At 41.7% G+C, this 57,671-nt stretch carries 50 protein-coding genes (2 of these 50 cut by a window edge); 10 read left to right on the top strand and 40 right to left on the bottom strand.

Translation table 11 applies throughout. The annotated features are described in order from the left end of the window. The 5 genes in view from ACHSBP_RS08255 to mraZ are tightly spaced (at most 13 nt apart) and all read right to left on the bottom strand, a layout consistent with a single transcriptional unit that may run on beyond the window. A protein-coding gene (locus ACHSBP_RS08255) for a UDP-N-acetylmuramoyl-L-alanyl-D-glutamate--2,6-diaminopimelate ligase (protein ID WP_395388513.1) crosses the window boundary here: on the bottom strand, positions 1–39 show its start. It extends 1,422 nt beyond the left edge of the window; the window shows 39 of its 1,461 coding nt (coding positions 1–39); it begins with the start codon at positions 37–39; its stop codon lies beyond the left edge, outside the window. Beyond that, positions 26–1,873, bottom strand: coding sequence for a peptidoglycan glycosyltransferase FtsI (locus ACHSBP_RS08250; RefSeq protein ID WP_010561174.1), 1,848 nt, complete (start codon positions 1,871–1,873; stop codon positions 26–28). Before ACHSBP_RS08250 ends, ACHSBP_RS08255 begins: the two co-directional genes overlap by 14 nt. Further along, positions 1,870–2,196, bottom strand: a complete 327-nt coding sequence (gene ftsL / locus ACHSBP_RS08245) for a cell division protein FtsL (RefSeq protein WP_040641515.1) — start codon at positions 2,194–2,196, stop codon at positions 1,870–1,872. Before ftsL ends, ACHSBP_RS08250 begins: the two co-directional genes overlap by 4 nt. After that, the gene (rsmH, locus tag ACHSBP_RS08240; protein ID WP_010561176.1) at positions 2,196–3,131 is read right to left on the bottom strand and encodes a 16S rRNA (cytosine(1402)-N(4))-methyltransferase RsmH; all 936 of its coding nucleotides are present in this window, start codon (positions 3,129–3,131) and stop codon (positions 2,196–2,198) included. The genes ftsL and rsmH overlap by 1 nt, the downstream gene beginning before the upstream one ends. Before the next feature lie 13 nt (positions 3,132–3,144). After that, positions 3,145–3,603, bottom strand: coding sequence for a division/cell wall cluster transcriptional repressor MraZ (mraZ, locus tag ACHSBP_RS08235; RefSeq protein WP_010561177.1), 459 nt, complete (start codon positions 3,601–3,603; stop codon positions 3,145–3,147). A gap of 390 nt (positions 3,604–3,993) precedes the next feature. On the opposite strand from mraZ, the gene ACHSBP_RS08230 reads away from it, so the two are divergent. Continuing rightward, on the top strand, positions 3,994–5,607 hold the full coding sequence (locus ACHSBP_RS08230; RefSeq protein ID WP_010561178.1) for a S41 family peptidase: 1,614 nt from the start codon (positions 3,994–3,996) through the stop codon (positions 5,605–5,607). An 89-nt stretch (positions 5,608–5,696) separates the two neighbouring features. Here the strand turns inward: ACHSBP_RS08230 and ACHSBP_RS08225 are convergent, their stop codons facing one another. Continuing rightward, on the bottom strand, positions 5,697–6,584 hold the full coding sequence (locus ACHSBP_RS08225; protein ID WP_010561179.1) for a DMT family transporter: 888 nt from the start codon (positions 6,582–6,584) through the stop codon (positions 5,697–5,699). Between the two features lie 94 nt (positions 6,585–6,678). Between ACHSBP_RS08225 and ACHSBP_RS08220 the strand changes: the two genes are divergently transcribed. Continuing rightward, the gene (locus tag ACHSBP_RS08220; protein WP_010561180.1) at positions 6,679–7,419 is read left to right on the top strand and encodes a ferredoxin--NADP reductase; all 741 of its coding nucleotides are present in this window, start codon (positions 6,679–6,681) and stop codon (positions 7,417–7,419) included. Positions 7,420–7,439: 20 nt separating this feature from the next. Here the strand turns inward: ACHSBP_RS08220 and pmbA are convergent, their stop codons facing one another. Continuing rightward, positions 7,440–8,789, bottom strand: a complete 1,350-nt coding sequence (pmbA, locus tag ACHSBP_RS08215) for a metalloprotease PmbA (protein ID WP_010561181.1) — start codon at positions 8,787–8,789, stop codon at positions 7,440–7,442. A gap of 175 nt (positions 8,790–8,964) precedes the next feature. Between pmbA and yjgA the strand changes: the two genes are divergently transcribed. Both yjgA and ACHSBP_RS08205 read left to right on the top strand, forming a co-directional pair. Continuing rightward, positions 8,965–9,495 (top strand): ribosome biogenesis factor YjgA, encoded by a 531-nt coding sequence (yjgA, locus tag ACHSBP_RS08210; RefSeq protein WP_010561182.1) that lies wholly within the window; start codon positions 8,965–8,967, stop codon positions 9,493–9,495. A gap of 30 nt (positions 9,496–9,525) precedes the next feature. After that, a complete protein-coding gene (locus ACHSBP_RS08205; protein ID WP_395388512.1) occupies positions 9,526–12,066 on the top strand; it encodes an Ig-like domain-containing protein in 2,541 nt (846 codons plus the stop codon). Between the two features lie 60 nt (positions 12,067–12,126). Here the strand turns inward: ACHSBP_RS08205 and tldD are convergent, their stop codons facing one another. The 26 genes from tldD to ACHSBP_RS08075 form a co-directional block, all read right to left on the bottom strand. Continuing rightward, a complete protein-coding gene (tldD, locus tag ACHSBP_RS08200; protein ID WP_010561184.1) occupies positions 12,127–13,578 on the bottom strand; it encodes a metalloprotease TldD in 1,452 nt (483 codons plus the stop codon). Further along, positions 13,568–14,392 (bottom strand): carbon-nitrogen hydrolase family protein, encoded by an 825-nt coding sequence (locus ACHSBP_RS08195; RefSeq protein ID WP_010561185.1) that lies wholly within the window; start codon positions 14,390–14,392, stop codon positions 13,568–13,570. Before ACHSBP_RS08195 ends, tldD begins: the two co-directional genes overlap by 11 nt. Then, on the bottom strand, positions 14,389–18,315 hold the full coding sequence (locus ACHSBP_RS08190; protein WP_010561186.1) for a YhdP family protein: 3,927 nt from the start codon (positions 18,313–18,315) through the stop codon (positions 14,389–14,391). The genes ACHSBP_RS08195 and ACHSBP_RS08190 overlap by 4 nt, the downstream gene beginning before the upstream one ends. Then, positions 18,315–19,787, bottom strand: coding sequence for a ribonuclease G (gene rng, locus ACHSBP_RS08185; RefSeq protein ID WP_010561187.1), 1,473 nt, complete (start codon positions 19,785–19,787; stop codon positions 18,315–18,317). Before rng ends, ACHSBP_RS08190 begins: the two co-directional genes overlap by 1 nt. Then, positions 19,784–20,359, bottom strand: a complete 576-nt coding sequence (locus ACHSBP_RS08180) for a Maf family protein (RefSeq protein WP_395388528.1) — start codon at positions 20,357–20,359, stop codon at positions 19,784–19,786. Before ACHSBP_RS08180 ends, rng begins: the two co-directional genes overlap by 4 nt. Then, complete coding sequence (mreD, locus tag ACHSBP_RS08175) at positions 20,359–20,835, bottom strand: rod shape-determining protein MreD (RefSeq protein ID WP_010561189.1); 477 nt, start codon at positions 20,833–20,835, stop codon at positions 20,359–20,361. Before mreD ends, ACHSBP_RS08180 begins: the two co-directional genes overlap by 1 nt. Continuing rightward, positions 20,828–21,661: a rod shape-determining protein MreC gene (gene mreC, locus ACHSBP_RS08170; protein ID WP_010561190.1), complete on the bottom strand. Its 834-nt coding sequence runs from the start codon at positions 21,659–21,661 to the stop codon at positions 20,828–20,830. Before mreC ends, mreD begins: the two co-directional genes overlap by 8 nt. 40 nt (positions 21,662–21,701) lie before the next feature. After that, the gene (locus ACHSBP_RS08165; protein ID WP_010561191.1) at positions 21,702–22,745 is read right to left on the bottom strand and encodes a rod shape-determining protein; all 1,044 of its coding nucleotides are present in this window, start codon (positions 22,743–22,745) and stop codon (positions 21,702–21,704) included. Between the two features lie 85 nt (positions 22,746–22,830). Continuing rightward, positions 22,831–24,822: a formylglycine-generating enzyme family protein gene (locus ACHSBP_RS08160; RefSeq protein ID WP_010561192.1), complete on the bottom strand. Its 1,992-nt coding sequence runs from the start codon at positions 24,820–24,822 to the stop codon at positions 22,831–22,833. A gap of 155 nt (positions 24,823–24,977) precedes the next feature. Beyond that, positions 24,978–29,024, bottom strand: a complete 4,047-nt coding sequence (locus ACHSBP_RS08155; RefSeq protein WP_395388508.1) for a DUF6701 domain-containing protein — start codon at positions 29,022–29,024, stop codon at positions 24,978–24,980. Beyond that, positions 28,999–29,436, bottom strand: coding sequence for a hypothetical protein (locus tag ACHSBP_RS08150; protein ID WP_010561194.1), 438 nt, complete (start codon positions 29,434–29,436; stop codon positions 28,999–29,001). The genes ACHSBP_RS08155 and ACHSBP_RS08150 overlap by 26 nt, the downstream gene beginning before the upstream one ends. Positions 29,437–29,444: 8 nt before the next feature. Beyond that, the gene (locus tag ACHSBP_RS08145) at positions 29,445–30,269 is read right to left on the bottom strand and encodes a prepilin-type N-terminal cleavage/methylation domain-containing protein (RefSeq protein WP_010561195.1); all 825 of its coding nucleotides are present in this window, start codon (positions 30,267–30,269) and stop codon (positions 29,445–29,447) included. Then, complete coding sequence (locus ACHSBP_RS08140) at positions 30,269–30,811, bottom strand: prepilin-type N-terminal cleavage/methylation domain-containing protein (RefSeq protein WP_010561196.1); 543 nt, start codon at positions 30,809–30,811, stop codon at positions 30,269–30,271. Before ACHSBP_RS08140 ends, ACHSBP_RS08145 begins: the two co-directional genes overlap by 1 nt. Next, entirely contained in the window at positions 30,798–31,265 is a 468-nt protein-coding gene (locus ACHSBP_RS08135; protein WP_010561197.1) for a type II secretion system protein, read from the bottom strand. The genes ACHSBP_RS08140 and ACHSBP_RS08135 overlap by 14 nt, the downstream gene beginning before the upstream one ends. Positions 31,266–31,274: 9 nt before the next feature. Next, positions 31,275–31,808, bottom strand: coding sequence for a prepilin-type N-terminal cleavage/methylation domain-containing protein (locus ACHSBP_RS08130; RefSeq protein WP_021032999.1), 534 nt, complete (start codon positions 31,806–31,808; stop codon positions 31,275–31,277). A 25-nt stretch (positions 31,809–31,833) separates the two neighbouring features. After that, positions 31,834–32,448, bottom strand: coding sequence for a Tfp pilus assembly protein FimT/FimU (locus tag ACHSBP_RS08125; RefSeq protein WP_010561199.1), 615 nt, complete (start codon positions 32,446–32,448; stop codon positions 31,834–31,836). A 46-nt stretch (positions 32,449–32,494) separates the two neighbouring features. Beyond that, on the bottom strand, positions 32,495–32,971 hold the full coding sequence (locus ACHSBP_RS08120) for a hypothetical protein (protein ID WP_148665216.1): 477 nt from the start codon (positions 32,969–32,971) through the stop codon (positions 32,495–32,497). Positions 32,972–32,973: 2 nt separating this feature from the next. Next, the gene (locus ACHSBP_RS08115; RefSeq protein ID WP_010561201.1) at positions 32,974–34,200 is read right to left on the bottom strand and encodes a type II secretion system F family protein; all 1,227 of its coding nucleotides are present in this window, start codon (positions 34,198–34,200) and stop codon (positions 32,974–32,976) included. A gap of 4 nt (positions 34,201–34,204) precedes the next feature. Next, positions 34,205–35,914 (bottom strand): GspE/PulE family protein, encoded by a 1,710-nt coding sequence (locus tag ACHSBP_RS08110; RefSeq protein WP_010561202.1) that lies wholly within the window; start codon positions 35,912–35,914, stop codon positions 34,205–34,207. Further along, complete coding sequence (locus ACHSBP_RS08105; RefSeq protein WP_010561203.1) at positions 35,904–37,070, bottom strand: tetratricopeptide repeat protein; 1,167 nt, start codon at positions 37,068–37,070, stop codon at positions 35,904–35,906. Before ACHSBP_RS08105 ends, ACHSBP_RS08110 begins: the two co-directional genes overlap by 11 nt. Continuing rightward, complete coding sequence (locus tag ACHSBP_RS08100) at positions 37,067–37,969, bottom strand: ExeA family protein (RefSeq protein ID WP_395388505.1); 903 nt, start codon at positions 37,967–37,969, stop codon at positions 37,067–37,069. The genes ACHSBP_RS08105 and ACHSBP_RS08100 overlap by 4 nt, the downstream gene beginning before the upstream one ends. Continuing rightward, positions 37,969–39,642, bottom strand: coding sequence for a pilus (MSHA type) biogenesis protein MshL (gene mshL, locus ACHSBP_RS08095; protein WP_010561205.1), 1,674 nt, complete (start codon positions 39,640–39,642; stop codon positions 37,969–37,971). Before mshL ends, ACHSBP_RS08100 begins: the two co-directional genes overlap by 1 nt. After that, positions 39,626–39,958: an MSHA biogenesis protein MshK gene (locus tag ACHSBP_RS08090; protein ID WP_010561206.1), complete on the bottom strand. Its 333-nt coding sequence runs from the start codon at positions 39,956–39,958 to the stop codon at positions 39,626–39,628. The genes mshL and ACHSBP_RS08090 overlap by 17 nt, the downstream gene beginning before the upstream one ends. After that, positions 39,936–40,628 (bottom strand): type II secretion system protein M, encoded by a 693-nt coding sequence (locus tag ACHSBP_RS08085; RefSeq protein WP_010561207.1) that lies wholly within the window; start codon positions 40,626–40,628, stop codon positions 39,936–39,938. Before ACHSBP_RS08085 ends, ACHSBP_RS08090 begins: the two co-directional genes overlap by 23 nt. Beyond that, positions 40,628–41,224, bottom strand: coding sequence for a PilN domain-containing protein (locus tag ACHSBP_RS08080; protein ID WP_010561208.1), 597 nt, complete (start codon positions 41,222–41,224; stop codon positions 40,628–40,630). Before ACHSBP_RS08080 ends, ACHSBP_RS08085 begins: the two co-directional genes overlap by 1 nt. Continuing rightward, positions 41,208–42,149 carry a hypothetical protein gene (locus tag ACHSBP_RS08075; RefSeq protein WP_010561209.1) on the bottom strand — a complete coding sequence of 314 codons (942 nt, stop codon included), beginning with the start codon at positions 42,147–42,149 and terminating at the stop codon, positions 41,208–41,210. Before ACHSBP_RS08075 ends, ACHSBP_RS08080 begins: the two co-directional genes overlap by 17 nt. Positions 42,150–42,237: 88 nt before the next feature. Here ACHSBP_RS08075 and ACHSBP_RS08070 point away from each other — a divergent pair, with 88 nt between their 5' ends. Continuing rightward, complete coding sequence (locus ACHSBP_RS08070; RefSeq protein WP_010561210.1) at positions 42,238–43,143, top strand: 1-aminocyclopropane-1-carboxylate deaminase/D-cysteine desulfhydrase; 906 nt, start codon at positions 42,238–42,240, stop codon at positions 43,141–43,143. Here the strand turns inward: ACHSBP_RS08070 and ACHSBP_RS08065 are convergent. Next, the gene (locus ACHSBP_RS08065) at positions 43,135–44,454 is read right to left on the bottom strand and encodes an EAL domain-containing protein (protein ID WP_395388503.1); all 1,320 of its coding nucleotides are present in this window, start codon (positions 44,452–44,454) and stop codon (positions 43,135–43,137) included. The genes ACHSBP_RS08070 and ACHSBP_RS08065 overlap by 9 nt on opposite strands. A 75-nt stretch (positions 44,455–44,529) precedes the next feature. After that, complete coding sequence (locus ACHSBP_RS08060) at positions 44,530–45,339, bottom strand: ion transporter (protein WP_395388502.1); 810 nt, start codon at positions 45,337–45,339, stop codon at positions 44,530–44,532. A gap of 206 nt (positions 45,340–45,545) precedes the next feature. Here ACHSBP_RS08060 and sbcD point away from each other — a divergent pair, with 206 nt between their 5' ends. The 4 genes from sbcD (at position 45,546) to ACHSBP_RS08040 (ending at position 52,315) form a co-directional block, all read left to right on the top strand. After that, positions 45,546–46,757 (top strand): exonuclease subunit SbcD, encoded by a 1,212-nt coding sequence (gene sbcD / locus ACHSBP_RS08055; protein WP_010561213.1) that lies wholly within the window; start codon positions 45,546–45,548, stop codon positions 46,755–46,757. Beyond that, positions 46,754–50,425, top strand: a complete 3,672-nt coding sequence (locus ACHSBP_RS08050) for an AAA family ATPase (RefSeq protein ID WP_395388501.1) — start codon at positions 46,754–46,756, stop codon at positions 50,423–50,425. Before sbcD ends, ACHSBP_RS08050 begins: the two co-directional genes overlap by 4 nt. Positions 50,426–50,436: 11 nt before the next feature. Next, positions 50,437–50,892, top strand: a complete 456-nt coding sequence (locus ACHSBP_RS08045) for an RNA-binding S4 domain-containing protein (protein ID WP_395388500.1) — start codon at positions 50,437–50,439, stop codon at positions 50,890–50,892. Between the two features lie 529 nt (positions 50,893–51,421). Next, a complete protein-coding gene (locus ACHSBP_RS08040; protein ID WP_395388499.1) occupies positions 51,422–52,315 on the top strand; it encodes a hypothetical protein in 894 nt (297 codons plus the stop codon). 494 nt (positions 52,316–52,809) lie between these two features. Here the strand turns inward: ACHSBP_RS08040 and ACHSBP_RS08035 are convergent, their stop codons facing one another. The 5 genes from ACHSBP_RS08035 to ACHSBP_RS08015 all read right to left on the bottom strand — a co-directional run bounded on the left by ACHSBP_RS08035 (position 52,810) and on the right by ACHSBP_RS08015 (position 57,216). Next, on the bottom strand, positions 52,810–53,601 hold the full coding sequence (locus ACHSBP_RS08035) for a CLCA_X family protein (protein WP_395388497.1): 792 nt from the start codon (positions 53,599–53,601) through the stop codon (positions 52,810–52,812). Between the two features lie 113 nt (positions 53,602–53,714). Further along, positions 53,715–54,950 carry a cysteine desulfurase-like protein gene (locus ACHSBP_RS08030; RefSeq protein ID WP_395388495.1) on the bottom strand — a complete coding sequence of 412 codons (1,236 nt, stop codon included), beginning with the start codon at positions 54,948–54,950 and terminating at the stop codon, positions 53,715–53,717. 9 nt (positions 54,951–54,959) lie between these two features. Then, positions 54,960–55,592 carry a 2OG-Fe dioxygenase family protein gene (locus tag ACHSBP_RS08025; protein ID WP_010561220.1) on the bottom strand — a complete coding sequence of 211 codons (633 nt, stop codon included), beginning with the start codon at positions 55,590–55,592 and terminating at the stop codon, positions 54,960–54,962. 150 nt (positions 55,593–55,742) lie between these two features. Then, positions 55,743–56,114: a hypothetical protein gene (locus tag ACHSBP_RS08020; protein WP_010561221.1), complete on the bottom strand. Its 372-nt coding sequence runs from the start codon at positions 56,112–56,114 to the stop codon at positions 55,743–55,745. Continuing rightward, on the bottom strand, positions 56,101–57,216 hold the full coding sequence (locus ACHSBP_RS08015) for a CNNM domain-containing protein (RefSeq protein WP_051320889.1): 1,116 nt from the start codon (positions 57,214–57,216) through the stop codon (positions 56,101–56,103). Before ACHSBP_RS08015 ends, ACHSBP_RS08020 begins: the two co-directional genes overlap by 14 nt. A 258-nt stretch (positions 57,217–57,474) precedes the next feature. Between ACHSBP_RS08015 and ACHSBP_RS08010 the strand changes: the two genes are divergently transcribed. Then, a protein-coding gene (locus ACHSBP_RS08010; RefSeq protein WP_395388493.1) for an alpha/beta hydrolase family protein crosses the window boundary here: on the top strand, positions 57,475–57,671 show its 5' portion. 2,269 nt of this gene lie beyond the right edge of the window; 197 of the gene's 2,466 nt are visible here — the first part of the coding sequence; the start codon lies at positions 57,475–57,477; its stop codon lies off the right edge, out of view.

Below are 57,671 nucleotides of genomic sequence, written 5' to 3'. Positions count from 1 at the left end.
TTCACCTATTGCGAGCAATGCGCGATCAATAGGTAACATAGTCCCGCCGTTGATTTAGTTGCGCGACAGCTTCAAGATCTGGTGCAACATTTAAGATTCGCAGCGATCCCGACATAATTTCAGAAAACGCAGGGCCGGCAACATCACCACCATAATAAACGTCACCGCCCGGTTCATTGATCATAACAACAACCGCTAAACGCGGATCAGATACTGGCGCAATACCTGCGAAGTAACCGACATATTCATCACCATAGCCGCCAAATGCAGCTTTTTTTGATGTACCCGTTTTAGCTCCAACGCGATAGCCATCCAGTTTTACACGTCTTGCTGTACCGCCGCGTTCAAAAACGCTTTCCATCATTTCTAGTACAGCAAAAGCATTACGCTCTTCAAACACACGATCACCGTGTACTTTGCCTTCTTGTTTTAAAATCGTCAGAGGACGGTTAATGCCACCAGATCCGATAGCCGCATAAGCACGTGCCATTTGCGCAGTACTTACTGAAATTCGGTAGCCATAGGCTAATGTTGCCACCTCAAAATCAGACCAGCGACCATGCGGTGTAAATAAGCCATCACTTTCACCAACCATACCTGTGCCAGTTTCTTCACCAAACCCTAAACGTTGGAAGAAACCGATAAAGTCTTGCTTAGGCATGGTTTGCGCTATTTTTGATACACCCACATTTGACGATTTTTGTAAAATTGTGCGCAGATCCATTGGGCCATTGTTCTTGCCGTCAGTAACAATACTACCGCCAACACGCATCCACCCTTTGGTTTTTATCACAGTATCAAAATCGATGGTGCCATATTCCAGTCCAGCTAAAACCGAAATAGGCTTTAACGTTGAGCCAGGCTCAAATAAGTCGGTAATTGCGCGGTTACGGCGTTTATGTGGCGCCGCATCTTTTAAATTATTTGGATTGAACGACGGGCTATTCACCATAGCCAAAACTTCACCAGTCGTTACATCAACAACCATAGCGCTACCCGATGTTGCTTTATAACTCAGCACCGCTGATTTTAAAGAACGGTAAGCCAGTGATTGAATGCGCTGATCAATGCTCAGTTGGATATTTTCAGGTTCAATACGCGCACGTTCATCAAGAATTTCAATTTCTCGACCTTGTGCGTCTTTGCGAATGGTACGTTTACCCGCTTCACCAGTTAACGCTTCATTATAAAGTTTTTCAATGCCTTCGATGCCTTCACCATCGATGTTAGTAAAGCCAAGTACGTGCGCAGTGACTTCACCCGCTGGGTAGAAGCGTTTTGATTCGTCGAGTAGGTAAATTCCAGGCAGTTTTAATTCTGAAATATAACGTGCTACCGGTGGAGTCACCTGACGTTTTAAATACACAAAGCGACGAGTATTGTCGCTTGTTAGTTTTCCATCAATTAACGGCTTTTGCAGGCGTAATACTTCAGCGAGATCCTGCCAACGCGAATCGCTGTTATAGATTTCAATTTTTTCTTTTGCGACGCGTGCGGGATCACTATCTAATGCTTTGACCGCTTGTTTAATATCAAGCTGATTTTCTCTCGCATGCTTGCGTGCAAGACTATAAACCTTGGCTGTTAAGGCCTTATCAAGTTGTTTTGGGTCACCATAAACACTTACTACCGGTACGCTAATCGCCAGTTCGTTACCATGGCGATCTAAAATTAAACCACGCTGTACATTAACCTTTTCTACGCGTACCGTACGTTTATCATTTTCAGACACAGCAAAATCAGGTTCGATAACCTGAATGTAAGCGGCGCGTGCAACCAGAGTTGCAAATACGGCAAAAATCGTGGCACATACCAATAAGTATCGCCAGCGAATTAAGCTGCCTTGTTTTGGTTTAGTACTATGTCGTTTCATGGTAATACCACCAGCTTTTCATCCTTGCGTTCTGGTCGTTTCATATCAAGTTTTTTCTTGGCGATATCTTCAACTCGGGCATGCTGTGCGTAGAATTCACTTTCTACAACCAAATAGCCCCACGCCAAATCTAATTCATCTTTTTGTTGTAATAACGTGTCTTGTTTGATCACTTCCGCACGCGACGCATCGGTAACCATCACTACGGCAAATGCCGAAGCAAAAATAGAAAAAAGCAGCCCCAATGTGACTTTCTCCCTAAAAAGTCCCTTAGTGATCTCGATAAACAGGTTTGGCTGACGTGTATTATTTTTACTAGCCACTACAACCTCTTAGCGATCCTAAGTACGGAGCTGCGCGCACGGCTATTGCGAGCTATTTCTTGCTCGCTCGGTTTAATAGCCTTACCTATCGCTTTTAACGTTAGGTTTTGTTTTAACTGTTCATCAGTAAGCGGAAGGCCTCGCGGTACTGCTTCGCCTTTGCTTTGCTTTTTAATAAATTGCTTAACAATGCGATCTTCGAGTGAATGGAACGAAATTACCGCTAAACGGCCATCTTGCTTAAGTACATCAAGCGAGCCTTGTAAAGCTGTGGTGATTTCTTCAAGCTCGCTGTTGATATAAATTCGAATTGCCTGAAACGTACGTGTTGCTGGATGTTTGTGCTTATCTTTTACTGGTACTGCTTCATCAACTAACTTTGCAAGTTGCTTAGTCGTTGTGATTGGATGCTCATCGCGCGTTTCAATAATTTTGGTCGCAATACGGCGGCCAAATTTTTCTTCACCATATTTCTTAATAACAAAAGTGATGTCTTCTAGTTCCGCTTCTGCCAACCACTGCGCTGCGCTGCGGCCAGAACTCGGGTCCATACGCATATCCAGTGGACCATCATGCATAAAGCTAAAACCACGGTCTGCTTCATCAAGCTGCGGACTTGAAACACCAATATCTAGCAAAATACCATCAACCTGATTTAACAAGTTGAGGTTTTCAGCTACCTGGCGGATATTTGAAAAGCGATCATGCACAATCTGAAAGCGCGCATCATCGGCAAACTTTTTCGCCGCTTCAATTGCCGTTGGGTCGCGATCTATCGCAACGAGTCGCCCTTGGCCACCTAGGCGTTTTAGAATTTCGCCCGAATGACCGCCTCGACCAAAGGTACCATCGATGTAAATACCGTTTGGCTTAATATCTAAAGCCTCGATCGTTTCGTCGAGTAACACGGAAATATGCTGTTGGCTTTGAGACATAGGGCGCCTATTATTAAAAATTGAAATCTTGTAGTCGTTCGCTAACGGTCAGATCTTTTTGCTGTTCTTGGGCGATATCTTGTTGTAGTTTTTCATTCCAAGTATCTTCATCCCAAAGCTCAAACTTATTGAGTTGACCAACTAACATTAATTTTTTATTGAGCCCTGCATGTGCTCGGAGTGGAGATGACAATAAAATTCTGCCGTTTTTATCAAGCTGACATTCCATCGCACTACCAAGTAAAATACGTTTAACGCGGCGTTCCGCTTCAACCATATTCGATAACTGACTCAGTTTTTGCTCAACTTCTTGCCATTCACTTAGCGGATACAACAAAAGACAGGGATCTTTTAAGTCAATCGTGCACACTAACTGGCCTTCGCAATCTGCCTGCAATAAAGCACGAAACTTGGTTGGTATTGCCAAGCGTCCTTTGTCGTCGAGGTTAATTGCATGTGCGCCACGAAACATGTAAGCGTTCCCATTTTGTTATTAGTGCCGATCCACTGAGATCCATTTTTTACCACTTTTCTCCACAACGTTAGAGTCTAGGGCTTGACACAGGTATTTGTCAAGAATTGTAACAATAATATTTTTCTCGCTAGCCCTTTATTGATAAGGGCTAGAGCAAAGTTAATGAATTTAGTGGAAAAATGTGGAGAGAGATCTTAGATCAAGCCTTTACTAGCCTAGCATTAAAACTTTTTGCACAAAAAGCGATCGAATATTTATGGTTTAAGAAAATAAAGCATACGCATAACAGATAGTGCTTTTACAAACTTTAACTGTAAAAAGTTGTTGTTATTTTGACCCTCTGATATTTTGTTACGATAAATTGCGATCTTATTTAAGGAAATATTTATGAAGTTCAGTAAATTGCAAAAAGGAATTACCTTAGCGTTATCAATGTCGATGTTAGTAGCCTGTAATAGTGATTCAAGCTCAGACGTAGACCCAGATAATGGTATTGGTGGCGGCGATAATTCATGGGTTGCCGGTGAATTTAAAGCAAAAGAGATATTTGCAAATAAATGTGCCGTTGTTCGTACGGGGTCTGATCCTTATACCAATGAAGTATATAAAGATCGTGCTGGTACACTCACAGATGAAAAAATGTGGTTACGTTCTTGGAATCATGAATCATACCTCTGGTTCGATGAAGTTGAAGATGTCGATCCTGCCAATTACAGTACACCACAGGCTTATTTCGACGTACTTAAAACCTTTGCCAAAACCAGCTCAGGGGCAGATAAAGATAATTTCCACTTCGCACAAGATACCGCTGAGTACCGTAAGCGCACGCAAGGTAGTGCATCTTCAGGATATGGCATTCGCTGGCAAGCGCGTAACCTCGATGCAGAAGGTCGTTTCACGCTTCCACGCACATTATATGTGGCAACTATTGAACCAGGTTCACCTGCAGATACAGCAGGCTTTATACGTGGCGATCAAATCATCAAAGTGGATGGTGCTGATTTCTTAAATGGCAATGATGTTGACACACTTAATGCCGGTTTGTTTCCGACAAATAATGGTCAAAGTCATGACATCACGGTAAAAGATGTATTTGGCGCAGAAAGGACCATTACAGTGACATCTGGTAGTTATGATCTTTCGCCAGTTAAAGCGACCAATACCTTTGTCCATGCAGGTAAAACGGTTGGCTATATTCAATTCGATACATTTAATATCAGCGACGCGCAAGATGATCTAATCAACAAGTTCACCCAATTTAGGAACCAAAATGTTAGCGAGTTGGTAGTTGATTTAAGATACAACGGCGGTGGTTTGCTCGCGCTTTCTTCACAGCTTGCTTATATGATTGCCGGTGATGTGAATACGCAAAACCGAGATTATTATACGCTTAAGTACAATGGCAAATGGTCTAATGATGAAACTATCGGCTTCTATGATAAAAAAATTGATTGGCAAAACGGTAATTTAACTAATATCGATTTACCAACCGTAGGCCTAAATAAGGTATACGTGTTATCGAGTGATTCAACTTGTTCAGCAAGTGAAGCACTAATTAACGGCTTAAAAGGTATTGATTTAGATGTTGTATTAATTGGTGGCCAAACATGTGGTAAGCCTTATGGCTTTGTTCCAACCGATAATTGCAGTACAACCTATTTCACAATTCAGTTTAGCGGTGTAAATGATAAAGGTTTTGGTGAGTACTCTGATGGACTAATTCCTAAGCAAAATCCTAACTTCCAAAACGAAGTGCGCGGCTGTACGGTAAGTGATGACTTAACTCGTCCACTCGGTGATATTTCAGAAGGCATGCTATCAGCTGCGCTTTACCACATCGAACGAGGCAGCTGCCCACCAATTGCTGCAAGCTATGCACCAAAGACATCAACAACGGCTAAACAAGTTGTTGGGGAGCCTCTTAAAATGCCACAAGATCGTACGCAACAAATGATTGAAAATAATGCGATCTTTACGCCTCTTGAGACTACAAATAAATAAACGGCGGTTTATTTATTAACGCTAGAAAAAGGTGGCCTTGCCACCTTTTTTATTTATATATCTTCTTCACAGCATTTTTTTCATACTAATTACCGGAAAATAAAAAACAACGAAATCCCGCCAACCGCAAGCACAGTGCCAAACAGCGTTTTTCCAGAAGGGATTTGCCCTTTTAAAATTGAAAACAATAAAATAAATAAAGGTGATGTGGCAATTAACGTTTGCGCTACAGCCGGATTCGCATATTTAAGTGCAATTTGCTGCAACCAAAGCGTTAAAAAGGTCCCCACCACAATGGCAAGTAATAGTAATACAAACTCACGCTGTGCCATTTTTGAAAAACCAGTAACTAGCTGGGCTAACTGTTGTCGTTTAATCAGTACAAGGGTTAAAAGCAGCACGCCCACACCCGCAAGTAGTCTAAGTACTGCTCCTAGTAACGGCTCAATATCGCCAGCAACAAGGGCATAATGAGAAATCACCACGCCCGAGGCTTGGCAAACACTGGCTAATAAACCAAACCCTATGCCAGCTGCATTCACTTTTTGGGTATGGGTTTCAGGCTGCATTACCACTAAGGCTACCGCAAAGGTCGTTACCAACACTCCTAACCAACTCTGCCAAGTTAATAAGCTTCCAAGTATAAATACCGCTAAAATACCGGAAAGTGGCGGAGCGATTGATTCAAGCAAGAGAGTTTTATTTACGCCTATGCGCTTTAATGACGCAAAATAAGCACTATCACCAATAGCAATACCTATCACACCTGAAAATAACAAAATCCCTATATGCTCAGGCGATAAAGAAAATTCCACATTTGGCAGTAAAGGCAGCGTAAGCAACATTAATGATGCAGCAATAACACCTTTAACCAAATTAAGCTGCAAGGCACTAAAGTGATGACTAAAGCGACCATACAGCAGGCTTGCTAAAGCCCAAAAAAAAGCCGCAGCTAACGCTGCCACTTCACCTAACATACTATTTCCTCAATAAAATTCTTTCCACTAGATTGAAATTCTCAGCGCAGCTGCCACAGTTAAAGTAGCCCCAAATAAATGTTGAGAGCAAATTATGGCAAATTGGATTGATGGACAAGTTACTCATATCAAGTGGTGGAACGACAAGCTATTTAGTTTAACCGTGTCTGCGTCATTACCAAGTTATAAAGCAGGGCAATTTACTAAACTTGCAATGACAATTGAAGATAAAAAAGTCGCCCGTGCATATTCTTTCGTCAATACACCGCCAAACAATAACCTTCACGAGTTTTTACTGGTTACTGTGGAAGACGGATTACTTTCACCGCCGCTTTCGGATTTAAAAAAAGGGGATACATTGCAAATTGCTGAGCAAGCCTCTGGCTTTTTTACGTTAGATGAGGTGCCAGAATCTGACACATTATGGCTATTAGCGACAGGCACGGCGATTGGGCCTTTTTTATCTATGCTAGGTGATGGTGCGATTTGGCAAAAGTATAAACATGTTGTGCTTGTTCACGGGGTACGTAATCACACAGACTTAGTTTATCAGCAGCAAATTTGCGACCTGTGTAGCAATCATCCACTGACGTTTGTGCCCGTTATCAGTCAAGAGGAGTGGCCCGATGGGCTGCAAGGTCGCATTACTAATGCGATAACCTCAGGTGAGTTGTTTAGCCATGTTGAAGTAACGCCAACGCCACAAAACAGTCAATTTATGCTTTGTGGAAATCCAGAAATGGTCAAAGAAACAACGCAATTACTATTAGATTTAGGCTTTACGCGAAATCGCCGCGCAAAGCCTGGAAATATTACCGTGGAGCAATATTGGTAAGGTGTCGTAATTAAGGCCGACTACTCACCGGCAATAGACATACTCTCAATCAAAATTGAGCCAGTTTGAATGCTGCCGCGCACATCAACATCACCGCCAATTGCCGCCACTTTTAAGAACATGTCTTTCAGGTTTCCGGCAATGGTAACTTCACTTACTGGGTATTGAATTTCACCATTTTCTACCCAAAAGCCAGCTGCACCGCGTGAATAATCACCGGTAACAATATTAACACCTTGACCCATAACTTCAGTTACTAACAAACCTGTGCCCATTTCATTAAGCACATTTTTTAAATCTTGATGTGAAGCTTCTACTAACCAGTTGTGAATACCACCAGCATGACCTGTTGCCTGCATACCAAGTTTGCGTGATGCATAACTTGCTAATAAGTAAGTTTGTAACTCACCACCTTTAATGATTTCACGATCTATGGTTTTAACCCCTTCACTGTCTACAGCAGAAGATGCTAAGCCACCTAATATATGCGGACGCTCTTGAATATTCACTTTATCGCTAAACACTTGGCTACCTAAGCTATCAAGCAAGAAACTCGATTTGCGATAAAGTGCACCACCACCAATGGCTGAAACTAAATGACCAAATAGCGAGCTGGCGATATCAGCGCGAAACACAACCGGATACTTACCCGTTGGAATACGACGACAATTTAAACGTGCGATTGTTTCTTCTGCCGCTTCAATACCAACACTTTCAGCGCTACTTAACCCTTCTTGTTTACGTGCGATGGTATACGCTGAATCGCGTTGCATCATGCCATTTTCTTCGCCAATCACCATACAGCTAATGCTATGACGACTGCGCGGAAATCCCACTAATTGACCATAGCTATTGCCATATACACGCAGACCATTGTGGCTAGAAAAACTAGCGCCATCTGAATTACTAATACGACTATCAAACTGCATTGCCGCCGCTTCAGCTTGTTTACACAAGTCAATTCCTTGCTCAGCGGTTACTTGCCAAGGGTGATACAAATCAAGATCTTGCGGAGCAAAATCAAGCAACTCTTTATCAGCGATGCCATTACATGGATCTTCTGATGTGTATTTAGCAATCTCAACTGCTTTCGATACAACCGTTTTTAGCGCCTCAGGGCTTAAATCTGCGGTTGACGCTGAGCCTTTTTTATTTCCTACATAAACACTAATACCAAGGGCACCGTCTTGGTTATATTCAATCGTTTCAAGCTCGCCTAAACGGGTTGAAACAGATAAACCTGAAGTACTCGACATTGCCGCTTCAGCAGAGCTTGCGCCTAACTGTTTTGCGTAATCGAGCGCTTCGCTCACCGCTTGCTTAACTTCATTAAGGCGCTGAAAAATTGGATCGTTAGAGTCTGCTTGCATAGGAAAATGAGTTTAAATTTAAATATTTTTTTAAGCATATCAAAAATACCGTCATAAGGCAGAGCATCGAAACAGATTTTTCACGTATAATATAAAGAAATTACGCAATTAGACTTGGGTAGATTCACTCAAAACAGACTAACAATGCGTGACATTACTAATTTGTGGAGAAACCATGGCCAAAAAGAACAAAGTTGATTTCGATACGCCAGAGGAAGAAATTATTTACGTATCACGTGCAGAACTTAAACGTGATGCCAAAGAGTTACATGGACTTGGTGCCGATATTGCTGGACTAAGCAAAAAGCAACGTAAAACAATTCCATTAAATGATGAATTGATTGAAGCGATGGAGCTTGCAGATCGCCTTAAAGAGAAAACAGAAGCTTACCGCAGACATTTAAACTACATTGCAAAATGTTTACGCTTAGCGGCAAATATTGAAGAGATCACTAAAGCGGTAGATATTCTGAAAAACAAGCATGCGCAAGGCAATGTGTTGTTTCATAAACTTGAACATATTCGCGATGAGTTAATTGAAGTTGGCGACAATAAGATCAATGAGTTAGTATCAGAATATCCCGAACTTGATAGACAGCGATTACGTCAATTAACACGCCAAGCAAAAAAAGAAAAAGAAGCAAATAAGCCAGCTAAAGCTTATCGCGAAATTTTTCAGTGTTTAAAACAAGTAATCACGCACTAATAAAACAAACAGCAACGGTTAAGGATAAGCATGAGAACAATAAGGCAACTTGGTATTTTACTCACTGCATCTGCGCTTGCAGCGTGTAATGGCTCATCGGGTAAAAACGATGAAGTGACACCGCCAGACCCAAATGCGCCAACGCTATTGACACTTTCGGTACTTGATGAAAACTGCCAAGCGCTTACCACACCTTCTCTCGTTGCTGGGTCAACATTTTGTGTACAGGCTTTTCTAAGTAAAAATAGCGAAGCCGTAAGCAATACCAGTGTTAGTTTTGAAACAGCGCTAGGCACATTGTCGCCAAGTAGCAAATTAACCAATATTGATGGCATTGCACAAGTATTACTCAGCAGTACCCCTTCTGATATTGGCGCAGCTGACATCACAGCAACATCGCAAGATGCGAGCGCTAGCACAAGCTTTGAGTTTTTACGTGACACTAGTCAAACAACGCTACTGCCTGTTGTAACACTCACCAGCTTAGTTGGCGATTTAGCGGTAAACAATGCTAAGCAAGGCGAAGTTATTACGCTTAAAGCCAATTTGCTCGACAACCTCAACAACCCAATTAGCCAAGTACCGATTAGTTTTACTGCTGAGATTGGTGAACTTAATGCCGCATCTTGGTTAACCGACGCAAATGGTAATGCCAGTGTACAGCTAACGCTCGCTTCCGACAGTCCTATCGGCGCAGCCACAGCCGTAGCAACGTACCAAATTGATGAAAGTAATAGCGTAAGTTCGCAAATAAACTATCAAGTATTAAGTGCCGATGATATTGATACACCAGTTGTACAAGCGGGTTACTTTGACAGCAATGGTAATTTTGTTGCTAACCAATTGAAACTAAGCGTTGCGCGCCAAAGCGATGGCTCGGTAGATTTAGCGGCAGGCGGTACTCTCGGCCTATCACTAGTATTAGTAGACGAAAACCAGCAAGTAATCACTACGCCAACTGCTGTTAATTTTAGCTCCAGCTGTGTAATTAATGGCACAGCTAGCATTGACCAGCAAGTTCTCACAATAAACGGGGAAGCTAATTCAACGTACAAAGATATTAACTGCGCTGGGGCAAACGGCAATGAAGATCAAATAATCGCAAGCGTTACCGTAAACGGCGAAAACATTATTTTAACGCAAGATGTAAACCTCTCTGGCGAAGCACTCGGTGCCATTGAGTTTGTATCAGCAGATCCGACGTCAATCGTGATTAAAGGTACTGGCGGCGTAGGCAAACAAGAAATTTCAACCATCACTTTCCGCGTGAAAGGCAAACAGGGAAATTTACTGGCTCAACAGCTAGTTAATTTTAGTGCAAGTACCGATGTTGGTGGTCTAGAAATATCTCCCACCTCCGCAATTACTAACTCACAAGGTGAAGTGAGTACCAAAGTAATCTCGGGTACTGTGCCAACACCGGTTCGCGTTACCGCAAGTGCCACAACGACTAACGATGCAGGCGAAAGCGTCGAGATTATCAGTCAATCTGATTTGCTCTCAGTTAATACCGGTCTGGCTGATCAAAACAGTATTTCTTTATCCGCAGAAATTCTTAACCCTGAAAGTCACAATACAAATGGCGTAACCAGTGAGATTACCGCATGGCTAGCAGACAGTTTTAATAACCCCGTGCCCGATGGCACTACAGTGAACTTTACCACTGAAGGCGGTCAAATAGAGCCAAGCTGTCAAACTACCAATGGTTCATGTTCAGTCACTTGGCAAAGTAGCAACCCTCGCGTGTTTAACCACAGATCTACCATTCTGGCTACCGCCATTGGCCATGAAACCTTTTTCGATACCAATGGTAATAATCTATTTGATAATCAAGATGGCAGCGCTGTAGAAAACGAAAAAGTATCAAGCGGGTTTGGTCGTGCAGAATATTTACCATCAGGTTTTATCGATATGTCGGAAGCATGGCGCGATGACAACGAAAACGACCAATACGACCAAGGCGAAACTTTTATCGACTTTGATAACAATAAAACATTTGCCAGCGCTGATGGTATGTTTAACGGCCCACAGTGTTCGGGCAATTTATGCTCAACAAAAAGCTTAATTAATGTGCGTAAGTCATTGGTGCTGATTATGGCAAGTGGCAAAAGCTATTGGTCATTGTATGAAACAGTGGAAACCACACCGGGTGAATTTAGCGAAACTATAGTCGCGAGTAACCGTGATAACGTAAGTATATTTAGAACACCCATTGCACGCGGTGCTAGCCAATCTTATTCGCTAAGCTTTGCTGACACTGCATTACAAACCTTACCCCAAGGTAGTACTGTAAGTGTAAATACCGATGTCGGCGAGCTAGTTGGTCAAACAAGTTTTACGGTAGGTAATACCAATGGAACACCGAATCCAATCAGTCAAACTGACTTAAATACTAATATTACTATCTCAAGTGCAAAGAGTAAGAATGTATTTGGCGGCGATACGATAGGTTTTACGCTAAAAAATACGCTCGCTGAAGGTGATGATGCAACTACCGCGAACTTAACGATTGAAATAACAAGCTCCGGTGGCGTAGTCACATCACAGTTTATTACTGTCGACTTACAATAAAGCTCATAAAAAACGCTGCAATTGCAGCGTTTTTTTGTATTCTAAAATCAGTGCAACAATTTAAGCAGCTGTACCACCAACTGTAAGTTCATCAATTTTAAGACTTGGCTGACCGACGCCAACTGGCACACTTTGACCATCTTTGCCGCACACGCCAACGCCATTATCAAGTGATAAGTCATTACCTACCATTGAAATTTTGTGCATTACGTCTGGGCCGTTACCAATTAGGGTAGCCCCTTTGATTGGTTGCGTTACTTTGCCATCTTTAATTAAATACGCTTCTGATGCCGAGAACACAAACTTGCCTGATGTAATATCAACTTGGCCACCTGCAAAGTTCGTCGCGAAAATACCGTTTTCAACACTTTCAATGATTTCTTGTTGTGTACTTTCACCCGCTAGCATGTACGTATTCGTCATACGCGGCATAGGTAAATGGGCATATGATTCACGGCGACCGTTACCTGTAGGCGCTACGCCCATTAAACGCGCATTAAGCTTGTCTTGCATGTACCCTTTCAGCACACCGTTTTCAATAAGCACGTTGTAACCCGCAGCAACACCTTCATCGTCAACGTTTAATGAGCCACGACGGTTGTCCAGCGTACCGTCATCAACCACAGTACATAAGCTAGAAGCAACTTGCTGACCTACTTTACCACTGAAGGCCGAAGAACCTTTACGGTTAAAATCGCCCTCTAAGCCATGACCTACGGCTTCGTGTAGCAGCACACCAGGCCAGCCACCACCGAGTACCACAGGCATAGTGCCCGCAGGCGCTTCAATTGCGGCAAGGTTAACATTTGCTAAACGCACTGCTTCGTCGGCATAAGTCATCCAACGTGGTTTGCCATCAACCATTTCATAAAAATAACCATAGTCTAAACGCGCACCGCCACCCGCACTGCCACGCTCACGCTTGCCATCTTGCTCAAGTAGTACCGATGCGTTTAAACGAATAAGCGGGCGCACATCTGTTGCAAATGTGCCGTCACTCGCGGCAATAAGCACCTCTTCATAAACCGCTGCCATTGAACACACAACTTGCGATGCATTTGGCGCAATTTTGCGAATATACGCATCAATTTGTTTTAACAAATCAATTTTTTCGCCATCCGTTAAGCTGCTAATTGGCATAATCGGCTGAATAATATTCTTATCAAGCTCCACTACCTGGATTTTGCTGGTGTTTAGGGCTGCACTATTTTTATCAGCAACACTTCGTGCTGCCAAAGCCGCCTGTGTAATAGCATTTTTATTAATTGCATCAGAATACGAGAAGCCGGTCTTTTCACCAGATACAGCTCTCACACCAACCCCACGCTCAATGTTGTAGCTACCATCTTTAACAATGCCGTCTTCGAGTACCCAAGATTCATGATGACTTGATTGAAAATACAGGTCAGCATAATCAATTTGGTGTTCTTGAATTAAAGACAAACTATCGAGCAAATCTTGGCGTGAAAGGCCGCTTTGCGCTAGTAAATGCTGTTCTACGTTATTGCTCATGTTTAAACTCATAATTAAATTGGTTATGTGACAACAGTGGCATTTTTTGCCTTACGTCTGTCAATTTATCCATATTGGGTAAGTATACGATATTGTTAGCTTCATCACCTAACATCGCCTCTATCTCACCCCAAGGTGAGATAATCACGCTATGACCATACGTTTGTCTGCCATTGTCATGTGTGCCTGTGGTAGCAGCAGCAACTAGGTATACTTGATTTTCAATCGCTCGCGCTTGTAGCAACGGCAACCAATGTGCTTTGCCAGTAGGTACGGTAAATGCCGATGGCACTAAAATAATCTCTGCACCTAAAGTTCTAAGTGCGCCAAACAAGCCCGGAAAACGCATATCATAACAAATCGTTAAGCCGATTTTACCAAACGGTGTGTCAACTACGACTAAGTCTTTGCCGGCGATTGTGGTATTAGATTCACGATAATTTTGCTTTGCATCGTCAACATCCACATCGAATAAATGGATTTTGTTATAGCGTGCAACCACTTCACCTAACTGGTTAACCATTAAAGAGGCTGCGTAATATTTTGTCCCTTCGGCGATTGGGATAGTGCCGGCGCTTATCCAAACGTTAAACTGTTTTGCCAGCTGACATACTTGATCAATAAATGGCGCACTATTATTGGCAAACGCCATTAAGTCATGGGCTTTGGCATCAAAACAAGCAAACCCTTCTGGCAAACAAACCAGCAAAGGATCATTTACATGCTCGTCGCGCAAGGCAACTAACTGCTGGCGCAAATAATCCAAGTTGCTACTTGGTTTAGCACTTACCGTCCATTGCAAAACAACAATCATTGATTTTGACCTTCTGTTTTATCAACTTTAGATTGCTCATTTGGCATAGTTGCATCACTTAGCGGCACTATTTTCTTTTCAGCTGGCAACACATCTTGTTTGGGTGTACCAGGCAAAGTCGATTGTGGAATTTCAATTTCACGGCTCTTCTTGCCTTTTTCTGTAACAACTGGTTGCTCAAAGGTGCCGGTAATGGTGTATTCAATTTCAGAAATAACGCGCGCTGAATGCAACACTTTATCTATCGCAAGTGCAGCTAAACCTGTTACAGGGTTTACCATCCAAGCAACAATTACTGGAATGCTTGAAGTCACCTCTGGCGCAACCCACATGGTGTAATCAATTTTATGCGTATTAAGGTCTGCATAACCTTTAATGGTTAAATCTGCAGGCACACCATTTAGCTCAGTATCTTTGGTATACGCCACGCCCTTATCAACCTGCATACTGCCTTGCATGCTGTTGTAGAAAAACCCTTTGGCAAATACATCTCTAAAATCCAGCTTTAGCTTACGCACTAACGAATCTAGGCTTAACAATGAAAATACACGTGCTCCACCATCGCTAATATCGGTAATATAGCCATCGCCTAAGCGCCACTTTAAATCGCCAGAAAGCGACTGCGTATTAAACTGATAAGGCGTACCATACCAGTACAAATCAATATCAATTTCGGCGTTAGATTCTTTAATTGAGCTGGTGAGGTCGAATTCGTCGGTTAGCTCTCCGATATCCTTACTTACTAGTTTACCGCTTAAGTTAGTTTTTTGTTTTTGCCAGCTGCCTTCACCGATAAATAAGTGCTTGCCTTTATCGACAGTCAACTTACTGATCAGCAAACCGTTATCAGCCGGATCTAAATCGAGCGCAAGCTTATCTAACTGATAGCTATCCACTTTACAATCGGCACAGTTAAATCGAATCGCCGGTAAATGGGTTAACCATTCATTATCTTGTGGGCTACCAAAGTCATCAATTGGCTTTAAACCAGCACTAGGTTGTGGCTCTGTTTCTTCAGGTTTAAAGTTAAGCCGTAAATAATCAGCTTCAATAAACACAGGTCGCTGCGCAAGAATACGCGGTATACTCACTTCTGCGCGTACTTCTTTACCATTAATTTTCAGCTGGGTAGACTGCGCTAATGCGCTAAGGTTTATCTCAAGATCATTAAATTCAATTTCCGATAGTGTCGCATAATCGATATTGGCATTTACCTCTTTTAACTTAGGAAATACTTGATGATCCGAATTCGACTCGGTTGGTGTAGCAACCAAATGATCAATAAACGGGATCCACTCCACGATATCGGCTTTTGAAAGGGCTACCGTCACATCGAAACCACTGGCGTTAATACCAAGATCATTTTCACCGACGATCAAGTGTGCATTACTTACCTTACCTAAGCGATTATCAACAATACTATTAAAATAGAGTTGCTGATTAATATTGGCGGTGATCAAGTTCGAGATTTCATCGCCTCTTACATTTAAGGTAAGTGGCCATACTTGATCACGCTTTTTACTGTATGGCGTTGGTAATGCTGTACTTAAGCCAATTAAATCTGACGATGCACTGGCAGTATAATTAAACCCTTGCGGCTTTAGCTGCATATTAAACGCAATATCAAACGGCACAACACCACTCATGTAACCACTCATAATGCCTTGCGTATGCTTAACAATGTCACTCACTTGCCAGCTGGCATCACCTGTCACTGACAGGTCGTAGTTTTCGCCTTGCTGCTTGCCTTGCAAATTAAACTTAAACGGCATATCAAGCCAACTAGCCGTCGCATTTTTGAGCTGAATATCGCTGTTGTTAAAGATTAAAGTACCGGTCACCTGATCGAAAGGAATACCCGGCTTTGCAATAAAAATCGGGGTATTTTTAAGGTCAACAGAACCGCTTACGCTCACTTCGCCTTTACTTAACGGTACTTGAATGCGTGTTTTACCAAGTACCTTACCCTGCCCTTGCACGGTTTCAAGTACCGCACCAATAGAGTCTTTTAGTGGTGTGGCCGCAAAGAAAGGCTGTAATTCTTGTGCTTTTTGCTGTGTTTCAATATCAACATTTAGCGTACTTGCGTGTGATAAGTCGTCAATACTAACAACAACGCCGTTACCTAACTGCAATCCAGCAAGTACACCTTGCTGCGATACAATGTCCATGCGTTCATTTGAAAAAATTAAATCAGCTTCAAGTTTAGTAATATCTGGCCACGATTGATTAAAGTTAAATGTTGCGTCGGTCACTTTAGCGTCAACTAAAAAGCGGCCGTTGTGTTCTTGATATGGGAAGTCACTTAACTTACCTTGCCACAACACTTTTGCCACATCTATTTTACCGCCTCGCAGTGAACGATTGAGGTAATCAATTGTGCCCTGCGGCATATAACCTCGTGGAAAATAATGACGCGCTTTAAGTACTTCTGGCCCCTGCATCTCTGCATATAAACTAAGTTCGCTTTGCTCAAATAAATTAAGTGAAAACTCTGCGGCGAAGGTCAGCTCATCATTATCTAACCAAATAGTGTCACTTTCGAGTCTCCAGCCTTGCGCTTGTTTAAGAAAATCAAGGTTAATGGTTAATTGCTTGTACGGAATAGCACGCGTAAACAGCTCGCCTGTCATGATGTAATCTTCATTACCTTGAACTGACAACTTAACTGCTGATTGATCGCCTACCAGCGTGAGCGATAAGTTTTGCACCCCAGGAATGCCATTATAGTGCTGCCATGACAAATCGCGCACTGAGGTAGTAAAGAAATAATCTTCTGGGTTGTGATATTGCACATAAAGGTCTGAAACTGAGCCTTTTAGCAATAGCTGCTCAACAATTTTAGTTTGCTCAAAGGGGAGCAAAGGCGCTACATCACTTAATAATGCCAGTGGAAAGTCACGCCATTGCGTCGTAATGCGGCCATTGTTGTAGTCAATTTTACCACCAAAGCTTGGCCATTGATTTTGATTAGCAGCAATATCAAGTTCAGACGTTTCAAATCGCCAACCATCGTTGTGCGGTCGCACTCTTAACGTACCTGCATTGATTTGTAACGACTCTCTTTCGTTTTCTTGTTGCCAGCTAATCTCGCTTGGTTGCCAATCTAGTTGAATGTTTTCAACTTTAAACTCTTTAAATCGCGCCCATGCTTTAAAGTTAATATCGCTTTTAACTTGGGTTACATCATCCGAAAGCACATCGCGCAACCAACTGCTCGCATTTAGCTGCTTACTTTCAACAAATAAAGAACCAAAAGATTCAGAGAAATGTTCACCGTATAAATCGAGAATAATCTCTAATCGATTATCAGAAATACCAGGCAAGGTGATGTAACCTACGCCTTGATGCTGATTGTTACGGTTTTGCCAAGTGACACGCTCAATAGCAATAACGCGCTTTTCATTGCGCTTGGTATTAACTAAAAATTGGCTATCTTCTACAGCAAAGTGACCACTTTGCGCTAAAAATAAGGTTTCGAGTACATCGATTAAATTAGCACCGTCGGTGCTTTCATCACTGCTTGGGAAAGGCTGGGTTAAATCAACTTTGGCATTAAGCCCTGACAACACAAAATAATTTGATACTAACCTGCGCTGCAGCACAGATTGCCACACATTAACATGCAAACGCGATTGTTCAACATAGAGTCCAAGAGCTAGTGGCTGGTTTTTGCCGAACGATACCTGATTAAGTACCAATGCGGGGCCTGTGTGCTCCCAACCAGCAGAAATAGAACCAATAGCGATATTAGTGCCGACTTGTTCGGTAATCAGTGCTTCAATTTCAGCTTTGTAATCATTGGCATAGGGCAAGCTATATTTTAGCAACGACACAAGCACAGCGACCAGCACAAGGCTGATCGCGAATATTTGCCAAACTTTACGTAAACACCAAAAACAGGTGTGCCTTACTTTTTGCACTACATCATCACCACATCAAACTGCTCTTGATTATACAAGCTTTCCGTTTGAATACTGACTTGTTTCTTAATAAAAAGTTCAAGTTCAGCTAAGTTGTGATACTCATCGTTAATCAGTGCCTCGCTCACAGCTGGCGAAGCGTAAACCACAAATTTAGTCGCATCGTAAGCACGATTAACACGCACAATTTCACGTAGAATTTCATAGCAAACAGTTTCAACTGTTTTAAGTGCGCCTCGCCCTTTACACACTGGGCACTCGCCACACAGAATATGCTCTAAACTCTCTCGCGTACGCTTACGTGTCATTTCTACTAAGCCTAGCGCTGAAAAACCGTTGATATTGGTTTTGGCACGATCTGGCGCCATAGCAACTTCTAAGCAATGAAGCACACGACGTTTATGCTCGGCACTGGCCATATCAATAAAGTCGATAATGATAATGCCGCCTAAATTACGCAAACGTAACTGACGAGCAATCGCTTGAGTTGCTTCAATATTGGTGTTAAAAATGGTTTCTTCAAGGTTGCGATGGCCAACAAACGCACCGGTGTTAACATCCACCGTTGTCATTGCTTCGGTTTGGTCAAATATTAAGTAACCACCCGATTTAAGTTCAACCTTACGTTCAAGGGCTCGCTGGATTTCATGTTCAACACTGAACAAATCAAAAATGGGACGTTCACCCGGGTAATATTCCAATGCTTTGGCAAGCTCTGGTACAAACTCTTCGGTAAACGCCGTGAGCTGCTGATACGTGAGCTTTGAATCAACACGAATACGCTCCATATCTTCACCGACATAATCGCGCAGTGTGCGAAAAGCAAGAGTTAAGTCTTCGTGAAGAATCGACTCTTTACGCGTTTTTTTGCGTTTTTTTGCTATTTTGTGCCACAGTTTTTTTAAGAATTTAGCATCGTGCTCTAATTCAGCTTCGGTTGCGCCTTCAGCTGCAGTGCGCACAATAAAGCCACCTTCCTGATCATGAAATGGTGCAACGATCTTTTTTAAGCGCTCGCGCTCTTCTTCACTTTCAATGCGCTGTGATACACCAACATGGGTGGCATCTGGCATAAATACTAAATAACGCGATGGAATAGTGATATCTGTTGTTAAGCGCGCACCTTTAGTGCCAAGTGGATCTTTAACCACTTGTACCATAATAAACTGCCCCTGCCTCACTAATTCACGAATATCCTGAACTTTTTTGATTGGCTGATCATCCACGCCTTCGGCAATGGAGGTGCTATTTACAATATCAGATGCGTGTAAAAACGCGGCTTTTTCAAGACCAATATCAACAAACGCAGCTTGCATACCCGGCAACACGCGGCTCACTTTGCCAAGGTAAATATTACCGACAATACCAAGATTGCCTTCACGCTCTAGCTGCACTTCTTGCAGTACGCCGTTTTCAATTAATGCAACGCGACTTTCACTAGGTGTGACGTTAATTAATAGCTCTGAGCTCATGCAAATTCCTTTAAAAATTGCGCTAATAATTGCTCGGTTTCATACAGTGGCAATCCCATAACAGCAAAGTAACTGCCATTAAGCTTAGTAACAAATCTACCTGCCCCGCCTTGAATACCGTAGCTTCCTGCTTTATCAAATGGCTCGTTTGTTGCGCAATAATCGTTAATTTCTTGTTGTGACAACTGTTTAAATGTAACGTTAGTAACGACCAACTGCGACATTATCCCTTGCTGATTAGCAAACGCAATGGCGGTCATCACTTGATGGGTTTGACCTGACAATGACGAAAGGGTTGCAATTGCATCTGCCAAATCCGCTGGCTTACCCAATACCTTGTTGTTTAATACCACGACAGTATCTGAACCCAGTACAGGGTAATTATGAGCAGCTATTTGCACACCTGCTAACGCTTTTTCTTCCGCAAGGCGACAAACAAACTGTTCAGCTGACTCACTTGTTTGTTGTGTTTCATCAATATCTGTTGCGAACTGTTCAAACTCAACATTCAGTTGAGCAAGCAATTGTTTGCGTCTGGGAGAAGCAGACGCTAAATAAATTTTAGTCAAAATTAGCGTATCCTAAAGTGACGTCGATATTTTCTTAGCAGTAAAAACAACCATGGCCACGCCAATGCGCCCGTTAATACCGGCCATAAATATTGTGGTAAAAAATAAATATCGAGTAAAAAGTGATTCAGCCAAAACACCAAAAGATAATAAAGCGCTAAAAACAACGCCACTAACATCGCTTGCTGCCAAACACTAAAATTACGAATTTTCTGGTAATTACTTGCCGTAATATAAATCACAATTGAGTAAGTAAGTGATCGCACACCGAGTGGAGATCCAAGCGCTAAGTCAATAATCAGGCCGGCCATCCATGCAAAGCCAATGTTTACCCTATGGGGTAAGGCGATAGACCAATACATAATTACCAACAGCACTAAATCAGGACGATACATTTCAAATGCAATGGGCAATGGCATTAATGCAAGTACTAAAGAGACAAATACCGAGAGTAAAATAAATCCTAAATGCCTAGTCATTAGCCACCTCGTTGCGCCAAAGCAAAATCAGCAAACGAATGCGGTCGAGCTCGGCAATTGGACTGGCATAGACTTCAGAAAAAGGCCTACCCTCGTTACGATTAATACTCGTTACAGTGGCGACCGGGTACCCTTCAGGAAACACGCCACCCAAACCCGAACTCACCAGCACATCGCCAATACGAATATCCATACTGTGTGGCACATGAGATAGTTTAAGCTGATCTATTTTACCAATACCTTCCACCACAGTACGCACATTATTGCGCAATACACGCACAGGCGTAGCATGTTGCGTATCAGTGATTAATAACACTCGACTCGTTGTGCTGCCAACCTGAGTTACTTGACCAACAATGCCTTTGTCATCAATCACCGCAAGGCTTTCTTTTACATCATCAAGTAAACCACGATTAATCAACACCTGATGGCTGTATGGGTTGGAATGAACTGATAAAACTTGGGCAACCAACTTACGTTCTTCAAGCTTATTTGAAGAACCGAGCAAGGCTCTTAGCTTTTGGTTTTCGAGCTGTAAGAACTCATATTGCTGCAATTTTTGATTTTGCACCAATTGCGCTTCGCGTAGGGCATCGTTCTCAACCATTAAACTCTGGTGAGAAGAAAGGTTTTTACTGCCTTCGCGGAACATTTCATAAGGGAGGTTTGCAAGGTAAAACAAAGGGCTAACTATGGTGTTTAAGCTAGCCCTTACTTTGGAACCGCCATCCGTGTAGCGATCGCCGATAATCAGCACCACACTCAATACGATGGCAATTACCAAACGTAATTGCAACGAGGTATTTCTACCAAAAATTAAATTCATTGCGCCCTCAAAGAGCAGTAAAACAAGTGTATTTAGCTACTTAATCGTAGCTAAATACATCACCACCATGCATATCAATCATTTCTAGTGCTTTACCACCGCCACGCGCTACGCAGGTTAATGGATCTTCCGCAACAACAACCGGAATGCCCGTCTCTTCCATTAATAAACGGTCAAGATCTTTTAGCAATGCACCACCACCGGTTAATACCATACCGTGTGCTGAAATATCGGAAGCCAGCTCAGGCGGAGATTGCTCTAACGCAACCATTACTGCACTTACAATACCTTGTAACGGTTCTTGCAGTGCTTCTAGAATTTCACTTGAATTTAGCGTGAATGAGCGCGGCACACCTTCAGCAAGATTGCGACCACGTACTTCAATTTCTTTTACTTCTTCGCCATTAAATGCAGAACCAATTTCATGTTTAATACGTTCAGCGGTTGCTTCACCAATTAAACTACCGAAATTACGACGTACATAGTTAATAATTGCTTCATCGAACTTATCACCACCAATGCGAACTGATGATGAGTAAACAATACCGTTTAAAGAGATAATAGCGACTTCAGTTGTACCACCACCAATATCTACAACCATTGAACCAGTTGCTTCAGATACCGGTAAACCAGCACCAATCGCAGCGGCCATTGGTTCTTCAATTAGGTAAACTTCGCGCGCACCTGCACCCATTGCTGATTCACGAATCGCACGTTTTTCAACTTGTGTTGCACCACACGGTACACACACTAAAACACGTGGACTTGGACGTAAGAAGTTATTGTTGTGCACTTGTTTAATAAAGTGCTGTAACATTTTTTCGGTTACGTAAAAGTCGGCAATAACGCCGTCTTTCATTGGGCGAATTGCTTTGATATTACCAGGTGTACGGCCAAGCATTTGTTTTGCTTCTTGACCTACTGATGCAACACTTTTAGGGCCACCTGGTTTGTCGTGACGAATTGCCACAACCGATGGTTCATTTAAAACAATGCCCTGATCTTTCACATAGATAAGTGTATTGGCAGTTCCGAGATCGATTGATAAATCGTTAGAAAAAAGACCACGTAATTTTTTAAACATGGAACTGGGGTATCCTTGTAACGTATGACGTTCAGTTTTATTTTTAATCGAATAACTAAACGCTCAAATAATAAATATAAAGTGTCTAGCGCTCACGCACTAGACGAAAACCGATGTAATTAGCACGAAAATCCGTTGCTAAAATTAGGCGTGTCGACGCTCGCGCTAAGGTAGGTGCAAAATTCCATGCACCGCCACGAATCGCAACATCAGAACGACCAGCCGTTTTTTGGGTCCACTCCCACACATTACCAACGGTGTCATAAACGCCAAAACGGTTAGCGCTAAACGACCCTACAGGTGCTGGGCTCTGATTTGACCACTCACTACCACACCAACCACAATTAGCTAAGTTATTGCCAATATCATTACCCCAAGGGTAATCGGTTTTAGTGCCGGCACGTGCCGCATATTCCCACTCCACCTCAGTTGGCAGACGATATTCGTTGCCTGTTTTTTCACTTAACCAATCAGCATACGCTTTGGCATCTGAATAAGTTAAGCACACAACTGGAAAATTATCTTTTTGCTCGTAGCCTGGGTTTTGCCAATTAAGCGACGCTTCCCACACTGGCTCACCATTTAAATAGTAAGCACAGCCTTGGCCACTTTCTGCTTCTGTTTTATAAGCCGTATCGGCAACAAATTCGTTGTATTCGCCTACTGTTACTTCTTTCTCGTTCATCGCGTACGAATCACTCAGAATCTTTTTAACAATAGGTTGCTCGTTTGCTAAACCGTTCCCGGTTAAATCACCCATTTCAAATTCACCTGCTGGGATCACAATCATGCCAGCTGAATTTGCAATCGTGCTGCGAGTTGAAAGGCTTGGTGTTGACGTTGTTTGGCGAGTACGCGTTTGATTATAGTTAGACTGAGTAATCGTCTCTTTTCTTAAATTTGCGCGTAATGTTTGCGAGCGTTTTAAATTAATATTTCGCGTATAGGTTTGATAACCTTGTTTACGAATTTCAATATCATAGCTGCCTGATGGCAATGACACATCTAAGCGAGTAGAGCCGTAACTCACGCCATTTATAAACACTTCATCATCGCGCACGTTAGAACGCAATGTGAGCTGGAACAATCGCTCCTTTTTTGGCGTATTGACCTCTACCGTATCACGGTTAGTTACCATGCTTGCTGATGAGGGTGCGCTTTTATTATCTTTAAAACGCACTACTGGTTCATCATAGCTTGCACTTATAACTGGCTGATAGACATTAGGAATTGCAGAACCATAGTCAGAGCAGAAACTGTTATCTAGGTTAAGCAAGTTACATAAACGGCTGGCGTTTACTTCGCCACGCATGGTTACGCTTAGGTTGGTATTGTAATTACCTTGCCCGCTAAATGAGCTATTAACCACATGACTGCTTAATACTTGAACCTGTGCACCTGACATATTGCGCTTTGGTTCAACCACTCTCTGCTCGGTAATATTGGCAAAAATTTGGTCCATAAAGCGTTTTGTGGCTTTTTGTAAACCTTGTGATTGACCACGTTGCTCACACGCCGCCAGCGTTTCAGTACGCTTACAGTTTACTGTGTGATTCACTTCAACAGTGCCTTCACGGGTAAACTCATTACGTAAACGCTCAACACGTGCGGTATTCTTTTGCTGCTTTAAGCTTTCGAGGGTGTTAACTAAGGTATGTTTTGAAACGCGGATTGCTTCAATATCTTTGCGATGAGATGAAATCGCTACAAGCTGTAGGTCTATATCATCTTTATTTTGCTTTAGATCCGCAATCGCTTTTTGGTAGCGCGTTTGAGCTGCACTAATATCCAATGTTGGGTCTTCAATTAAACGGCGATACAAATCATTCATCGCGTCTAATGATTGGTTGCGTTCTTTCTCTAACGAAATAGAACGTGAACGAAGTAATTCCAATTGCTCTTGCAATTGTTTTTCTTGTTTTAGATGTTTATCTAAAACACCAGATAACTCTTTGAATTCAGACTGCTTAATATCTATTTCAGCTTGAATGCTTGATACTGTATTAGTGTCTTGTCCATGTGCTTGCCATGTAAATAGGCTAAGCGAGATCACCAATGACAAAGGTGCTAGTCGCATATAATTATTCCCAAAACGGCCGATTTTTGGTTTTCTTGTTTTCGTTTTTATCGTAAGGGCAATTGCCCTAATGCTTTATGCTATTTTTTTGTCATGCAAAACACAAGCTTTGTCTTACCTTAAATGGCAAATTTTCAATTAAAAGAGTGTATCTTTTAATTCTCACTCCAATAAATCACCCTATCGTTTCCTCTAAACCGACCAAACTGTAAAACACCACTTGGATTGTCATTAGGGTCGTTAAAGTCTCCATCATTATTCCAATCATAACGTAACCACTTTTCTGGGCTTACGTAATCAACATTATAAGTACGCTGTTCGGTTGGCATTGGCGGAGTCAAAAATAACTCTCGACCCGATTTGTAGATACCTGCGGCAAAACTATCACTCAAATCATCTTCAAGCGGTTGATTATCTTCAATCACTAAATTAGCAAAGTTATATGCGCTACAAGAATCTGACGTATTAACTACAAAGTTAGTGCCATCCCAATATTCAACTTTCATCGGAATTTGTAGCGGTTCATATTCACTGCCATAGTTATTGCTGAGTGTTAACCTACCGTAGCGCATTTCCATCGGCGAAATAGTTTCAACACCGCCAATTACATTCGTGTTAATAGCGCGACTATCGGCTGTACCAGCAAGTTGATTTGCATTTTGATTTAAATCGTTAAGTACTTTGCCATCCGAATCAGTTAAACGCACCAATGGCATCACTTGCGTCATCGGAATTGAAGGGGAATTATCACGCTCTAACGTTGCATTATTTACATTCACCACATACAAACCTTGCTGCCAATCGACACCATCATCGGCACTCAAACTGTAACGCGGCGCAAGTAGTGTTGCCGATTTATAATTTGCAGCATCATCATTTTCAATTAAGTTTTCAATGCTCGCTTTAGCAAAGTTAAGCGCACTAGTTGCATTATAAGTGTAATTGTATAAGCGGTTACCTAATAGATCTTGCGCTGTAATGGTGTAACTCAATTCATCAAACGGCTGGCTGTAATAAGTAAAACTATTGCAAGCACTTGTCAGTGTTTGCTCTGTCATTTCAAATTGCGCAGGGATAAAGCGCCCTACATTGGCTTTACTGCCAGAGATAGCTCCACCATCACTATGGTTTAAGTAATTACTGCTTGAAAGGTTAGCAAGTAGCTCAATGATCCCAACTTCATTAAACTTTGCATCAGTGATCGTCGCGACACCCGAGACAAAACCATTAGCCGGCAAAGCATTAGGCGATAATACACCGTCAATACCCGCTTGCGGCGCCTGCAAGTTATGCATTAACGCGACTGTTCCTGTGATATCAGCACTTCGAAAATTACGAGTTATCGCACCATTGGCATTGTGAGCCTCGACTTGAATATTGAAATCTTCCGACGCCATTTTAAATACAGAGTCTTCTGCATCAGACGCGTTCGGATCGCCGGTTACAGTGATGTTAAATCTTTCAGGACGCACCACATAATTATTACTGGTATCAGTTAAATTCGCTCCATTAGGTGCTGATGCAAATACCGACAAACTAATTCTACCGGCATCAAGATAATTTAACGCCAAATTCGCTTTGTAGTTATTAGTTGGATCAAAATTAACGGTAACAGGTGTGTTGTTTGTTACTGGCGTATTATTTACAGTAAACGCCATCGATGATGGGTTACTTGGTTGTACAAAGTTATTGGTAAAATTAACTGTTTGTGCACCACTAAAAATGCTTTCACACGCACCTGTATTATCGTTTTTTCTTACCGCCATTAATTCAGCGCTGTACGGCACACCTGATATTTGATCGCTAACGGCACTGATTTTAAATCCCGTCTCCACAAATTGGGTATAACAATTGGCAAGCGACACTTCATTTGCACCGACAAAACATCTAAACCCTGAACTTGGATTCGTTATATTAGTGTTTAGCGCATAATTAATGGTACTTGCTTGGGTATTGTTTAAGCTAATATTTGCTCGGCCATTTACCGTAAATGGGTTACTTGGAGACCAACTTAACCCGCCACCACCTGAGGTGGAAAGCGATACAGTCGCTGGGTTTGGATAATAACTACTGCAAGTATCGTCAGCACATGCCTCAATTATCATGGTTTCAGCTTCGCATGTTAACCCTGTATTATCACTTAGCGTAAGGCGATAATGGTCAACACTCGGCGCATTGTCACACGTGCGTACCGTATTCATATCACTTAAAATTTCAGACTGTTGTAACGCACGTGAATAAATTCTTACTTCATCAAGCTTACCTTTAAAATAACGATCGCTGCGAATACCGCCACACTGCGTTGAAGTATTCGTGCCTACATCAACGCCAATAAAAAACTTACACGGTGAATCAGCTAACCCGTCGCTGTAACTACGCGAGGCATCGGCAATTCCATTAATGTACATAATTTGCGAACCAGATCTGTAAACAACGGCGACATGGGTCCATTGGTTAAGCGGTATAGTTCTTGAGCTGGTAAATGAACGAGATTGCCTAGATGCATTTTGCCACCACCAAAACAATCGATTACTTGAGTCTAAGTGAAATTCAAAATGCTCATCTTTAGATACTAAACTTCGTAGGCCACCGCGATTTTCGGTGGGGAAAACCCACGTACTTACGGTTAGTTCTTGATAATTAAAATCACCACTGTCATCAACTGATGCATAGTTGGTTCCATCAAATTCTGCGTATTCACATGTACTTTGGCTGCCTATGGTGTTTGCCGGGCCAGGTGAGCTTATTGAAAATGTGGGACTTCCCGACGGACTTAAATCATGAGGATCATTTAAATTGGCATCTAAAAAATCACCATCAAGTTGCCACCAACCGTTGGCATCGCAATATTGTTCGCGTGCAGCTCCATCCCAGCCTAAGCCTAGATTTTGATTTTGATAGATGGTTTGAATTTGTGTATCACCAATCGCTTTATCAAAAATAAGTAATTCATCAACTAAGCCTCGAAAGCGCTGACTAGCATCAAACCCGCCACCTAAATTATCTTGTTCTTGTCCTAACATTAGGTAGTTAATGTTTAATGAACCACTATCGTGATTTGATACACAGCCTTGTTGTTGCCCATTAACAAAGAAGCACGACGTTGAACCGTCACGACGCCAAACAAAATGTCGCCAAACATTATCTGAAAAGTTTGGAATGCTAATGCGAGAGGCGCGATCTTGTTTTATCCAAGGCTCAAATAATGTGCTGCTTGGGTGCCACCAAATTAATTCATTAGCATTATTATTATTACGCGCCCCTGAAATTAGTACTTGGCTACCCGAAAAACTACTTTTAACCCACGCCGAAATCGTAAATTCTCTGCCACTGAGTAAGTCCTCATCAATATCAATTCGCCCATTGCTAATACCGTCATCAAAGAATGCAGCATTACAAATTTTTCCTTCAGCGGGTTGAATATTAAAAGGCGTGCCATGTTCACTGTTAATTGATTCTATTACTTGGTTATTTACGCCGCTTAACCATGAAAATTCATCAAAACGAAACTCCGCGATAGGTGAGGCATTTGGGTCAACCGTCGTCGCACCACAAATACCCGTAAAATTATTTAATATACTTGGCGCTACGTAGCTTACTTCGGCACTGTTGCCTACACTAACCGACGCGCCTGATGTAAGCGCACCTTCGAATTCAACACCAAATGCAAGATCTATTTGGCTTTGTGAATAAACAAATCCGCCAAACTCAACATTGCTGGCTGTTGAAACACTGCCAGCTACGTAAATAATTAAATCGTCCGGGCGTGGCACATCAATATCACTAAAAATAGATAAAGATCCTCTTACAACTATGCGTGTTGGCCCGGTAACACGTAAGTTTGGACGGTTAAGTGATAAAGAACCAGTAAACAAATAATCACCTGAAAGTTTGCCATTATTTGGAATACTGGTTTTAGGGTTTAATAAACTTGGCTCTTGAATGGTTTCAGCATTCGTTCCCGAAGCGATACACTTTGAACCACACGCATCAGGGTTATTATCTACCAGACTGGTCGTAACAATTACACTATTAGCTTGGCCACTAATTTCTGCGTTATTTAAAATAATTGCACTGCCGTTATTAAACGTCGCAATTCCTGAAGGAAATACGTCTTCACAGGCAGGCAAATTTGCCCAAACTAAATTAGGAAGCAACAGCATTAGGTAGAAAAAGCTAGTTAAGTGTTTTTGCTTCAACATTGAGACTTCTCTGTGTTGTCCACTGGCCAGAATCACAACTTACTGTACTGGTTATCCGATACACAGTCACCGTAGAGGTTGGAGAATTTGCATCCGCCACATTATTCACCGAGCTACATGACAGCTCTACAAATTGGCAATTTTCCATATACTTAGTTGCACTAAAATGGTTTGGCGGCACATCAGCATTACATACGCCGTTTGGCGCATTCAGCGGAAACAACTGTGTGAGTTTCCATTCAACACCACTTTGCGCTGACAAAAACGCTTTAGAGCCATAGTACTCTACCGCATTTGATTGCGCGCCCCCTTCAATAACACGTGTCAGCGCTAATCCGAGTGCCAACAATACAATAGCAACAAATAACGATGTAATTAATAAACTGCCTTGCTGTTTAAACCTTAACGTCATACATTTCTCTAGGGCACGTTTGGAATATGCACTTCATGGTTAAATACCAAGGATTCAGAACTATTAAATCCCATCGCCAGCCTTATATTAACAATAGCATTTCGCGTTAAACTTGCGTCATTAAACTCAAAAGCTAAATGATCTGAAATGTATTTTGCTAAAAACTGACCTTTCACTCCATCAAGCACATGCAAAAGCGAAGGCGTTGGCTGATTCACTTCAAAATCATAACCTTGATAATAATATAAACTATCACCTTCAACACAAAAGCTAATTGGGCTGTTATTCAATACGAACAATCGCTGCGTTGGTGAAGCAACTGCAAAACCATTATCAAATGACCAACGCTGTGTTTTATTTGTCTCTTCTTCAACGGGATCTGCCGATAGTAAGCGAACGCGGTTATTACTCAAATCATAAATATCAGCAGGGCTTTGTGGATACAAGGTAACACGATCATTTTCAAACGCTTTATCTTCATTATTAAACGCAATAACAATTAAATCACCTGCACTTGAAGTATCAAGCGGTGGGTTGTTGACATAAATACTGCTGGCTTTAAACGGGGTAAACTCTATACATTGAAACGCTTGACCTGAAATATTACCGGCTTGAACTCGAATCGAATTAGGCGTTGCTTGGCGTAACTCTTTACTTAACCGCAATAAGGCAAAACGTGCTTGTGCTACCACTTCATCTCGCTCTGTACCCGTTGCATAAATCTGTGCGCCAAACTTTATAAACTGCATCGTACTAATGCTTACAATACCAATAATCACAATCACAATTATCAGCTCGACCAAGCTAAAACCTTTTCGTTTAGCGCGGTTCATTAGTAGTTACCTTTGTAGGCAGAAAAACCATATACATCGCCTGTTGGCGCTGTCACCGTTACAGTTATTAGTTTTAGGGTATTAAAATCACCAGATGTATCTGCTTCACCATTGGCATCATCATCGTAAACCACAGTAACTGACAGACTAAAGCCTGGATAAAGATTTGAAATCGATTCACCTAAGCTATTTTGTATAGCAGCGGTTGAATAATTACCAATAAAGTCATCTACATCATTAAACTCTGCGCGCGTTTCACCACCATCATTGCCTAAATTAGCTGGCGGTGTACATAAATTGGGGGCTATACCGCATTGTGTATAGGGTGGGCTGCGTCGTGATTGCTCGTCAAATGAACGCCCTAAAATCTCGTTCATCATCGCCTGACCTAGTTCATTGGCTTTAACTTGAATCACGGGGTCGGCACTTTGCTTTGCCTGTGGTGCTAACAGGCCTGTTACTATGGTAAGCACAATCGCCATTAACACTATGCCAAAAATCACTTCAATTAAGGTAAAGCCCTTAAGCCTATTCACATGCATAAATGCCACCTTGTGCAGAAATGCAAATATCCGCCTCACCAAAATCAATTTTGCAATTTGCCGCGCAATTTAAATTTGGTCTGCCAAAATCATCAAACTCTAGCTCACTAAAACTGGCACTATTTGAATCAAGGGTTTGGATACGTGTTGCTGTGCTACTAGCTGGAATATTGACAACAAGATATGCAAAGTCGATAGCTAAGTTGGCGCAATTATTGGTCATTGCGGGTGCGATTTGAGCGCTACTAAAACACACTTTGTGGGATAAGGTATTATTAGTATTTTGCATTGCGCGAAGTTGCATAGTGCGCAATATAGTAAGAGTTCTGTCGCGGAACTCAAAGCTATCAAAACTTTCGTTTGTAAAAAATTTAGGCACCACGGTTACTGCCAAGGTGCCTAAAATTACCAAGGTTATTATTAGCTCGACAAGACTAAAACCTTGTTGTTTCATTTAGATTTTTTAACAACCAGCAGTAAAAACTTCTGTGTTTGCAGCAGAGTACACGGGAGGTGTGGCTGTAGTTGCTGAAGCTTCTGTGTATTTTACAGCGCAAATTTCTGTATCATTTGAACCGGTTGGCGTAACGCTTCCATTTGCAAATATATACGCAGTGTTTGGCGTCCCAGAGATCGCTACAAAGTTAAAATCTGCACCATTGTAAGGACTCGTTGAATCTACATTAATATCTAATGCTACTGGCAAACCTGTTGCAGTAGCCGTTGGATAGCCGTAGTTTAAGGCGATAGTATTACCGTTGCCATCATCAATCTCGTTCGATGCACCACTTGCAGTTTTCTGTAATCCCGCAATTACTGCTTTACCATAAACAATCGAACTTGCACTATCAACAGCACCTGCAACACCTTGAATAGTCGAAGCATTAGCATCGCCTTGTAAATCTAAAAATTTAGGTGCAGCAGTTACTGCCAAAATACCTAAAATTACAATTACAATAATTAACTCTACTAGTGTAAAACCTGTTTGCTTTTTCATATCTTTTACCTCTTTAAAGCCTAAATTAGTTACCAAAAACTCGCACTACGCCAGTTGCAGGTGAGTATTCAATACCACGAAAGTTAGCGTCTAACGCATTTCCAGGAATCGCTGTTAAATCTAACGAGCTTACTAAATAATACAAACACGTATCGCTTGCACCATCCACAGAGCCGTTATTAACAAATCGAATTAAGTACGTATTTTCTTCCACTGTCGCTGCTGCCGCTGATGTCGTATTAGAAGGTGCACTTTGCAGTACAGAGTTAAACACTGCTTGACACTTTGCAGTATTTAGCGCTGTTGTTTCAGTTGACCCTGCAACTTCGTTATTTGCAGCGTCTAAGCCTGACGTTGGGTAACCAATATCAGGGTCAATACCAACTCGCGTTGTATCATAATCAATAAAGTTGGTAGCCGTATTATTATCAGGGCGGCCTAACACTTCCCATTGCGCTCGCACTAGACCAACCGCCGCGGCTAAACCACCTGCTACGCCTTCAACCGTTGAGCGTTCCGCCTCTTCCTGAATATCAATAAAGCGCGGCAATGCCGTAACAGCGAGTAAGCCTAAAATTATTACCACAATAATCATCTCGATTAATGTGAAGCCTGTATTCTTTGCTCGATTTTTCTTCATTTGACGCCTCGACGACTTAATTGTAACCAAAGTTAACATTTATGCTCTAACTATTGCTCACTATGCCATTTAAGAACATGTACTTAAATAGTAAAACTGAATTTTTATAGTATTTACAGCCAATTATTTGACCATGATCTAATATTTCAACACTGTTAACATCAGATAACGCAATCGACTGTAAATTTTCAAACAAACCATCACATTGTGCTTTGGATGATGTAACTACGTGGGTTACAAACCCATTGCGGTTAACACGTGCTTTTAACAAGCCTTCACTAGTTAGCGTTGACTGCCCAACTAACGACATTTCAACTTCGCTTTGCTTATCACGCATCCATTGATGCCTAATGTGATTAATGCTAGTTACAAACTCATCTTTTGATTTTTTTGCAACCACCTGTTCTACTTCATCATATAAGCCTAGCATTTTTCCTGCCAACACCCAGTAAAGCAGGCAAAAAATAATCAATATGATTATAAAACGATATAACCCAGTACTGGATTCGTGAGTATTTGCCACATTTATCGTCCTTTAATTGCCGACATCATATCCCACATTGGCGTAAAGATACCCAAGGCTAAAACAAGCACCATACCCGCTACAATCGAAATTAGAATTGGTTCGATTTTGGCGGTTAAACTCTTTAAATCAAAATCCACTTCACGCTCGTAAAATTCAGCCGCTTCTTGCAGTAACTCCTCGACTCGCCCGGTTTCTTCGCCTACGGCCACCATTTGCAATACTAATTGAGTAAACAGTTCGCTATTTTTCGATGCACGCAGTAAGCTTTCACCTTTTTCAATACTGCGTCGCATATCGATTACTTTCTCTTCCATAAAGGCGTTATCAATCGCTTCGGCCACCAATGATAGCCCGGTCGTCATAGGTACACCTGCGCGTAAGATCATGGCGAACGAACGACTATAGCGAGCCAATAACGAGCGCTCAATAATGCTGCCAACAATTGGAATTTTTAGTTTTATTCTATCCCATTTTAGCCTGCCAACAGGTGTTTTCAGGTAACCTCTAACGCCAATGAAAGTTCCTAAAATACAAAGTAAAAGTAGATGCCAATACGTAACAAAAAAGTTAGATGTGCCAATTAAAATTCGTGTCATTAATGGCAGCTCGGCATTAAATTTTGCAAACATCTCAGCAAATGTTGGAATAACGAAAATATTTAGAATAAACATTGCGATTGCCAATGCAATAATCACAAACGTTGGATAACGCATTGCTGCTTTAATACGTTTGCGAGTTTCGTGCTCTTGTTCAAAATACGTCGCAAGTTGCAAAAATGCATCTTCTAACTTACCCGTACTTTCACCCACTACCACAATCGATACCATCAAGCGGTTAAATATCTTTTTGTGACTGGCAAATGCCGCGGATAAATTGCGACCTTGCTCAAGTTGCTTTGCAACATCGAGTAAGGCATCACGAAAAACAGGGTGCGTAGTGGTTTCAGCAAGCCCGACAATCGCCCGAATAATCGGAATACCCGCTTTCATTAACGAGTACATTTGCCTTGAAAAGACAATCAACTCATCAAGGGTTACTTTTGGCTGAAAAAGCGCCATTAGCGGCGAGTTATCGCCCTCTTTTTCACCAGTGCTAGGTTTAATAGACAGCGGTATTAACCCACGCCTCAATAGTACATCTGCAGCCGCATTATCATCATGCGCCTCAAGCTCACCGTTAACCGGTTTGCCCTGTTTATCTTTTGCTTGATAGGCAAAAAACGGCATCGGCTTAACCTACTAACTCAGGCAAACTTTCAGCCACTCTAAACACCTCTTCAAGTGAGGTAATACCTTGGCTTGCGTAATCCAATGCCATCACTGATAAAGGTTCAAACTCAGGGTTTGCGCGCGCCGCTTCTGAGAACGCTTGTGTATCAGCTAAACGTAGTGCATCCATCATAGGCTCGTTCATTTCTAGTAATTCGAACACACCTATCCGGCCACGATAACCGGTCTGATTGCAACTGTTGCAACCTTTGCCTAACTTAAACTGAGCACCGCTAAAGCGAGGATTAATATGATTTATCCAAGCAAGTTCTTGTGCATCAGGCGTATAATCGCTCGCACATTTATCACATACACGACGCACTAAGCGCTGCGCTAAAATTGCGCGTAAAGAGCTTGCTACCAAATAGCTTGGCGCTCCCATATCAATTAAACGCATGGCGCTGGTAATCGCATCATTGGTATGCAATGTTGATAAAACTAAGTGACCGGTTAACGCACCGCGCAAACCAATTTCAACTGTTTCTTGATCTCGCATCTCACCGACCATCAAAATATCAGGGTCTTGACGAAGTGTAGTACGTAATACAGATGCAAAACTTAACCCAATTTTGCTATTTACCTGAACCTGGTTAATACGAGGTAAACGATACTCCACGGGGTCTTCAACAGTAATAATTTTTTTGCTCGATTGGTTTAACTCACTTAATGCACCGTAAAGTGTTGTGGTTTTACCCGAACCCGTTGGCCCTGTAACCAAAATCATGCCGTGCGGTCGCTTTAGCGCAGTACGCATTTTATTGAGCACTTTTAAAGGCATACCGGTTTCATCTAACGTTAATAGACCCGCCGACTGATCGAGCAAACGCATTACCACTGACTCACCATGTTGTACCGGCATGGTTGAAACACGCACATCAATATTGTGACCTTTGATGGTGATATTAAAACGACCATCTTGCGGTAAACGTTTCTCTGAAATATCAAGACCCGACATTAACTTAAGGCGCAGTACCAACGCCGCTGAAATAGCTACTTGATCAAGGGTGTTTTCATGCAAAATTCCATCTATACGCTGACGAATGCGTAAAATGCCTTCATCAGGTTCAATATGAATATCCGACGCACGCATTTGCACTGCATCTTCAAAAATCGACTGCAGTAATTTTACAACCGTGGCATCTGAGGTGTTTTCGTCTAGCGCGTTAAGTTCAAACTCTTCGGTTTCTTGATACTCTTCTTGCAGCTGAGATGCAAAGCTTTCAATGTCTTGCGTGCGGCGATATAAATTATCGAACGCATTAAGAATTTGCTTCTCTTGTGCAACAACGATTTCAATTTGCTTTGGCGCAACAATGGGCGCTAGCTGATCTAAACTCGATAAATCAGCCGGATCACTCATCGCAATTTGAATCGACTCACCAAGGTCTGCTAATGCCAGCGCTCTAAAACGACGAGCGTAAACCTCAGGGATCAGCTTAACCACCTTTGGATCGAGCTTTTCATTGTCTAAGTTTACAAACGCAACATTAAGTTGCTGCGCTAAAAAGCGTAGTAATTGAGTTTCTTCAATCACTTGCTGCTCAATCAATGTAGCACCGAGCTTTCGCCCAGTTATTTTTTGCGCTTGAAGCGCATCGTTGAGTTGTTGTTCCGAGATGATATGTTCATGAACCAACAAATCACCCAATCGCATTTTTAACCTAGGACGCATCGAGTCGACCTCTTATAAACTGTAAACGCTCAACGGCATAACGCTGTGATGCAGGCGACAAATTGCCAATTTGCGTCGCTGTTGTGTAATATTGCATCGCATTTTGCCACTGTTGTAGAAATTCAGCAGAGCGCGCCATTGCTAACCACCACTTACCTTGCTCAGGCTGTGATAGTGTTAATTTTTTAAAACTGCGTAAAGCCACTTCGTGTTGCTTTAATTGCTGTGCAGCTAAGCCTTTTAATATCCAAAAATCTTTATCACCTTGGCTTTCATAGCGCTGCGGCAATACACTCAGTACTTCGTTATATTGTTTGTTATCCGCGTAAATGCGCGCCAGCAGAGTTCGCCACTCCATACTGTCGGGTTTTAAACTTAAACCTTGCTCAAGTACATTACTGGCTTTCACGGTTTCTTGGCGGCCATAAAACGCTGCGGCCAATAAGCTACGACACTCAATATGTTCATTTAGCACCGCAATACATTGCTCTAACGCAGCAATTGCCTCACCTACCAAACCAAACGTGAAGGCTTTTTTTCCGGCTTGAAAATGCTCATTTGCCTGTTGCGTTGCTGTTATCTTAGTAACTTGCTTCATCGTCGCCTGACGTTCAGTTGGTCGCGCTTTTTCGCGTTCTACAAGCTGAACGAGTGGCGTTTCCTCTTCAGAAGGCACCACTTTTTGTGACGCTACGCGGGGAGCTTGTGTGGCAGTTGTATCATTATCCATCTCGATAGTTTGCGTTACTTGCTCTGCTTGCGGTAATGATTGAGCTGTTAGCGATTTAGATTGCTCAGCTACTTGCTCATTTCTTTGTTGATTTGCTTGTTCATTTTCCTGTTCAAGCATGCGATTTGGCGTTTCGCTTGTTGGCTCACTTACAGCTGGTTTGTCGTTATTAGCAGTAGCCACAGGAACATTTTCAGCAGCGTTTGGCGATTTTACAAAAAAATGCTGAACCAGATCTTTTTTATAAACTACATAAGCAACGAGCGATAATGCCATCACAGCTAATACTGGAATTGCTAACTTATGCAGTTTTTCTCCAATATCTGAAATTGGCGTTACGTTTACTGTTTGTTCTCGCTCTGCGCTCGGTGCAGCTTCCGTTTGCCTTTGCTCTAACCCCTTGAGCGTTTTATTCAGTACACTCATAGTTGTTCCTTAACTATTAACCATGTCGCCGTACCGATTACTAACAACAAAGCTAAGTACATTGGCCAAATACGTGAGCGACTTAAGCGGCAATCTTCTGTATCTTGCGCGGCGCTATACACATAAGCAACTTTGGCTTTTTGAATACCTTCACCATAGCCTTGAATAAGCACTTTATGACTTAACAAATTAACTAAACGCGGAATACCACGACTCGCTTTTGCAATAAGCAAACACACCTTATTGGAAAAAAGCTCTTTGGGCTGCTCAACTCCAGCAACTTCTAAGCGATGACGAATGTAATAAGCCACTTCAGCATTAGTCATAGGGCGTAAAGTGTATGAAAAACTAATTCGCTGCCTTAACTGACGCACTTTTTGATTCGCTAAGCGGCTATCGAGCTCTGGCTGGCCAAATAACACAACCTGAATTAACTTACGTGTTTCGGTTTCTAAATTAGTAAATAAGCGCACTGCTTCCAACGAATCCCAACTTAAACACTGAGCTTCATCAATAATTAAAACAACGCGTTTGCCTTGATGATTTAATGCTAGTAGCTGGTCTTGGATTTTTTGGCTAAGTGATTGCTGATCTAAATCGCTACTAATATCAATTTGTAATTCGTTGGCAATTGCATAACGCAACTCATCAGGACTTAAATACGAATTAGCGATATACGCGACTATGGTTGAATCATCAAAGCTGTTGAGTAACTTTCGACATAACAATGTTTTTCCGGTACCGACTTCACCCGTAACTTTAATAAAGCCTTCACGCATATTGAGTGCGGTAATCAATACATCCATGGCTTCATTATGGGGTGCTAACGCGCAATAAAACTGCGTATTTGGCGTTAGCGAAAACGGTAACTCGGTCAAACCGAAGTGCGATAGATACATTACTTACCGTACCAAGAATTCAACAATTTAAGGCTGCGCTGTTGCTGTTGTTGCCAAGTGTCTGCCATCACCACCGTTGGGCGAATAAGAATGACAAGCTCTTTTTTGTTTTGCACACGACGCACGCTTTTAAATAGGTTTCCTAAAATAGGCATATCACCTAAAACTGGCGTTTTCGATTCTTGATCTGTAGTTAAAGTTTGCATTAAACCACCAATAATCACAATTTCGCCACTGCCTGCGCGGATCACGGTATCGGATTCACGAATGTTACTTTGCGCAAGCGGTAAAACATAGTCTTGGTCGTTTAGTGTCACGACTTTGTTTTGCTCTTCAGTTTCGGTCACCGACGGGTGAACATGTAAAATAACCGAGCCAAACTCATCTATTTGCGGTGTAACATCAAGCGCGATACCGGAGAAAAACGGCGTTAGTTCAATTTCTGGTGACGTGGTTGTCGCATTGCCCGTTACCGTAGTGCTCGACACTTCTGTAACAAAATACTCATCTTCACCCACTTTAATCACTGCTTTTTGATTATTTGTTGCAGTTACACGTGGGTTAGAAAGCATTTGCACGTCGCCCTGCGTCTCAAGCAAGTTAATCACACCGCTGAAATCAGCATTTTTAAATACTAAGTTAGTCACACCACCTAATTGAGATGAAATAGTATTGCCAACTTGCGCCGCGGCAGTGGTCGAGAAAGTTAAATCAGTTGAGCCAATATGGCCTAACACTTCGGTCCAATTAACCCCTTGCTGATATTCATCGTTTAAGGTTACTTCAATAATTTTAGCTTCAAGCACAACTTGGCGCTGTAAGCTGTCTTCACTGGCTTTTAAAAATTCTTTTAGCGCTGCAATTTCACTTGGTAACGCGTTAACAGTCACTAAGCTTGCTTGTGGGCTAACAATAATAAAACGGCCACTTCCTTTACCGATTAAGGACTCCATCGCCAACTTCAAATCTTTCCAAAAATCAGTTTCACTGCTGGTTTGAATGCTAGCACCATTAATTTGCATATTAGAGCCGCCACCAAAGGTGTTATTGCCACCCATATTTTGGTTATTGCTCGAATTATTGTTGCCTGAATTACCATTACCGCCCGAGCCGCCTTGATCAAACTGGCTCACGCCACCAGCAACAACGCTTACCGTAGATAAACCACTGCGCTTCATCATTAAATAGTTTACTGGAATCGATTCGGTACGCATTTTCGCGGGTAATACTTGCACTACTTTGCCTTCGCGAAATACATCAATGCCGTATAAACGCGATACAATTTTTGTCACTTCATCCATAGTGACATCTTTTAAAGTAAGTGAAATTTCACCTTCCACCTCAGGGTGTAAAGCAACACTATACGGCGTATCAGCAACCAATCCCGCGAAGAATTCATTAATAGACACTTTATTGGCATTTACATCAAAACGTGTCATTTCAAACTCTTTCGGTAATGAAACGCTGGTTCCTACGGAGGCCAGTAATTCATCTTCAAAACCTTCTGGAGCTTGCTCGGTCGAGCTTTGCTCATTTGCAATACTTTGCGGTTTCGCATTGAGTTCTTGTTGAATATGCGGCTTTAATGTTGGCTCTGACGTAAGCTCACAACCAGACACCAATAACGCTGAAACTGCCAGCCAACTTTTTAGAATGTTATTTTTTAATTTCATGCTGATAAAGTCTCAATACCTTGTTAGTTTGACCTTGCTCTAGTGTCACCGAGTCCGGCGTTATTCTTATAACTTTATGTCCTTGAACTTGGTCGCCAATTCTTACCATTTTCCCAGCAATAACTGCAAGGTTGCCTGAATCTTTTACAAACACCGATTGCAGCACCAGGGCGTTATCTGCTTGTGTACTGTTAGCAACCACACTGCTCGCTTCGAGTGTTTTTGGTCGTGTTGGATCTTGCAGGCTTTTTGCCGACAGCGAAAAGCCACAACACATACAGATTAAAATAAGGTTATAACGCAATAAATTTATCATTCGCACTTACAGTAGCAATGGTTAATGTCAATTTACCTGTTGGATACTCATCCACTTGGTAATCAAATTCTTGAATAAATAACTTTTCTTCAATCTTCTTAATTTGTTTTAAATAACTTAATAGCGCGAAATATTCACCCTCTAGCTCTATCAGCATAGTGTGTTGATAAAACGCGACTTCCCTCGGCGCTAGAAATTCTTCCCCCTGAGGGTCTTGTGCCGTAGCAGAAGTGCTTGAAGTGACATAAATAGCTTCAACTGGGTTTATTTTAAAACGCGAAAGTTGAATATTTTTATGCTTACGCAGAATTTTTTGCAATACTAATGCCATATCTTCAGGCGAGATGTAGGTAAGGCTAAAATCAGCCAGTTGCTGATTAATTTGCTGCAATTCACTTTCAAGAGATTGCTCTTGTTGCAATAACTCTTGCACATAACTTTTGCTCAGCGCATCTTTCAGCACCACTAATTGTCGCTCGCTGTTTTGCTGTTGATTAGTTAAATTAGTAATTCGCTGCTGATTGTTTGAATATGCAGTTTGCAGCGGCGAAATTACAAACCAAATGGTTAAGTAGCCAATCAAAAACAAGCCAACTGAAAATACCAGTAACTTTTCACGTTGCTCTAGCGTGCTGAGTTTTTCTGACCACTGCTGCCAAGTATCCTTCATTATTGCACTCCTTGGCCGCTATATTGGGTAGCAATTTGAAACTCAACACCGGTTTCCTGCTTATCAAATTCAAGCAAAGAGAAAGTTTTTGCCTCAAAATATTCTGACCGCTTCAGACCATTTAGCCATTCAGGAATAGCCGAGCCATGCGTCGCTTCGCCAACTAATTGAATATCGTTACCAACAAAATGGAACGATTTAAGCCATATTTCGTTGTGCGTATTACTGGCTAAATCAACCATCACTTGTGCATAGTCAAATTCAGCTTGCGTTGATTTCGCTTGCATAAATTGTAATAACTTTTGCATTTCAAGCATGTCGTGCTTTTTCTTATCAATACGGCGCAATACTGGCGATTTATCTTGTTTTCGTTCTAATTCTCGTTGCACTTGGGTTAGCTCAGCTTTTGTGCGGTCTAACTTGCTTTGTAGCGATAACAGCTGTTGTTTCGATGTATGTTCAAAACGCGCAAATAATACACTAACAAGCACCAGCACAATAATGAGAGCGCCCCAACACATCACAATATTATTAAGCGAAAAAAATTCACGCTTCGGTTTTAGCTCATCTAAATATAAGTTAATGCGAGTCTTCATTATCACCTCGCAAGTCCTGTGATAATGCTGCCGCAATCGCTAGCTGCACTTCAGTGTTTTGCTGTAAACAAAGCGCTAAGCGTGGTTCAAACGCAAGTACTTTTGCTGGAAAAAACTGACTCAATTCTTGCGCTATGCCGTTAATTTCAAAATTTGGAATGGCCAACTGCAAACTTTTAATTGGAGGTTGTTTTAGCTGGCTTTCAAAATAATCCAGTGAACGCTGTAATTCCAATCCTAGTGAATCAAGTAACCCAAGTTTTAATTGATTTAACGGTTGCTCAGCCAGCGGGATTAAGCCACGTAGCTTACGCGATAACAAAAGCTCGCCATCACGAATAATATGAATGCTTGGCTCGTTGCCAAATTGCTGTGAAACCAACATATGCGCAGCGTTGTCTTGCGTCACTAAATCGCAAAACATCATCTCTTGGGTAGTAATAGTGTGTAGGTCTATATCGCTATCGGTAATTAATTTAAGCATTGGCATTAACAAGGTGCGACTTGTTACCACCACATTAATCTTATTTTGCCCACCTTGTTTTAACGATGCATCGTAATAATCAGCGATAATATCGGAAGGTTCTATGCTTACTAATTCTTTAATCGTCCAAGGTAACGATGTCACGATATCTTGCTCTGGTAAATTAGGCTTATCAATTTGCACCCATTGATATGCACTTTCGGGCATGACTAAACACGCTTGTGCACCCGCGGGAAGTTTCGATAACACCCGATTAAATGCTGGTAGTTTTTCCGTTTCACTTTGAAACGCTTCAACCACGGTATGCTTAATTTCGAAACCATCCGAAACGCAATAAAGAATAACAGACACAATTTTATCGCTCGCAATATAGATGCCAGCTAATAGTGAGCCACCATTATTCTTGTTAAACCACGGGATTCGAGCCAATAAATTCTTCATATTTGTTATTATTTAATATGTTATCTATCAAACGCGCTATTGCTCTTAGTGTAGCAAGCAAACCAACCTAAGCAAGGAGTTTCGTACTTTGAGCATTGATTTCCAACTAAATGTTGATCAAACACCGGTGCAAAAAATTGCGCACCCCATGTTAGCTGAAAATAACATCACCCTATTTGTAAAACGCGATGACCTGACGCATCCGTTAATAAGCGGTAATAAATGGCGCAAACTTAAATATAACCTGCACTATGCGCATAAAAACAAAATAAACAACTTGCTGAGTTTTTCAGGCGCTTTCTCAAATCATTTATATGCGTTAGCGGGCGCGTCGCGCTTATTTGGGTTTAACACAGAAGTAATTGTACGTGGGCCAGAACTTGATGCTAACAATCCCTGTTTAAAGTTCGCCAGCGCTTGCGGCGTAAAACTAACACCAGTTAATCGCATTACTTACCGAAAGCGTTACGAGCAAGATTATTTATCTGAATTACAAACACAACGTCCACACAGCCTAATCATTCCAGAAGGTGGTAGCAACCAACTCGCAATGCAAGGCGTTATAGAACTCGCACAAAGCTTGCCACACACAGAGCAAGTTTGGTGTGCTGTGGGTAGCGGCGGCACCTTAGCAGGGTTGATTGAAGGCCTGCCCAATAGCACTCAAATTTATGGTGTTGCGGTGTTAAAACAGGCAAATTATTTAAACGATGAAATCCAAAAGCTTAGCCTTAAAGCTAAACAACAAAATAATTGGCATTTATTCACCGAATATCACTATGGCGGCTACGGTAAATTTACCGATGAATTGTGGCAGTTTTGCCAAAGTATGCGCGCGCAGTTGCCACTTGAGCCCATTTACACCGGTAAATTACTATTCACAATTTTCAGCCAAATAAAGCAAGGGATTATAAAACCAAACACTCGCATCATGGCGATTCACACAGGCGGCCTACAAGGATTGACAGGACTGAAATACCGAAAGCTAATTTAATCCCAGTGCAATATTACTTTCGCCTTGCTGAAAGTAACGCCCACTAGCGCCGGAAAAATGATGTTCTGCAAGCAAGTTAAGTTGGTATTTATTTGCTACGCCATTTGCGTATAACTGCAACTGGTATTGATTGGCAAAATGAGCAACGGCGGTCAGTAAGCTTTCTTGTTGCTCATGAGGCAGCTGAAAGCAATCGCTATCTAAACTTATTCCTGTTAAATAGGTAACGCCTTTTTGCTCCGCTAATAATGCACCATGACAATGCTCAAGCAAAATAGCAATATTATGCTTTTTAACAAATTTAAGTTGCGCTGAGACTTTATCAAATTCGTTAACGAATACGCTTTCAGGTAATGCAAAACGGATCACTTGGGTATACCCCGCTTGGTCTACCAATTTCACTAGCTCATTTATTGCATTCGCACTTTGCCAAGTAGAAAGATCTAAACACAAAGAGACAGGTTCGCTACCTGGGTCTTGTGCAAGTGTTTTAATTAGCTGGCGCATTAAATGAGAATCGAGCGCAATTAACTTATCTGGCTCAATACAGCCCAACAAACACTGTTTGGCGTCACACAATCCAATTTTCTGATGGCGAATCGTAATACCCACTTGATGAAATAACAAAGCCTCACCATGCACGCTAAACACCGGCTCAAAAACCAGTAAAAACTGCTTATTTAACAGGTCCCTCAGCATATCTGGCAGCGAATATTGTAATAGCGCAAGATTAGTTTGATTTAGCTTTAGGGTGTGGCAAGGGTCATGCTGTTTTGTTTTCGCAATAGCTAATGCAAGCTCTGCAAGTTGATATACATTCAACTGCTGACACGGCTCGCGATACAAACAAGCACCAAATGCAATGTCGCTATACTGCGCCATAACTTCACTAAAAAGTGTATTAAATCGGCTTTCATCGCACACATTTGGACATTTAATAGTAATGCTTATACGCTCGCCTTTAAGTTGCTTGCAAGATACAAAGTCACTGGCGAATACGTTTTTTAAGCGCTCACCTAACTCTTGCAAATTATTAATAGATGCACCACTGACCAATACAAACACATCAAACGCATTGCTGTTTAATGCATAAACAGGGGAAGCTTGGCGTTTAAATGAAATTTGCGGAGGCAGTTTTAATAGTGCGCCGGATGACGCGCGGTGGATAAATAACAGAAGTAATATGGCGGCAATTGCTCCGCACACAATAACAGCGGTAAGACTTTCTAAGAACCAATAAGCAACAAAACACGCCCAAAGCGCACAAACAACATAGAGTATATTAAGAATACGACTAAAGTTGTTCCACATTGCACATCCGCCACACCTACTCACTATACATAAGTGTTAACGAGGTTAGCGAGATGCGCAAGTGAGCAGTGGCGGTTACTTTAGCCGTTCGCTGAGTAATTTATTAAGCTCTAGAATTTGCGCTTTTAACTCAAGCACTTCACCTTTGGTTGCAGGCTCATCTAATTCGTCAGTATTTTCTTTAACAAAGTTATCATGCTCTTGGGTCATCACTTCAAGCACCACACCCACCATCATATTTAAGAAAATAAACGCAGTTAAAAAGATAAACGACAAATAGTAAATCCAACTTAGCGGGTGCACCGCCATGGTTTCGTACATTACATCTGTCCAATCTTCAAAGGTTGCCACACGGAACAGCGTCAGCATTGAAATCGACACATCGCGCCAAAGGGTTGGGTTAATTTCACTGAACATCATGCTACCAACAGCGGCATAAATGTAGAAAATTACAAACATTAGTAGTGCGATGTAGCCCATGCGCGGAATGGCTTTAATCAGCGCATTCACCAGCATTCGAAGCTCAGGTACCATAGAAACCAAACGCAGCACACGGAAAATACGCAATAAACGTGCAATGAACACCGTTGAACCCGCAACCGGTAACAAGCTACCAATTACAATAATGGTGTCGAAAATATTCCAGCCCTTAGAGAAAAACGCTTTTGGTCCTTTTGAAGCAATAAAACGAATTGCAATTTCTACCGCGAAAAATACCGTGATGCCTTTATCTAACAGCAATAAGAGATTTTCCATCCACACAGGCAAGGCATAAGTATGCGCACCAACACTCAGTGCTGATACCACAATGACAAAAATAACAAAGGCTTGAAACGCTTTACTGTCGTCGATTCGTTGAAATTGGCTTTGCATGGCCGTGAACATACTGAATTTCTCTTACTGGTTAGCAAAATAAAAAACGCATTATAACCATCCATTAAGCGAAGATCTAACGGATAAATTAACGCACTGTAACAACATGTTATGTGCTAAAAGCAGCAGTTAAAAAATTATGCTTTATGCAGCTTGTTGCCCTTTATGGGTTTTATTAAAAAGTGATAAAGTGAGTTTTTTTGCTATCAAGAACTCTTATGCGCATTATTCACACATCTGACTGGCATCTTGGCCAGAGCTTTTTTAATCAGTCTCGGCAAAAAGAGCACCATTTATTAATCAAATGGCTAGCTGAGCAAGTTAAAGCGCAGCAAGTAGATGCGGTGATTATCGCAGGAGATATTTTTGATACTGGCACGCCACCAAGTTATGCGCGCAGCCTCTACAGTGAACTTATTTTGGCGATGCAAGCGGCAGATTGCCAGCTGATTGTAACCGCAGGCAATCACGATTCGGTAGCTACCCTTAACGAGATTAAAAGCTTAGTAAAAGCGCTTAACTGCCATGTGGTATCGCAAGCCAGTGAAAATGTAGCAGAGCAAATCGTCGCTATCACTAAAGCGGAAAAAACCTTAGGTTATGTCTGTGCCATTCCATTTTTACGCAGTAAAGACATTATCACCAGCCACGCCGACGAAAGCATAAAAGAAAAACAAGACAACCTTGCCAAAGGCATTTACGAACACTTTGAAAATACCTTTAAGGCCGCGCAAACATTAAAAGCAGATCAAGATATACCGATAATTATGACGGGCCATTTAACTGCGGTAGGCGCATCTAGCTCAGAGTCAGTGCGCGATATTTATATCGGCCATCTGTCAGGTATAAACGCACATCAACTGCCAAACGCTGATTACATCGCCCTTGGTCATATTCACGGCGCTCAAAAGGTCGGTAAAGAAGGTAATGTGTTTTATAGCGGCTCGCCAATCGCCCTTAGTTTTGATGAATTAAAACACGCAAAATCGGTCAACTTGGTTGAATTTGAAGGGCAAAATGTGTCGCAAATAAACAAACTTGAAATCCCGCGCTTTCAAGCAATGCAAGCCATAAAAGGCAACCTCGCCGAAATTAAAAACGCATTAACCGTATTTGCAGAGCAAACTGAAACAACCTGGCTGAGCATTGAAGTTACCACCGACGACTATATTAGCGACCTGCAAAATACCGTGTTAGATCTCACCAAAGACCTGCCCGTGGAAGTATTACAACTAAAACGTGCGCGCAAACATGTAGCTAAACTTAGCCAACAAAAGCAAGAAAACCTGTCTGAAATAACCCCTTTAGAGGTTTTTGAGAAACGTATTTCACTTGAAGAGTTTACAACAGAGGACGATCTAGCCCGTAAAGAGCGCCTAACCCAGCACTTTATTTCACTGCTGAATACGGCAAAAGGAGCGCAGTCATGAAAATATTGTCACTGCGTTTTGCCAATTTAAACTCACTAAAAGGTGAGTGGAAAATCGATTTTAACAAAGCGCCATTTGCCGAAAGCGGCATTTTTGCTATCACCGGGCCAACTGGCGCCGGTAAAACCACTATTTTAGATGCCATTTGCTTAGCACTTTACAACAGCACGCCAAGGCTTGGTGCAATCAGCGCAAGTAATAATGAAATAATGACCCGAGGCACCAGTTACTGTTTAGCTGAGGTTGAATTTGCCGTAAACCAAGGTGTGTATCGTGCTTTTTGGTCAATGCGCCGCGCCCGAAATAAGCCAGACGGCAACTTACAACCAGCGGAAGTAGAGCTAGTTGAAGTGGCGAGCAATAAACCTATTGCCGCACAAATTAAAAAGAAAGATCAGCTAATCGAGTCACTCACTGGCCTTAACTTTGCCCGCTTCACAAAATCCATGATGTTGTCACAGGGGCAGTTCGCCGCATTTTTACAAGCCAAAGAAGCCGACCGCGCCGAATTATTAGAAGAACTCACAGGCACCGAAATTTATGGCCAAATTTCGCAATTAGTACACCAACGCTTTGGTGAAGCACGCGATGCACTTAATGTAATAAGTGCTAAAACAGAATCGCTCGAACTGTTACCAGAAGAGCGTATAAATGAAATAAACCAGCAATTTAGTGAGCTACAAACACAGCAAGCTAATTTAAAAAGCGAGCTTACCAGCCTGCAAGCAAAACGCGATTGGCATAACCAGCTTATACAAAACCAACAGCGTTTAGAAAAACTGCAACAGCAAAAAGCGCAACTTGAAAATGAACTTGCTGAAAAACAGCCAGAGCTAACGCGCCTTGAAACTGCCTTGCCCGCACAAAAACTCGCGGTTGATTTAGATAAACTCGCATCGTTAAACACTGCCAAGCAAAGCCAAATTGCCAGTATTGAAAGTTATCAACAACAAGCAAACTTGCGCGCAAACGAGCAAGCAAAGGTAGTTGAGTTAAATTATTCCCTAGCCACTAAACTCGATACTACCAAGCAAGCGCAAAAAGAGTTATTTGAGCTTATTGATAATAAGGTAACCCCACTCGATAACCAACTTGCGCATAGCAAAAGCAAATTAAGCGAGTTAAATCAGCAGCTAGAAAGCTTGTATATACAAAAAAAAGAACTAACTGAAGCGCTGCAACAAAGTGAAAGTAACATTCAGTGCCTTGAAACTGAAAAGCAGCAACTTGCCGCAAGTTTTGATCAAACCATAAATATAGAGCAATTTGAACACCAGCTTTCAGAGTGGCTTGATGAGCACGCTAAGCTGCAACTAAACGCACAGTCTTTGCAGCAGCAACAAAACCAACTAACCGAGTTAGCCGAAAGCAAAACCGCTCTAAACCAAGCAATTGGCGAGCAACAAACAGGCATCGCAAAAGAGCAAACAAAACGTGAACAGCGTCAGCTTCAAGTTACTCAGTTACAAACACAGTTAAGTGAATTTGGTGACAACAGTGATATTGATGTGTGTGAAAACATAATAAACTCACTTAAACAGACGTTAGATAAAGCCAAAACTGCAAAACAACAGCAAATTCAGTGGCAACAAATAACAAACGAAATCTTTGCGGATAAAACGCAAATTAAAACATTACAGAGTGCCCAGCCTGAGCTAGAAGAGCAGCTTGCTTCACAAAATGCGCTGCTGAAAGCTCAACAACAAAGTTTAGATACCTCACTGCGCTTACAAAATGCCGAAGCCCAATTAGCACAACTGCGACAAGATTTAGAAGAAGATACCCCCTGCCCGCTTTGCGGTAGTGCTCAGCATGACTTAAGTCATTTTGAGGCTGGTAACTCGTCAGGTGATGAAAACACACAGATCGCAACGCTTAAACAAGAGATAAGTGACTTACAACAAAACGTGATTGAGCTTTCCGCAGCACTTAGCAGTAATGCCCAACAAATTGATGCATTAAATACCGCAATCACGAATAAAACCCAGCAACTAGATTCAATCGCCACAACTTGGTCGATTGAACAGATTGCGATTAGCGATGAAACCGCTTTGCTGACGTTTATTGAGAAAACAGAGCAACACCTTGCAACTGCGTTACAAAACCATGAACAAGTTAAAGCAATAAATACTCAGTTAACCGAGGCGCAACAAGCAGAACGCGAGATAAGCCATCAAATACAATTACTGAGTGAAAAACTTAATAGCACTACTGAGCAATTACAAAACCTAACCGCCAAAGAGCAAAAGCTATTAACAACCTTTGATGAGCAGCAAAAAGCTTACACCTCAGCGCTTACAGAGCTTGTATACACAATCAATAAGTGTGGATATTCCTGCCAAGAAGACGATTTAGCCAACTGGTTTAACGAACAGAAACAGCAATTAAATACACTTAAAACACAGCATAAAAAATACCAACATCTACAACAGCAGCTCGCTCTAGCACAGCAGGCACGCAACCATTTAACACAGCAGCAAATGGATATTGCAAAGCAACAAAGTGAATTAAAAAATCAGCACGAAACCACACAGCAGAAAATTGCCGAGCAAGCACACACACGCCACGAGCTGTTTGGCGATAAATCGACCATAACTGAAAAGCAACAATCACAAGCACACTTAGAGGCGCTTCACACTGAAGTAAAAGCCGCTGAAACACACGCCCAACAAATTAATTCTGCGCTCACCAAGCTCAACGGTCAGCTAAGCGAAAAACAAGATCAACTTAATGATACCAATGTGCAATTAAGTGAACTGAAAACCAAGCTCACTAAATTACTGGAGCAAACCCCTTATGCGACCATTGAGGCGGCGCAACAAGCACGCTTACCAGTTGATGAGTTTGATAAACTAGCCGAGCTTAAACGCCAATTAGATGCTGCACTTACACTTAATAGCGAGCAAATAAATACTGTTGAAAATGAGTTAAAAACTCAACAAGCACACGAATTTAATACGCTAAACCTAAATAGCCAGCAACTACAAAGTGCCTTTGACGAACTAAATGAAACACTTGGTCAAACCAACCAACAACTGGGGTTACTGAGCAACCAAATTAATGAAAATACAGCGCGACAAGACAAACTTAAAGATTTAAAACACGAGCTCGATTTACTAAACCGCGAATATCAAGATTGGCATTATTTACACGGTTTAATTGGCTCGCAAAAAGGCGATAAGTTTAGAAAATTTGCCCAAGGGCTAACGCTTGATAATTTGATTTACCTTGCCAATCGACAACTTGAAAAGCTCACTGGCCGCTACCTATTAAAACGCAAAGAAGATCAGTCGTTAGAAATGCAAATTATCGACCTTTGGCAAGGCGAGCAAGTGCGCGATACCAACACCCTATCTGGCGGTGAAAGCTTTTTAGTGAGCCTAGCTTTGGCGCTCGCGCTTTCAGATTTGGTTAGTCATAAAGTGAGTATTGACTCACTGTTTCTAGATGAAGGTTTTGGCACACTTGATAAAGAAACCCTCGATATCGCCCTTGATGCGCTCGATAACCTAAATGCCAGCGGCAAAACCATTGGCGTAATAAGCCATATCGATGCGATGAAAGAGCGCATACCAGTGCAAATTAAAGTGCGTAAAAAGTCAGGTTTAGGCATCAGCGAACTCGACCGCACCTATAAGTTTGATACAATAGCCAGCGAAACCAGTTAAGAGATTTATCCATGTCACAAGCTTTTGTTGTTGAACTTGAAGAGCAACCGATTGAATTATGTAACTTATTAAAGCTACTCGACCTTGTTGAGTCTGGCGGCCAAGCAAAAATGCTAATTGCCGACGGTTATGTTGCTCTTAATGGTGAAATTTGCCTCCAAAAGCGCAAAAAAGTATACGCAGGTGACACGGTGGAATTCGACGGCCAACTGTTCCAAGTTGCCGAATTTTCAGGCGAAAGCGCTGAGAGTGACTACCAAGAAAGCGAGTCATTTGAAAACGACGTTCAAGATGATGACGCAGTTGAATATCAGCCAGTACCAGAGGTGATTGAAGAACCAAAAGTAGCAACACCTGCGAACAATCAGCCACCATCAAAAACGAAAAAAACAGATAAAAAACCAGCCGCTAAAAGCGCAAAAGCCAAAGATAAGAAGACTGGTAGAAAACCGATATCGTTTGGATAAAGGGTTGGAGTTCGCTTTTAGATAGCCACCTTGCCGCTCTGGTGACATTACTTTAGAGCGGCATTTAAAAACCCACACTTGCCTCCCTGCATTTATCTTGCGTCATCCATGACGCACTCGTTCATTCTTTTTAAACGGCCAAAAAGAACGAACCAAGAAAAAGCCGCCCCAAAATCAAACTAATCTTCAAAAGACATTTAAATGTGAACATAAACGCCATGAAGCAACATCCCTGTTGTACATGGCTTGCTTGACCGCTTCGCTCCCTGTCTCGCATTATTCATTTAAATCCCTTTTTCAGGTTTGATTAAAGGGGGGAATAGAGTTAAACGCTACTCTAAAGTTACCTGTTTTCAGATAGCTGTAGAATACAGTTCAAAATCAATCTATTTATTATTCTTACCATCTGATTTAATATGATTTTTTACGTTTCAACGACAAATTAGATTTATTCAGACCACAACCTTACAAGGTACGCGTTCTTGTATGGTCGTCCTATAAAATTGTTAAGCTACTTACAGGAACATCAATGATTAACGTAGAGTTTTATTGTGATGAAGCTGGTCGACTTGGTTATGTTGATCAACCGGAGAATTATAACGGTGAGTTTACCCTTGTCGCAGGGCTTGTTGTTGAAACTCATAACAAATTAAAAATTATTGAGTTTTGTGACTATTTAGCTAATTGCTTTGGGGCATCTAAAGCGAACGGGAAGTTTCACATAACTGACTTGGAAAGTAATCAAGAGCCTTTACGAAACGAAGTTTTCCATTTTCTTAAATCCGAAAATATCCCGTTAGCGTACGGAGCCAATTATTTTCAACCTCTTCACCTTGAGTACATAAAACAGAAACAAATAAATGCCAATGCGGTTGTTGAGATGAAAGCTAAAGGCATAGGGTTGTCGAAAAACATAAGTGTGTTTAAGAAAAATGCTCAAGCTGAAGCGTTCTACAACTTTTACAGTAAAGCAATGGGGTGTTCATTGTATGCTTTCAACAAACCAGTTTTAGGGTTGGTGAAAACAGACAGAATCGACAGTAAGGTTTACGAAGAGTATTCAGCGTCAATTGCTCGCTACCATTCACTTAATTCTTTACGTCCCTTACAGGGGCGACACTATGATTATCAAACAGGAGAAGTTCACAACTTCGGTGTGTCGGTGAATGTTCAAACTGAAGACCCAAGGTTCAAGTTGCTGACAGAGAGTCGTGGAGAAATTGAAATAATAGGCTCCAATGTATCAATACTATCAGACATTGTTGCTAACAGCCTAAACCATCATTTACTTAGTTATGTCTCGAATTCAGGGTTTGGGCCATTAAATAGTATTGATGCTATTGACGGCTATCCTTTAGCTGAACAAATACTAACCGTGGGCCAAAAGAGTATGGATTTAAGTTATCCGTACCCAGTAGCTTAACAAAGCGTTTAAGACGGATTCACAACGCTTGGCAGTTTTAGTTTGAATCAGCTTTAGTACTTACGGCACAAAGGGTTAGGTTGGGTGGTCGGGATCAATAGAGTCAGTGACGTTGAAATAGCGCAAAGACTTCTTTTATTTAAATGTATTGTTTAGCTATACACCCTTCTCCCCTTAAATCAAACCCGAAAAGATTAAATTGAAGAGCAATTGCCAGTATGGATGCTGGCAAAAGTATGCTTGAGCCATGGATGGCGATTGCATACTGTTTGCGTTCATTTCAATTTATTCTTTAAGGAATCAGTTTGATTTCGGGGGCACGTTTTTTGGTTCGTTTTTGTCGTGTAACAAAAATGAACGAGTGCGCCATGGATGGCGCAAGATAAATGCAGGGAGGCAAAGCTAAACCAACACAAAGGCTGCCGTCGCCAGCGCGACAAACATAGCCTCGGTTGACGAGCAAGGTTCGAGTAAACTCAACAAAGACTAATAATCTACTTACTCAATGCCATTCCAAGCGGTTTAAAATACGCTAACAACGCCTCATAAATTCTTTGCCGATGGGTTAAGTCTGGAAATACCGGCATAACATCAGGGTTGGTTGTGCCCGCAACTAAATAGCTGTTTTCAATATCAGGGCAAGTCTCTACTGCTGCTTCAAAAGCCCGCGCCATCATTTCGGTGGGTAAAGAAAAGTAGTTTCTTGATAAGGCTAAATCAGCTTTTACACTGCGGGCGACAAAGTCGTTTTTATCTTGGCCATCGTCGCTTAACAGCATGGCGCTAAAAATATTTATTAGGCGATCATTTAACGGGTGAGCAACTTGTGTTTTGTTTTTCAGCCAGCAGTCACTGGCGAATAAAATGCGGTTTGGCAAAATTTCCGCATCATTAATATCAAAAGCTTTATCGGCGATGTAATGATCAAAGGCATGCCAAAACTCATGGGCAAGTGCCCCTGCTCCCGCGTTTTTAGCCAATGCCAGTTCGCGATAATGAGGCGCATAATGTGCTTGCACGCCCTTTCGCCCGCCACTACCAAAGGCAAGGTTTAAGTTGCCACGCAGCCCCATTGCTTGCGGCGGCAATGCCAATATGTAAGCTAAATCAGCCAGCGCATCGAATACTAAATTAGCGGCAAGGTCTCTTTCTTCGCGCGTTACCCAGCTACCCACACGAATATTCCCCATGCCAAAAGTGTGTTTTATATCTAAAAACGACACTTGTTCGCCATGACGATAATCTGGCCCTTTGCGGGTTTTGTATTTAAAGCTGGTTAACTTCAAGTTGGCTCTAATCTATTTAATCCGAATTCGGATTATTTACTTTGCTGCTGACATTATCCAATAAAAAAGGGTAACTGAGTTACCCTTTTTCACTTTTATATATTGTTACGAGGTTATGCAAGTAGCGGCTCTAATACATCAAAAAAGCGCTCTAGCTCTTCGATTGTGTTGTAGTGCATGCAACCAATGCGAATAACACCGCCGTTGTCTAACACGTTAAGTTGTTGGCATAAGCCTTTGGCGTAGAAGTTACCGTCCCACACACAAATATGCTCTTTACCTAAGTGCTCAGACACTTGGCGTGGCGTTACACCCGCAATAGTAATCGCGAACGTAGGTGTACGCTCGGCTAAACGCGACAGATCAGAAATACCGTATAAGGTTACTGATTTATACTTTGCGATACGCTCAAGGAAGTACTTAGAAAGCGCATCTTCATGTTGTTTAGCATTGGCAAAAGCCACCTCTAAACGCGTGCGCAGTGGCTCGCTTTCATCGAGCTCGCTTAAACTTGCTATGTATTCAACAGCTTGAATAAAACCTGCCATAGCTTCAAAGCTTTGCGTGCCCGTTTCCCAACGACCTGGAATTAGATCAGTTGCTGGCTCCACTTTATATGGCGTAAAACCTTCTAAGTGTTCACGTTTACCGTAAACCATACCTAAATGCGGGCCAAAGAATTTATACGCAGAGCACGCTAAAAAGTCACAATCAAGTGCTTGTACATCCACCAGCATGTGCGGTGCATAATGCACAGCATCAACATACACTAGCGCACCTACTTGGTGTGCCATATCAACAATCGCTTTAATATCGTTGATAGTACCTGTGGTGTTTGACGCGTAAGTTACAGCAACAAGCTTAGTCTTTTCATTGAGTAATGATTTTAACTGCACTAAATCAAGGCTACAGTCTCTAGTATCCACTTCTAATGCGTGAACTTTTACGCCTTTATCGTCTGCCGCTTGCTGCCAGCTAGATACATTTGAGAAGTGATCTGCATTAGTTACGATAATTTCGTCGCCCGCTTGCCAATCACGGCTAATTGCACGGCTAAAGCTAAAGGTAAGGCTGGTCATATTCGGGCCAAACACAATTTGCTCTTTGCTTGGTGCATTTAACAATGTTGCTGCACTTTCGCGTGCTTTATTTACTAGGTCAACCGTTTGGTGGCTTGAGAAAAATGCGCCACCTAAGTTTGAATTATAACGACCTAAATAAGCTGACATGGCAGTTAAAACACTTTGCGGTACTTGTGAGCCACCAGGGCCATCTAAAAATACCGGTGATTTACCAGCTACTTCCTGCATTAACGCTGGAAACTGCTTACGGATTTTAGTTAATTGCATTATCCGTTCCTACGCTGTTAATACAAAGCAGTCTAGGTAACCTACTTTATCGTTGTCGATTTTGTTCATTGGTGTCGCGTTGTGCCATACCTGACGGTCATTCACCATGGCAAACATGCCATCTTTAATTTCCATTTTGAAACATGGCTCTGCATCGCGTGATTCGTAAACTAGTAGCTCACCACCTTCAATATTGCTGTGTGACACGCCAGCAACACAAACATGGTCAAAACCATCTTGATGAACACCTTCTGGTGCAGGTGGCGTGTCTGCATCAATAGCTAACATGCGGAACTGATGAATTTCGATATCAGTATCGCTAGCAATACCTGACATTTCGATAAATTGGTTAACTAAATGCTGCATACCGTCAGTCGCTAACAGCGACTCTTCAAGGTTTTCGTAAGTACGTTCAATGTTGCCTTGGAATTGGTTAATTGAGTCATCTTGAACAAATGCTTTAGTTGGTTGCAGGCTTAATTTGCCATCAACAAGTTTAATTACAGAGTAACGGCGTAAACGAAATGCACCGTCGGCATATGGGTTTGCCGGTAAGTTATCAAAAGAAGGTTTTAGCTGCTCGATAAATGCTTGCTCAATAAAACGCAATTGCAGCAGATTCTGGTTGTTTACTTTCGTCATAACACGCTCGCAGATGATGAATTATAAATCGCGGAGATCTTAGACGGTTTTAACAGGTTTTTTGTGGTTTATATTTCACAAATGCAGGACTAATTAGATTAAAAAATCCAATTTAAACGCAGAAATTAAATATTACATTCAATTTAAAATTTAATTACTGAAAACACTTATTAAGCGAAGCGTTAAATATAGGGTAACAGCGACCATCAGTATGAAAATTAGAGTAAGAATTCTAATAAAGATCTTAGCTAATTTATGTTTAACACGTGAGAACCATGATGCATCGGCGGGAATATGCCCATCATACAAGCTAAAGCTGGCGATAAAAAAGTAACCGAGCAAACTCCAGCCAAGTAGCAAAATAAAGCTCACTTGGTAGTTGTTCATTTGTGGATTGTCTAGTAGTAGCGAAGCACCTAACAAGGCTCCGCACGTAATGGCAAATAAAACCATAATGCCTCGCCAAGCATTTAAACGCTTAGCGAGGTTCACAAAATGATGTTGTAGCTTAGTTACACTCATCGCTAAGCGACTTTTTGTCAACTACAGGAGATTTGCTCTCTACACCATGTTCATCATTTTTAATCAGGTTTTCATGATTATCAACGCGTTGTTGCCATTTTTCCTTAGCCATGGTCTGCATGTTAAAGGTTTGGTCGCGCTCATCCACAATTTCCATACCCATTAGGCTTTCAATCATGTCTTCTAACGTCACAATACCTTGTACATCACCGTATTCATCTACGATTAGGCTGATATGAATGCGTTTTTCTAATAACGTATGTAGCAAAGTGTGAACGTGCAGGGTTTCAGGCACGGTATAAATTGGCTTAACTAGCTTAGCAATTTTGTAATCTTCACCAAGGCGGTGATATGCCAGCATGATGTCATTTTTGTGCACAAAACCAATGATGTCGTCAGAATCTTGGTCAAACACGAGTACGCGTGAAAATGCTACGCTACCGTGTTGTTTAAGATACTCATCTACTGTTAAGTCTTTGTGTACTTTAAACAATACTGTGCGCGGAGTTAACAAGGTATCCAACTTTAAATGGCGGAATTTTAAAAGGCTGCGAATTAGCTCGCTTTCTTCTTGATGAAGTGCACCTGCTTCGCTACCCATTTCAGCCATCGCTTCAATTTCAGCACGAATATAGTGGCTTTCGCTTTGCTTGCTGCCGAGCATTTTGGTAATGATGTCTGAAAGCCAAATAAACGGCTTTAATAAGCGAACCATTACTACAAGTGACGACGATACAATTGGCGTAAGCTGACGCCAATAGTTTGCACCTAACGTTTTTGGAATAATTTCAGACAGCACTAACACCAGTAGTGTCATTACCGCAGAAGCAATACCAATTGCCGCATCACCAAATACCGCGGCAGCTTGAGCACCTACACCTGCAGCACCGGCTGTGTGCGCAACCGTATTTAAAGTAAGAATCGCCGCTAACGGCTGATCTACTTTTTCTTTTAATGAGTTAATGCGCGCAGCAAGTTTTGGTTTTTGCTTTTTTAAACTGGCGACATAGCTTGGGGTAATACTTAGTAATACCGCTTCCATTATTGAACATACAAACGAAATGCCTATAGCTAACAGCATATAGGTAATTAACAAAGCCACAGTAACCTCTCGAATCATGGCGAATAATAATTTCAGTCACTAGTTTACCCAATTAAACCAGTGCTGCGTACAACAACCGCATTTTAATTGTATTAATTTATAAACAGCGATAAACCATAACAATTAAAGCCCGTTACAAAATCGATTAACAATCGTTTTCGTTGTTCACCATAATTGGGCTGCAACTCAACGAGTTCAAGCATACATTCATACTTTTTTTCGCTATGATTTCGTCACGCATTTTCATAAGGACTCACAATGAAAAAATCATTTTTAGCAGCAATGCTCGGCGCTTATTTTATTTCTCCTGTAGCGCATGCTGAAGCAATTGATGCAAGTAAGATTAACTACTTAGGCCCAATTGCGCCGCAAAACGCACTCAAGCCATTTGAAACAAACCGTAAAAACGCCATTTTAACCAACCTAAAGCAAAGCTTAACAGCCGACCAAAAGTC

Source organism: Pseudoalteromonas sp. XMcav1-K (assembly GCF_044005875.1).
Classification (GTDB): Bacteria; Pseudomonadota; Gammaproteobacteria; order Enterobacterales; family Alteromonadaceae; genus Pseudoalteromonas; species Pseudoalteromonas spongiae.
The sequence above is the reverse complement of the archived record's forward strand: the minus strand, read 5'-3'. Positions and strand labels throughout refer to the sequence as shown.

What these genes read in the sequence shown, in the direction of transcription:
- ACHSBP_RS08250 (WP_010561174.1), bottom strand. Translation starts at nt 1,873, where the DNA reads ATGAAACGACATAGTACTAAACCAAAACAAGGCAGCTTAATTCGCTGG.
- rsmH (WP_010561176.1), bottom strand. Translation starts at nt 3,131, where the DNA reads ATGTCTCAAAGCCAACAGCATATTTCCGTGTTACTCGACGAAACGATC.
- mraZ (WP_010561177.1), bottom strand. Translation starts at nt 3,603, where the DNA reads ATGTTTCGTGGCGCACATGCAATTAACCTCGACGACAAAGGACGCTTG.
- ACHSBP_RS08230 (WP_010561178.1), top strand. Translation starts at nt 3,994, where the DNA reads ATGAAGTTCAGTAAATTGCAAAAAGGAATTACCTTAGCGTTATCAATG.
- ACHSBP_RS08225 (WP_010561179.1), bottom strand. Translation starts at nt 6,584, where the DNA reads ATGTTAGGTGAAGTGGCAGCGTTAGCTGCGGCTTTTTTTTGGGCTTTA.
- ACHSBP_RS08220 (WP_010561180.1), top strand. Translation starts at nt 6,679, where the DNA reads ATGGCAAATTGGATTGATGGACAAGTTACTCATATCAAGTGGTGGAAC.
- pmbA (WP_010561181.1), bottom strand. Translation starts at nt 8,789, where the DNA reads ATGCAAGCAGACTCTAACGATCCAATTTTTCAGCGCCTTAATGAAGTT.
- yjgA (WP_010561182.1), top strand. Translation starts at nt 8,965, where the DNA reads ATGGCCAAAAAGAACAAAGTTGATTTCGATACGCCAGAGGAAGAAATT.
- ACHSBP_RS08205 (WP_395388512.1), top strand. Translation starts at nt 9,526, where the DNA reads ATGAGAACAATAAGGCAACTTGGTATTTTACTCACTGCATCTGCGCTT.
- tldD (WP_010561184.1), bottom strand. Translation starts at nt 13,578, where the DNA reads ATGAGCAATAACGTAGAACAGCATTTACTAGCGCAAAGCGGCCTTTCA.
- ACHSBP_RS08195 (WP_010561185.1), bottom strand. Translation starts at nt 14,392, where the DNA reads ATGATTGTTGTTTTGCAATGGACGGTAAGTGCTAAACCAAGTAGCAAC.
- rng (WP_010561187.1), bottom strand. Translation starts at nt 19,787, where the DNA reads ATGAGCTCAGAGCTATTAATTAACGTCACACCTAGTGAAAGTCGCGTT.
- mreD (WP_010561189.1), bottom strand. Translation starts at nt 20,835, where the DNA reads ATGACTAGGCATTTAGGATTTATTTTACTCTCGGTATTTGTCTCTTTA.
- mreC (WP_010561190.1), bottom strand. Translation starts at nt 21,661, where the DNA reads ATGAATTTAATTTTTGGTAGAAATACCTCGTTGCAATTACGTTTGGTA.
- ACHSBP_RS08165 (WP_010561191.1), bottom strand. Translation starts at nt 22,745, where the DNA reads ATGTTTAAAAAATTACGTGGTCTTTTTTCTAACGATTTATCAATCGAT.
- ACHSBP_RS08160 (WP_010561192.1), bottom strand. Translation starts at nt 24,822, where the DNA reads ATGCGACTAGCACCTTTGTCATTGGTGATCTCGCTTAGCCTATTTACA.
- ACHSBP_RS08155 (WP_395388508.1), bottom strand. Translation starts at nt 29,024, where the DNA reads ATGTTGAAGCAAAAACACTTAACTAGCTTTTTCTACCTAATGCTGTTG.
- ACHSBP_RS08150 (WP_010561194.1), bottom strand. Translation starts at nt 29,436, where the DNA reads ATGACGTTAAGGTTTAAACAGCAAGGCAGTTTATTAATTACATCGTTA.
- ACHSBP_RS08145 (WP_010561195.1), bottom strand. Translation starts at nt 30,269, where the DNA reads ATGAACCGCGCTAAACGAAAAGGTTTTAGCTTGGTCGAGCTGATAATT.
- ACHSBP_RS08140 (WP_010561196.1), bottom strand. Translation starts at nt 30,811, where the DNA reads ATGCATGTGAATAGGCTTAAGGGCTTTACCTTAATTGAAGTGATTTTT.
- ACHSBP_RS08135 (WP_010561197.1), bottom strand. Translation starts at nt 31,265, where the DNA reads ATGAAACAACAAGGTTTTAGTCTTGTCGAGCTAATAATAACCTTGGTA.
- ACHSBP_RS08130 (WP_021032999.1), bottom strand. Translation starts at nt 31,808, where the DNA reads ATGAAAAAGCAAACAGGTTTTACACTAGTAGAGTTAATTATTGTAATT.
- ACHSBP_RS08125 (WP_010561199.1), bottom strand. Translation starts at nt 32,448, where the DNA reads ATGAAGAAAAATCGAGCAAAGAATACAGGCTTCACATTAATCGAGATG.
- ACHSBP_RS08115 (WP_010561201.1), bottom strand. Translation starts at nt 34,200, where the DNA reads ATGCCGTTTTTTGCCTATCAAGCAAAAGATAAACAGGGCAAACCGGTT.
- ACHSBP_RS08110 (WP_010561202.1), bottom strand. Translation starts at nt 35,914, where the DNA reads ATGCGTCCTAGGTTAAAAATGCGATTGGGTGATTTGTTGGTTCATGAA.
- ACHSBP_RS08105 (WP_010561203.1), bottom strand. Translation starts at nt 37,070, where the DNA reads ATGAGTGTACTGAATAAAACGCTCAAGGGGTTAGAGCAAAGGCAAACG.
- ACHSBP_RS08100 (WP_395388505.1), bottom strand. Translation starts at nt 37,969, where the DNA reads ATGTATCTATCGCACTTCGGTTTGACCGAGTTACCGTTTTCGCTAACG.
- mshL (WP_010561205.1), bottom strand. Translation starts at nt 39,642, where the DNA reads ATGAAATTAAAAAATAACATTCTAAAAAGTTGGCTGGCAGTTTCAGCG.
- ACHSBP_RS08090 (WP_010561206.1), bottom strand. Translation starts at nt 39,958, where the DNA reads ATGATAAATTTATTGCGTTATAACCTTATTTTAATCTGTATGTGTTGT.
- ACHSBP_RS08085 (WP_010561207.1), bottom strand. Translation starts at nt 40,628, where the DNA reads ATGAAGGATACTTGGCAGCAGTGGTCAGAAAAACTCAGCACGCTAGAG.
- ACHSBP_RS08080 (WP_010561208.1), bottom strand. Translation starts at nt 41,224, where the DNA reads ATGAAGACTCGCATTAACTTATATTTAGATGAGCTAAAACCGAAGCGT.
- ACHSBP_RS08075 (WP_010561209.1), bottom strand. Translation starts at nt 42,149, where the DNA reads ATGAAGAATTTATTGGCTCGAATCCCGTGGTTTAACAAGAATAATGGT.
- ACHSBP_RS08065 (WP_395388503.1), bottom strand. Translation starts at nt 44,454, where the DNA reads ATGTGGAACAACTTTAGTCGTATTCTTAATATACTCTATGTTGTTTGT.
- ACHSBP_RS08060 (WP_395388502.1), bottom strand. Translation starts at nt 45,339, where the DNA reads ATGTTCACGGCCATGCAAAGCCAATTTCAACGAATCGACGACAGTAAA.
- sbcD (WP_010561213.1), top strand. Translation starts at nt 45,546, where the DNA reads ATGCGCATTATTCACACATCTGACTGGCATCTTGGCCAGAGCTTTTTT.
- ACHSBP_RS08050 (WP_395388501.1), top strand. Translation starts at nt 46,754, where the DNA reads ATGAAAATATTGTCACTGCGTTTTGCCAATTTAAACTCACTAAAAGGT.
- ACHSBP_RS08045 (WP_395388500.1), top strand. Translation starts at nt 50,437, where the DNA reads ATGTCACAAGCTTTTGTTGTTGAACTTGAAGAGCAACCGATTGAATTA.
- ACHSBP_RS08040 (WP_395388499.1), top strand. Translation starts at nt 51,422, where the DNA reads ATGATTAACGTAGAGTTTTATTGTGATGAAGCTGGTCGACTTGGTTAT.
- ACHSBP_RS08030 (WP_395388495.1), bottom strand. Translation starts at nt 54,950, where the DNA reads ATGCAATTAACTAAAATCCGTAAGCAGTTTCCAGCGTTAATGCAGGAA.
- ACHSBP_RS08025 (WP_010561220.1), bottom strand. Translation starts at nt 55,592, where the DNA reads ATGACGAAAGTAAACAACCAGAATCTGCTGCAATTGCGTTTTATTGAG.
- ACHSBP_RS08020 (WP_010561221.1), bottom strand. Translation starts at nt 56,114, where the DNA reads ATGAGTGTAACTAAGCTACAACATCATTTTGTGAACCTCGCTAAGCGT.